Origin of the sequence: Micromonospora cabrerizensis (genome assembly GCF_022230955.1) — a bacterium.
In the GTDB taxonomy this organism is placed as follows: Bacteria; Actinomycetota; Actinomycetes; order Mycobacteriales; family Micromonosporaceae; genus Micromonospora; species Micromonospora cabrerizensis.
This window is the reverse complement of record NZ_JAKKFI010000051.1, coordinates 57,077-114,747: the sequence shown is the minus strand read 5'-3', so window position 1 is coordinate 114,747 and position 57,671 is coordinate 57,077. Positions and strand designations below refer to the sequence as shown.

The 57,671-nt window shown below is 70.2% G+C and carries 38 protein-coding genes and 1 pseudogene (2 of these 39 running past the window's edge); 16 read left to right on the top strand and 23 right to left on the bottom strand.

What is annotated here, in order from left to right; genetic code table 11:
• On the bottom strand, positions 1–268 hold the beginning of the coding sequence (locus tag LADH09A_RS09725; RefSeq protein WP_238644551.1) for an NAD(P)/FAD-dependent oxidoreductase. 938 nt of this gene lie to the left of the window's left edge; only the first 268 of its 1,206 coding nucleotides appear in the window; its start codon is at positions 266–268; its stop codon lies beyond the left edge, outside the window.
• Between the two features lie 141 nt (positions 269–409).
• A complete protein-coding gene (locus tag LADH09A_RS09720) occupies positions 410–2,119 on the bottom strand; it encodes a phosphodiester glycosidase family protein (protein ID WP_238644550.1) in 1,710 nt (569 codons plus the stop codon).
• A gap of 354 nt (positions 2,120–2,473) precedes the next feature.
• Here LADH09A_RS09720 and LADH09A_RS09715 point away from each other — a divergent pair, with 354 nt between their 5' ends.
• Positions 2,474–3,094 carry a DUF1963 domain-containing protein gene (locus LADH09A_RS09715; protein ID WP_238644549.1) on the top strand — a complete coding sequence of 207 codons (621 nt, stop codon included), beginning with the start codon at positions 2,474–2,476 and terminating at the stop codon, positions 3,092–3,094.
• 84 nt (positions 3,095–3,178) lie between these two features.
• Here LADH09A_RS09715 and LADH09A_RS09710 read toward each other — a convergent pair whose 3' ends face one another.
• The 7 genes from LADH09A_RS09710 to LADH09A_RS09680 form a co-directional block, all read right to left on the bottom strand.
• On the bottom strand, positions 3,179–3,508 hold the full coding sequence (locus LADH09A_RS09710; protein ID WP_238644548.1) for a TraR/DksA family transcriptional regulator: 330 nt from the start codon (positions 3,506–3,508) through the stop codon (positions 3,179–3,181).
• A gap of 436 nt (positions 3,509–3,944) precedes the next feature.
• Positions 3,945–4,277: a YciI family protein gene (locus LADH09A_RS09705; RefSeq protein WP_238644547.1), complete on the bottom strand. Its 333-nt coding sequence runs from the start codon at positions 4,275–4,277 to the stop codon at positions 3,945–3,947.
• Positions 4,278–4,468: 191 nt separating this feature from the next.
• The gene (locus LADH09A_RS09700; protein WP_238644546.1) at positions 4,469–4,693 is read right to left on the bottom strand and encodes a hypothetical protein; all 225 of its coding nucleotides are present in this window, start codon (positions 4,691–4,693) and stop codon (positions 4,469–4,471) included.
• Between the two features lie 145 nt (positions 4,694–4,838).
• Positions 4,839–7,340, bottom strand: coding sequence for a tetratricopeptide repeat protein (locus LADH09A_RS09695; RefSeq protein WP_238644545.1), 2,502 nt, complete (start codon positions 7,338–7,340; stop codon positions 4,839–4,841).
• Positions 7,337–7,684: a hypothetical protein gene (locus LADH09A_RS09690; RefSeq protein WP_238644544.1), complete on the bottom strand. Its 348-nt coding sequence runs from the start codon at positions 7,682–7,684 to the stop codon at positions 7,337–7,339. Before LADH09A_RS09690 ends, LADH09A_RS09695 begins: the two co-directional genes overlap by 4 nt.
• A 33-nt stretch (positions 7,685–7,717) precedes the next feature.
• Entirely contained in the window at positions 7,718–8,350 is a 633-nt protein-coding gene (locus LADH09A_RS09685) for a hypothetical protein (protein WP_238644543.1), read from the bottom strand.
• On the bottom strand, positions 8,347–8,511 hold the full coding sequence (locus tag LADH09A_RS09680; protein ID WP_238644542.1) for a hypothetical protein: 165 nt from the start codon (positions 8,509–8,511) through the stop codon (positions 8,347–8,349). Before LADH09A_RS09680 ends, LADH09A_RS09685 begins: the two co-directional genes overlap by 4 nt.
• 72 nt (positions 8,512–8,583) lie before the next feature.
• Between LADH09A_RS09680 and LADH09A_RS09675 the strand changes: the two genes are divergently transcribed.
• A complete protein-coding gene (locus tag LADH09A_RS09675) occupies positions 8,584–12,672 on the top strand; it encodes a tetratricopeptide repeat protein (protein ID WP_238644541.1) in 4,089 nt (1,362 codons plus the stop codon).
• 56 nt (positions 12,673–12,728) lie between these two features.
• Here LADH09A_RS09675 and LADH09A_RS09670 read toward each other — a convergent pair whose 3' ends face one another.
• A complete protein-coding gene (locus LADH09A_RS09670; protein WP_238644540.1) occupies positions 12,729–13,685 on the bottom strand; it encodes a hypothetical protein in 957 nt (318 codons plus the stop codon).
• Positions 13,686–14,121: 436 nt separating this feature from the next.
• On the opposite strand from LADH09A_RS09670, the gene LADH09A_RS09665 reads away from it, so the two are divergent.
• The 10 genes from LADH09A_RS09665 to LADH09A_RS09620 all read left to right on the top strand — a co-directional run bounded on the left by LADH09A_RS09665 (position 14,122) and on the right by LADH09A_RS09620 (position 32,191).
• Positions 14,122–15,969 (top strand): glycoside hydrolase family 15 protein, encoded by a 1,848-nt coding sequence (locus LADH09A_RS09665; RefSeq protein WP_238644539.1) that lies wholly within the window; start codon positions 14,122–14,124, stop codon positions 15,967–15,969.
• A gap of 64 nt (positions 15,970–16,033) precedes the next feature.
• Positions 16,034–18,367: a HelD family protein gene (locus LADH09A_RS09660; RefSeq protein ID WP_238644538.1), complete on the top strand. Its 2,334-nt coding sequence runs from the start codon at positions 16,034–16,036 to the stop codon at positions 18,365–18,367.
• A gap of 108 nt (positions 18,368–18,475) precedes the next feature.
• The gene (locus LADH09A_RS09655; RefSeq protein ID WP_238644537.1) at positions 18,476–19,045 is read left to right on the top strand and encodes a DM13 domain-containing protein; all 570 of its coding nucleotides are present in this window, start codon (positions 18,476–18,478) and stop codon (positions 19,043–19,045) included.
• A 466-nt stretch (positions 19,046–19,511) separates the two neighbouring features.
• Positions 19,512–20,867, top strand: coding sequence for a ricin-type beta-trefoil lectin domain protein (locus LADH09A_RS09650; protein WP_238644536.1), 1,356 nt, complete (start codon positions 19,512–19,514; stop codon positions 20,865–20,867).
• 106 nt (positions 20,868–20,973) lie between these two features.
• The gene (locus tag LADH09A_RS09645; protein WP_238644535.1) at positions 20,974–21,111 is read left to right on the top strand and encodes a zinc-binding dehydrogenase; all 138 of its coding nucleotides are present in this window, start codon (positions 20,974–20,976) and stop codon (positions 21,109–21,111) included.
• 387 nt (positions 21,112–21,498) lie between these two features.
• A complete protein-coding gene (locus tag LADH09A_RS09640; RefSeq protein WP_274529286.1) occupies positions 21,499–24,291 on the top strand; it encodes an AfsR/SARP family transcriptional regulator in 2,793 nt (930 codons plus the stop codon).
• 255 nt (positions 24,292–24,546) lie between these two features.
• The gene (locus tag LADH09A_RS09635; protein ID WP_238644533.1) at positions 24,547–26,154 is read left to right on the top strand and encodes a serine/threonine protein kinase; all 1,608 of its coding nucleotides are present in this window, start codon (positions 24,547–24,549) and stop codon (positions 26,152–26,154) included.
• A 434-nt stretch (positions 26,155–26,588) separates the two neighbouring features.
• Positions 26,589–29,534, top strand: a complete 2,946-nt coding sequence (locus LADH09A_RS09630; RefSeq protein WP_238644532.1) for a 3-keto-alpha-glucoside-1,2-lyase-like domain-containing protein — start codon at positions 26,589–26,591, stop codon at positions 29,532–29,534.
• Between the two features lie 176 nt (positions 29,535–29,710).
• Positions 29,711–31,177 carry a glycoside hydrolase family 76 protein gene (locus LADH09A_RS09625; protein ID WP_238644531.1) on the top strand — a complete coding sequence of 489 codons (1,467 nt, stop codon included), beginning with the start codon at positions 29,711–29,713 and terminating at the stop codon, positions 31,175–31,177.
• Positions 31,178–31,351: 174 nt separating this feature from the next.
• On the top strand, positions 31,352–32,191 hold the full coding sequence (locus LADH09A_RS09620) for an SAM-dependent methyltransferase (RefSeq protein ID WP_274529284.1): 840 nt from the start codon (positions 31,352–31,354) through the stop codon (positions 32,189–32,191).
• A 65-nt stretch (positions 32,192–32,256) separates the two neighbouring features.
• On the opposite strand, the gene LADH09A_RS09615 is transcribed toward LADH09A_RS09620, so the two are convergent.
• Entirely contained in the window at positions 32,257–33,597 is a 1,341-nt protein-coding gene (locus LADH09A_RS09615) for a hypothetical protein (protein ID WP_238644529.1), read from the bottom strand.
• Positions 33,598–33,711: 114 nt separating this feature from the next.
• Between LADH09A_RS09615 and LADH09A_RS09610 the strand changes: the two genes are divergently transcribed.
• The 4 genes from LADH09A_RS09610 to fxsT all read left to right on the top strand — a co-directional run bounded on the left by LADH09A_RS09610 (position 33,712) and on the right by fxsT (position 40,397).
• Positions 33,712–34,956, top strand: a complete 1,245-nt coding sequence (locus tag LADH09A_RS09610) for a PQQ-dependent sugar dehydrogenase (RefSeq protein WP_238644528.1) — start codon at positions 33,712–33,714, stop codon at positions 34,954–34,956.
• Positions 34,957–35,119: 163 nt separating this feature from the next.
• On the top strand, positions 35,120–36,631 hold the full coding sequence (locus LADH09A_RS09605; RefSeq protein WP_238644527.1) for a serine/threonine-protein kinase: 1,512 nt from the start codon (positions 35,120–35,122) through the stop codon (positions 36,629–36,631).
• Between the two features lie 170 nt (positions 36,632–36,801).
• The gene (locus tag LADH09A_RS09600) at positions 36,802–37,845 is read left to right on the top strand and encodes an NAD(P)-dependent alcohol dehydrogenase (RefSeq protein ID WP_238644597.1); all 1,044 of its coding nucleotides are present in this window, start codon (positions 36,802–36,804) and stop codon (positions 37,843–37,845) included.
• 305 nt (positions 37,846–38,150) lie between these two features.
• On the top strand, positions 38,151–40,397 hold the full coding sequence (gene fxsT / locus LADH09A_RS09595; protein ID WP_238644526.1) for an FxSxx-COOH system tetratricopeptide repeat protein: 2,247 nt from the start codon (positions 38,151–38,153) through the stop codon (positions 40,395–40,397).
• A gap of 149 nt (positions 40,398–40,546) precedes the next feature.
• Here fxsT and LADH09A_RS09590 read toward each other — a convergent pair whose 3' ends face one another.
• From LADH09A_RS09590 to LADH09A_RS09540, 12 genes and pseudogenes are all read right to left on the bottom strand, one after another.
• Positions 40,547–41,095, bottom strand: coding sequence for a flavin reductase family protein (locus LADH09A_RS09590; RefSeq protein ID WP_238644525.1), 549 nt, complete (start codon positions 41,093–41,095; stop codon positions 40,547–40,549).
• On the bottom strand, positions 41,079–42,230 hold the full coding sequence (locus LADH09A_RS09585; protein WP_238644524.1) for a nucleotidyltransferase family protein: 1,152 nt from the start codon (positions 42,228–42,230) through the stop codon (positions 41,079–41,081). Before LADH09A_RS09585 ends, LADH09A_RS09590 begins: the two co-directional genes overlap by 17 nt.
• A gap of 111 nt (positions 42,231–42,341) precedes the next feature.
• Positions 42,342–46,304 (bottom strand): non-ribosomal peptide synthetase, encoded by a 3,963-nt coding sequence (locus LADH09A_RS09580; RefSeq protein WP_238644523.1) that lies wholly within the window; start codon positions 46,302–46,304, stop codon positions 42,342–42,344.
• On the bottom strand, positions 46,301–48,082 hold the full coding sequence (locus tag LADH09A_RS09575; protein WP_238644522.1) for an ABC transporter ATP-binding protein: 1,782 nt from the start codon (positions 48,080–48,082) through the stop codon (positions 46,301–46,303). The genes LADH09A_RS09580 and LADH09A_RS09575 overlap by 4 nt, the downstream gene beginning before the upstream one ends.
• Complete coding sequence (locus tag LADH09A_RS09570; RefSeq protein ID WP_238644521.1) at positions 48,079–49,938, bottom strand: ABC transporter ATP-binding protein; 1,860 nt, start codon at positions 49,936–49,938, stop codon at positions 48,079–48,081. Before LADH09A_RS09570 ends, LADH09A_RS09575 begins: the two co-directional genes overlap by 4 nt.
• An 8-nt stretch (positions 49,939–49,946) precedes the next feature.
• Entirely contained in the window at positions 49,947–51,278 is a 1,332-nt protein-coding gene (locus tag LADH09A_RS09565) for a condensation domain-containing protein (RefSeq protein ID WP_238644520.1), read from the bottom strand.
• Positions 51,279–51,357: 79 nt separating this feature from the next.
• Positions 51,358–52,239 carry an aminoacyl--tRNA ligase-related protein gene (locus LADH09A_RS09560; protein ID WP_238644519.1) on the bottom strand — a complete coding sequence of 294 codons (882 nt, stop codon included), beginning with the start codon at positions 52,237–52,239 and terminating at the stop codon, positions 51,358–51,360.
• Positions 52,240–52,264: 25 nt separating this feature from the next.
• Positions 52,265–53,092: an acyl-CoA dehydrogenase family protein gene (locus LADH09A_RS31870; RefSeq protein WP_238644518.1), complete on the bottom strand. Its 828-nt coding sequence runs from the start codon at positions 53,090–53,092 to the stop codon at positions 52,265–52,267.
• A 45-nt stretch (positions 53,093–53,137) separates the two neighbouring features.
• A pseudogene (locus LADH09A_RS32060) lies at positions 53,138–53,437 on the bottom strand (acyl-CoA dehydrogenase family protein); the annotation flags it as partial.
• Entirely contained in the window at positions 53,437–53,682 is a 246-nt protein-coding gene (locus tag LADH09A_RS09550; protein WP_504854033.1) for a phosphopantetheine-binding protein, read from the bottom strand. The gene LADH09A_RS09550 and the pseudogene LADH09A_RS32060, both read right to left, overlap by 1 nt.
• Positions 53,683–53,836: 154 nt before the next feature.
• Entirely contained in the window at positions 53,837–54,067 is a 231-nt protein-coding gene (locus LADH09A_RS09545) for an MbtH family protein (protein WP_238644516.1), read from the bottom strand.
• A 13-nt stretch (positions 54,068–54,080) separates the two neighbouring features.
• Positions 54,081–57,671, bottom strand: the 3' portion of a protein-coding gene (locus tag LADH09A_RS09540; RefSeq protein WP_274529282.1) for a non-ribosomal peptide synthetase. 1,491 nt of this gene lie beyond the right edge of the window; only the last 3,591 of its 5,082 coding nucleotides appear in the window; its start codon lies off the right edge, out of view; its stop codon occupies positions 54,081–54,083.

Here is a 57,671-nt window from a genome sequence, read left to right as displayed (position 1 = left end):
CCGTCACCCAGCCGCGCACGAACTGTGCGCCCGTGCCGTCCAGCAACTCCGGGATGCTCATCTCGGCGAGCCGCTGCCCGGTCGCCGTCATGTGCAGCCGCAGGCGCTCGGTGAACCGCTCCTGCGCGTTCACCAGGGTCACCCGCACACCCTCGCGCCGCCTGACCCGGGCCGCGAGCTGGATCGCCGTGGCCATCCCCGCGTACCCCGCTCCCAGAATGACCACCCGATGCGCGGTCGCCGTCCCGACCTCGTGCCCTGTGCTCATCGTTCCGCCTCTTTCCTCGCGCTGACGACCACCAGACGCAAGCTGCCGACGTGTCCGTGACATGAGGTCGATGTGACGCGGGACATGGTCGACCGACGGCGGCCCCGACGGCGCCCTTTCGGGGTCCGGGCTACGCCGCGGTCACTTCGCCCGCAGCACGATCGCGTTGCCGACGCGGCGCTCGGTGACCGGCTCGTGGCCCCAGTAGTCGGTGGGGCGGTTGTAGAGGATGTCGTTGATCAGGAGCGTGCTGTCCCCGCCGATGCCCAGCATCATGGCGTCGACCGCGCCCAGCCACTTCATCACCGCTGCGGCCTCGGGCATGGTCACTCCGACGCTCACCCCCGGGCGGCGTCCGTCGATCACCACCAGCAGTAGTTGACCGGCGGCGGTGATGCCGGCCAGGGTCCGCGGATGCCGGTCCAGGAAGAGGCTGGTGTGGTAGCCGTCGCGGGACCGGTAGCCGTTCGCACCCGCGTTGATCCACACCTCGCCGCCGCGGACCAGAGCCGGACCACCGGAAACCGCGGTGAACGTCGGGCTCGTCACCCGCTGCCCCTGCGGGTCCAGGATCTGGGTGCCGGGCTGGAAGGCCCGGTTGAGGACGGTGTGGTCACGCAACCACTGCGCGCCGGTGCCGATGCCCTGCAGGACGCGACCACCGGCGGGGATGGGGCCGCCGGCCGGGCTGCGCACCTGCTTCGCCACCCAGTTGCCGTCGACCACGACGTCGACACTGCCGGCCGGTCCGGCCGGCGTCTCCGATCCCCACTCCGGGCGGAAGACCACGATCTCGTCCGGGTCGGTGCAGGTCTCGTACCGCCACGGCTGGCCGGAGTCGGGCAGGTCGCCGGGCACGCCGCCGGGCGTCGACGGCGGCCGCAGGTCCCCACCGACGCCACCGCAGTGGGCGATCTTTCCCGGCTTGCGGTGGAAGCCGTCGAGCTGCCACTGGGCACCGTCCGGGGCCTTCACCGTGCTCGACGTGGTCAGCTCGGTGATTCGCAACGGGCCGTTCGCACCGTTGAGCAGCAGCGCGGTCCGCCCGTTCACCGCTTCGCTCAGCAGGTTGTTGTTCTGGACGTAGATGCCCATCGGGTCGCCGTCGAAGCCGTTGAAGTCCGGGTTGTTCGGGCTGTCGATGTCGAACTCGCTCGCATTGACGGCGGCGAGGGCGCCGGCATGCCGCGCGATGACCCGTGCCGTGTCGGCACCGCGCAACTCCGGCCCGTGCGAGGCGCCGATCGTCACCGCCGCATCCGGTTCCACCACCAGGGCCCGCACCTCCCACGGGCCGGTGCTGACCTGCTCCCGGAAAGCCTCGTGTTCGACGACGCCGGTGATACCGGCGCGCTTGACCTCAGCCAGCCTTGTCTCAGCCGACGCGGTGTCAGTGAACGCGCCGAGGTGCACGCCGTAGAACGTGGTCAGGTCGGCCGGTGGCCGGTACTGCAGATCCGCGGGCAGGGGTGGGTCGTAGGTGACCTTCGTGGCCTCCGGGTAGCCGGCCTCTCGCAGGTCCGTCACGTAGCCGTCCGCCAGAGCGGAGCTGCGGGTCACGAGGTCGGTGCGGTTGGGTGGAAGGTGCAGGGCTATCGTCCAGGACGATGAGGCGTAGCCCTGGGTGTACTTACGGTAGGTGACCCCGGGAGCGGGCGTCTGCACCGAACCGACCTTGGTCGCCAGGCTCTCCGGGCCCAGGGGCATGCGGGTGATCGGGTCCTGGAAGGGCACCGAGCCGTTCACGACAATCGGGCTGACGTCGGCGGCCGCCGGGCGCGACACGGCCAGCGCGACGACGGTGGCGACGATGGCCAGAGCGGTCACGCGAAACCGGACACGGTGATTCATGGCAGCTCCCCCGTGGATCAGATGTCGCAGCCACCAGGCGGCGCCCCGCAGTCTTGCATCCGCAACCGCGCGTCGTCAGTCCCACCCGATCGTCAACGTCCACGGGGCTCCGCCCGAGCCGCGCGGCGTCCACTGCCGTCGGCGGACCCAACCGCTGTGGGTCTCCTCGCTGAACTCGATCACCGAGAGCGCCTTGTCCAGCCGGCCGGCCGCCAGCTGACCTCGTCGCCCGGGACGCCCAACGCGAGCGCCGCACGACGAAACCGCCCCTGACGATCCATGCCGCAGGATGATGCCACTCATCCGATCGGAGCCTGGTGCCGTCTGATCTGCCTCCGCCCGTACCCTGCTCGCGTGGTGAAGCTGATGACCTACGCCGGCCCGGCATCGGACGACGCTTTCGGGACCCGCACAGGCGGGCTGCCGCACGTACCGCGGGAGTTCGAATGGCCTCGATGCCGGGAGTGCGCGGGCCCGATGCAATTCCTGGCGCAGGTCGACCTGGCGGATGTCGAGCCGGACAGCGTCGGCCTGCTCTCGGTCTTCATGTGTCAGAACGATCCCGGATTGTGCGACGAGTGGGATCCCGGCGCCGGCGGCAATCGAGCGTTCATCTTTCTGACTGACATCGCCCCTACCCACACCCCTCCAGGGGACGGCATCACGCTGCTGGACGCCACCTGCGCGGTCGAGTTCGAGGATATCGATGCGGAGAATTACCTCGACGCTCCCGAGCACTGGCACCAACGCAGCGGCCGGCCTCAGCGGGAGGTCCTGGGCCAGCTCGGTGGTCAGCCTGCCTGGCTCCAGAACGACGAGACTCCCACGTGCGGCACCTGTGCGGTTTCGATGGCGTTCGTCGTGCAGTTGGAGGAAGGCCACGATCACCGCACCTCGATCAACTTTGGCGGCGGTTGCGGCTACGCCTTCTACTGCCGAGGATGCGCCACGGCAGCATTCCTGTGGCAGTGCTGAACCGTCGACGTCAGCGGGGCCACGGGCAGGCTTCGATCGCCGGTGTGTGGCTGCCGCGCCGCGGCACGGCAGCCACACGGGGCGTCACTTGTTGTGCTTCTCCTGGCACGGCACGCAGAAGCGGGCGTGCGGGAGGACCTCGAGCCGCTCGGCCGGGATGTTCTGGCGGCACTTCTGGCAGGCGCCGTAGGTGCCGTCGCTGATCCGGCCCAGCGCACCGGTGATCTGCTCGATGTTTCGGCGGGTGGCCAGCAGCAGCGCGGCCTGGTTGTGCGCCTCGCTGGGGTCGCCGGTGTCCGCGTTGAGCTCGGTCAGTTCCCGCAGCCGAGCCGTCTGTGTGGCGAAATCGTCCGCCAGGGACGCTCGCAGATCAGCCAGCCAACCCTGATCGACAGCACGATGATCGACGCTCATGGTCTACCTCTCCTTCGAGGGGAAAAGAAAAAGGGCCGAAGCTCGAACAGCTTCGCCCTGGCGGTCGTTCTGGGATGCAACGATTCCGCGGGAGGGCCTCGGCCGATTGGCGGCGGGCTCGACATCTTGTGCGAGGGCGCGATGTGCAGCGCGCGGACGACCGGCACCCGCATCCCCACCGTCAGGCGTCGCTCGGTCGCCACGCGAGCAGCGCGAAGCGCCGCCAGCACAGTGACGACAGACGAGCAGAAAGTAACCGACGGCATGACTCCACCATAGGTGGGCCTCTGCCCTAAAGCCAACGACTGCGGCGGGATCTCATCCTGACCACGGCCCGCGACCCGCAACGTCTCTTCACCGCTCAGACCGGACGATGACGGCACCGTCTGGAAGGCGGGGCCAGTCCGCACAGTTCACCAACTCGCCGGGTGCCGCATCAGGTGGGCGGAGAGGGACACTCCAGGACCGCGATCGAGTTTCCGGGGAACAGCCCCAGGTGCGGGTGCCCGGAGAAGATCCGAACCGCCTCGTCGTGCGAGTCCGCTTCGACGATGGTGTAGCCGGTCATGGCATCGGTGAAGTCCTCGACACCCCGGGCCGTGACCAGCTTCTTCGCGTTCAAGGGAGCGCCGGGGTCGACGAGAGCCTTCTCGTTGGTCTGTGCCCATGACGCCCACGCGTCGATGAACTCAGCCTGTTGCTGCTCGGTGAGCTCGGCCTTGCCGGCCTCATCGGCGGCGCCGTTGAAGAGTGCAAGGAACTTGGCCATCCCCGCATGGTAGCGACGGCCTGCTCACGCCGCCGAGGGGTGACCGCGAGCCGCGAGCCGCGGACGCCGTGCGCTGCGCCAAAAGGTCCCCTGGTGGTGCTGCACCACCTGGCACACGCCCACCGCCGCCCCGCGACGCTGCCCCTCCCACAGCCCGCCGACCGATACCGGCAGACCCGTGGGACGGTCGATCAGCCGCTTCGGCGGTTACCCCACTGGCGCGGGCTCTGGACGGAGCCCCGGCCGCCGAAGTGCTGGCCCTTCCCATGCGGTTGAGGCGAGGCGACCTTGCCCTTCGCGCGACGGGCAGCCCGATTCGAGGGAGCGGCGGTCTCGTCGGCCTCGTCGGTCTCGTCGGTGGTGGGGGTGTCGGCATCCGCCGCTTGGGCGTCTTCGACGGGCTCAGGCTCCGGCATCGGTATCTCCCTGGGTTCTCGTCAGTGCGGACCATCGACAGCCGACGGACTCGGGCTACTCGACGCCGGTGTGGGCACCCTGACGGTAGCGCAACGCCGGGACCTTCCGATCGACGGTCTCCAGGCCCGCCGCGGACAGCTCGTGTCAGCTGTTGAACGACTGGGCACCCAACTCCCAGCGGCGCAGGTCGACCGGAGACTGCTGGGCCCGCATCGCCGCGATGTTCTCCCGCAGGTGACGCAGGTGCAGGGAGAACGCCTGCGGGTTCGCCCCGCCCCAACGGCCGAAGATCTCCTCGGCCTCGGCGTTGTACTGGAACGCCTCGGTGCGACGGTCCTGCTGCCAGAGGTATCCGCTGAGGTTCGCCAGCACGGCGGCCAGGTCGAGTTCGAAGGCCACCATGTTGGTCCGGACAAGGTCTCGGAGGATTCCCACCGATTCGTCGGCAGCCGTCACCGCGGCGCTCATCTGCTCCAGCTCGGCGTGGCGCAGGCTGACCGTGTTCAAGGTGAGCGCGAGTTCGGGACGGTACACCGAGGGCTCGTCGTCGCTGAGCCGGCGCCAGATCCGCTCCGCGCGACGGACGTTCTCCAGCGCCTCCGCGCCCCGGCCCTGGTGGGCCTCGATCACCGCCAGGTTGGCCAGGGCCCCGGCCAGGCCCCGCTCACTCCGCGCCGACCTGCGACCACCGGTGAACAACTCGACCGCCCGTCGACCCGCCACCTCGGCCTTCTGGTGCGACTCGACGTTCGACAGCCGGAGAGCGAGATTGTCCAACGCTTCCGCGAGCGCCCACCGGAACGACCCGGCCTCGTCGCCCGGACCCTGGGCGAGCGGGGTGAGCAGCTCCACGGCGCGTTCCGCGCTGGCCAACGCCGCGGGGTAGCGGTTCACGGCCGCGAGTCGGTGGGCCCGCAGGTGCAGGGCCAGGGCGAGCAGCGCGGACGTCTCCGCCGAGGCGGCGGCGGCCACCGCGGCCTCGCCGGCCGCGACGGCCAGGTCGGTCTGCTCCAGCGCCGCCTCACGGTCCCCCGCGTTGGCCAACCGACGCCCGTAGGCGATGTGCAACCGTGCCCGCTCGACCGGGTCCGGATCATGGGCCAGGCGGTCCGCGGCGAGGCGGGCCACCACCTCGCAGGCCACGTTGTCGAAGTCGACGTGACGCCGTGGCGGCAGGAAGGGCTCGATCCTCGCCAGCAGCCCGGCGTCCACGTCCGGCAGGTCGATGATCTTCGCGAGCACCGCCCCGCCGGCGGCGGTGGCGAACGCGGGGTCGGCACGCAGCGCCGGCACGACCACCGCGACAGCCACATGCGGCCAGTCGGCCGCCACCTCGACGAGCACGGTGAGCGCGCCAGCCCGGACCCGGGCGGCCTGCGCGCTGGACATACCCGCACCACGCAGCAGCGCGCGGACGACCCCGACCGCCCACGGCTTCGGGGCGTACGACGACCATCCGTGACCGGGTAGCGCCAGCGCCAGGTAGGCCTCCGCGAGGCGGTCGGGCTGCAACGGCTCCAGCACCCAGCCGGCGTTGCGGGGTGGGTAGCAGGTCGAGTGGTCGGCCAGGATCTGGGCCACCCTGCCCGGCTCGCTGCCCACCCCGGCGCAGCCAACGACCGCCTGCCCCACGTAGTACGGGACGGGACCGGCCAGCATCGCGACGAGGACCGCGCGGTCGAGCTGCTCGACCCCGCTGGTGACGGCGTCGCCGGCCGACAACTGCCGCCAGTGCCCGACCTCCCGGTCGAGCAGGTACCCGTACATGTCCACCAACGTGGAGGGCACCCGCAGGGTCCGATCGTGGCTGACGGCCACCGCGACCAGCGCGGCCAGCTGGAGGCTCAGCGCCGATCCGTACGCCGGGTCGGTCAGGTCCGGTACGCGCACCGCGTCGATGCGGGAATGTGAGACGAGCGCGGCGAAGCGGGCGGCGGCGGTGTGGAAGAGCCGCTCCCTGGTGTCCGGGTCGGGCGCCAACGGGGCCAGCTCGAACTCGCCGACGGCCATCCCCAGGTTGGCCCGCAGCCAGTGCCGCAACGCCTGCCACCAGTAGCCCACGGATCGGGCCAGCACCAGCACCCGGACCGGGCCGTGGCGGTGCAGTCGAGGATCGGTGAACAGCGCCCGCAGGTCGCTGGCGGGCCACCAGTCGCCGTAGTCGACGAGCACCAGGAGCCCGGCGGTGGCCCGCGGCCAGTCGCTCGTGCCGACCCGATCCGGCTCACCTGGATCAAGGTATGCCCGCAGCACCTCCCAGCCGGCCTTGCGCGCCGTCTCCGCCACCTGGTCGGCGAGGCGCGTCTTGCCCTGACCGCCCGGAGCGTGAACCAGCTGGACCGCGCGGTCCGGCCGGTCGCGGCTGGCGGTCAGCCACTCCCCCAGCGACCGCCGTTCCTCGTCACGGCCGAGGAACGGGACCACCCGGTGCCGGGCGTCGAGCAGCTCGGCGAGGCGCAGGGTCTCCGCCGGGCGCGGCGCCCTGCCGGTCAGGGCGGTCAGTCGATAGCGCGGCAGCCCGAGGGTGACGCCGCCATCGACGTACCCGGAGATGGCGATGCTGCCCGGGGCGTCCGCCCAGGCATCGCCGGTGTTGGTGAGGGAGTATCCGGCCGGGCTCGGCGCATCGGGGTGATCCCGGTTCATCGGGGGCGGCGAACGATTCCGCTGATCGCCTGTCCACCGTCGGCGGCCGTGGCGTCCCCGGTGCGGGAAACCTCCATGGGAGTGGTGTCGCCGGCCGGGGCGTCGATGCCCGAGTTGGCGTACCCGCTGCCCCGGGCCCGCGTCGCCCCCGTGCCGCGGGCGCGGACACCGGACCGGACCGCCGGGAGGGCGGCCCAGAGGGCCACCCCGACGCCAGCGATCCCCGCCAACGCGGACGCCGCGGTCGCGAACCTGCCGGCCGAGTCCCATCGCAGCACGACGAAGGCCAGCGCGGCGATCAGCAGCCCGGTGATCAACAACACGATGTGACGGCGCGATCCCATAGAGTCATGGTGACGTGCTCGTCAAGTGACGTGCTACCCGGCGGTCGCGGCAATGAACACCACCGCCCCGACCACCACCAGCGCGGAGGCCAGGAAGGTCTGTCGGCGGGCCTGGCGCAACGTCTCCCGAACCTGCCAGGCGTGCGCGGTGGTGAGCAACCACCGCAGGTACGGGTCGGTCCGGACGATGTTGCGACGCGCGACGTCGAGCCCCTCCCGCAGTGCCGCCCGCTCCTCCGGCGGGGCCGTCGGCAGGCGGGCGGTGATCGCTGCGGCGATCCGGCGGTGCCGCAGCAGGCCGTCGACGTCCTCGGCGTACCCGCCGAAGTGGTACCACGGCTCGGCCTGCAGCCGCTCGCGCAGCCCGCGCAGCTCCGGCCCGGCGAACGAGGCCGGCGTGGTCATCGGCGGGACGAGCACCTCGCTGGTCCGCCAGATCGCCCAGGCCACACCGAGCAGCGCCACCAGCAGACCGCCGCCCGCCCACGTCGCGTGCGCCCAGTCGTCGACCTTGCCGGCGGCGATCAGCGGGCCAGCGCCGAGCAGCAGCGCGCCTACCGCGCCGGCCGAGGAGATGATCCAGCGTGCCGCCGCCCGGCTGTCCGCGACCGAGTCCAACGGGGACGGCAGCGCGTCCAGCCCGCCCGTCGGCGGCTCCCCGGTCACTGGCCGTCGTCGCGACGGAAGACGACACCCAGCGGGCCGGTCTCGTCGTCGGGCAGATCGGTGTACGGCACCCAGTGCTGGCCGTCGAAGAACTCCAACTCGCCAACATCGTTGATCCGCACGGCATTGACCTGCGCAATCTCCTCGGGATTGTCAGCCATGGATACAGTATCGGTCAGCCCGGCAACGCGCCCCGGCATCGGGTCGTCTGCCGGCGACCGCAGGGAGCGTCTGTGATCCGGTTGACCGTCAGCGCGACCGACGTGGTCATTGCTGTCCGGGGCGAGCAGTGGCGGCACCCGGTGGGCCGGGCCGACCAACGCACCGCCGACCTGCTCTGGCGGCTGCGCGGCGACCCCTCGGTGGAGCTGTCGTACGAGGTCGGCGCCGCGCTCGGCCACCGCTTCCTCGACTCTCCCGGCGCGACCCTGCGCGCAGAGCTGGCCCGGCCCGGCCGGCACCGGCTCGGCATCGAGGTCACCGATCCGGCCCTGGCCGACCTGCCGTGGGAAACCCTGGTGGCACCCGGCGACGACCTGCCGCTGGCGCTGCACCCCGACGTCGACGTGTGCCGCACCGGCCCCGACACGGCGGCGCCCGCAGTCCGGGTGGAGGGCCCACTGCGGATGCTGGCGACGATCGCGAGCCCGGACGACTCCACCCAGCCGCTGCTGGACCACGAGCGGGAGCTCGGGCGGATCCTCGGCGCGGTGGAACCGGGGCACCGGCACGGAGTGCGGGTACGCGTCCTGGAGTGGGGCAGCACGGCCGCGATCCGGGCCGCTCTCACCGAGGAGCCGTTCCACGTCCTGCACGTCTCCTGCCACGCGAGCCCCGGCGCGCTGCTGCTGGAGACCCCCACCGGTGCGGAGGATCGGGTGGACGCCGCGCGGTTCCTGACCGAGGTGCTGCCGCCGGGCCGGACCGTACCGTTGATCGTGCTCGCCGGTTGCTCGACGGCCCGGCAGGGTCAGCGGGAGCTGCCCGGGATGGCCGGCGCGTTGCTGGCCCACGGCGCACCGGCGGTCCTGGCGATGAACGGGACGGTCAGCGACGGGTACACCATCGAGTTCTGCGCCCGCCTCTACGAGCGGTTGGCCGCCCGCAGCGAGCCGGAACTACTGGCGGAGGTCTCCGCCGTACGCCGGGAACTGGCGCCGGCCTCGGCCGAGTGGTGGATGCCGACGCTGTTCCTCGCCGACCCCGCGCTGCGGTTGGCCGGCGGGCGGGACGGCCCGGCCGTCGCCGGGTCGCCCGGCCAGTCGGTCGTCGCCGACGGCGTCGTACGCGCGCCCACGGACTTCGTCGGCCGGCGGGAGATCCTGCGCCGGCTGTCCCGCGGCAAGCTACGGGTCCTCGTGCACGGCATCGGCGGAATCGGCAAGACGAGCCTCGCCGCCGAACTCGCCCAACGGTTTGACGACGCGGGCGGCATCGTCGTGGCGACCAGCGGCGACGCCACTGTCGACGGGATCCTCGACGAGCTGCGCCGCCAGGTGGGGATCCGGTGCGCCCAGTCGGCGACCGCCCCGGACGACCCGCTGCGGCAACTCCTCGTCGCCCTCGCCGAGCCGGGCCAGGACTGGCGTCGACGGCTCGCGGCGAGTAACACCAGCGGCACGCCGCTGCTGCTCGTCCTCGACAACGCCGAGGACGCCCTGGACGCCGAGCACCGGCTGGCCGACGCGGACCTGGCCGCGTTCCTCGCCGACTGGGCGAGCCGGCACGAGCTGGTCGTGACCAGCCGGCACCCGTTCCCGGTCGCCGGCATCGAACACCACCACCTCGGCCCGCTCTACTGGCAGGAGACCCGCAAGCTGCTCTGGCGACTGCCCGGCGTCGGCCGGCTGGCACCGGCGGAACAGCAGCGGATGTGGCACCGGCTGGGCGGCCACCCGCGCGCGCTGGAGTACCTCGACGGCCTGCTGCGCGACGGCAGCGCCCGAGCCGACGAGGTGACCAGCCGGCTGACGGCGGGCGGCGGCAGCCCCGACGCCGGGCCGACCGGGATCGGCACGCCGCTGGCCGAGGCCGGCGCACTGGCCGCCGAGGACGTGTTGCTGCCCCGGCTGCTCGCCCGCCTGGACACCGTCCCGGCGGCCCGCCGGCTGCTGCTCGGCGCGGCGGGGTACCGCACCCCGGTGGACCGGGCCGGGCTCTCCTGGCAACTCGCCGACCCGGCGGACGGCGACGACCCGCCGCCGGAGTCGGCGGGGCTGGACGAGGCGGTCGAGATGCTGTCGCACCTGGGGCTGCTTGCCCCGGTGACCGGCGGCCACCTGGTGCACCGGTGGACGGCGACGAGCCTGCTGCGGATCGCCGGCCGCGACGCGGTCACCGAGTCACACCGCCGGGCGGGCCGTTACTGGGGCTGGCGGGCCCGGACCACCGCAGACCAGCACGACTTCATCCGGCAGGTCGTCGAGGCGCGATACCACCACCTGGCGGCGGGTGACACCGACGAGGTCATCACCTACTCGGAGCTGGCCTGCCAGGAGCTGCACGCGGCCGGGCACTGGGCCTGGGAGGAGAAGATCTGGCGGGAGCTTCTGCCGATGGCACCCCCGGGCTCGGCACGGGCGGCGAGTTTCCTCAAGGGACTCGGCGACGTTCACCTCAACCGGGGCGAGTACCCGCAGGCGACGGAGCGCTACCAGGCGGCGCTGGCCGTCTACCGGGACCTCGGCGACGACAGTGGGGTCGGCAAGCTGCTGCACCAGCTGGGCCTGGTCGCCGACAACCGGGGCGACCGGGCGACCGCGGACCGGCTGTACCAGGAGGCGTTGACGATCCTGAGCCGGCTCGGCGACCGCGGGGCTGTCTCCAGAACCCTGCACCAGCTCGCCGGCATCGCCCGGGGCGACGGCGACGCCGAGCTGGCCATGGCGCGTTACCTGGAAGAGCTGGCGATCGCCCGCGACCTCGACGACCTGGACGGGATCGCGGCGAGCCACCACCAGATCGGGATGCTCGCCTTCGAATCCCGGGACTTCGTGAAGGCGGAGCAGTGCATCCAGGTGTCGATCGCCACCTACGAGCGGATGGGCGTCCGGGTCGAGCAGGGCAGCGGGCTGGTGATGCTCGGGAGGATCGCCCTCGCCCGCTTCGCGTACGACACCGCCGAGTCCCGGGTCCGGGCCGCCCTGAAGATCTTCGAGGAGGTCGGCAGCAACGGCCGCATCGCGGAGTGCACGCTGCTGCTCGGTCACCTCTCCCGCGACCTGGGTGACCTCGAATTCGCCGAGAGTTGCTTCACCCGCGCCCGGATGATCGTCGCGGCCCTCGGCGAGGACCCGCTGCTACGCCGCTGCGACGAGCTGATCGGCCACGTCCGGACCGTCCTCGGGCGGGCTGCCGAGGCGGTGCCACACACCCTGAAGTCGATGGGCGGCGACGACGGGCCGCCGCACCAGTCGGCCCTGGAGTGGCTGGCCGTGCAGCGGCTGGAACTGGGCGCGCCGGCCTTCGCCGACCTGCTGGTCCGGCACCTCGGCCGGGCGCGGGCGGCGCACCGGGCCGAGCGGGTCGAGGCGTACCTTCGTTTCCGGTTTCCAGGTGACCACCCCACCCCGCTCGGCAGCGGGTACGTCCTGCTGGCCATCGCCGCGGCCCAGGCGGGCGAGTTCGGCACCGCCCGGATGTGTCTCCTGCGGGCGTTGCCGATCTGCGCTGCCGCCGGCTACCGGGCGGGGATCGCCAAGTGCCACGAGGACCTCGGCATGGTGGCGCTGGAGACCCGCCAGCTGGCCGAGGCCCGGTCACGCTACGAGCAGGCGCTGGAGGTCTACCGCGTGCTGCGCCACGAGCAGAACCAGGCCATCGTCCTGCACCAGCTCGGCCGGGTCTGCGAGGAGCAGGAGGACTTCGCCGGAGCGGACAGGTTCTACCGCCGCTCCATCACGATCAAGGAACGGCTGGGGAACCGCTCGGGCGTCTCCAACAGCACCTTCCACCTGGGCCGGGTGGCCGGCCTGCGCGGCGACCAGGCCCTGGCCGAGCGGTGCTACCGGACCTGCCTGCGGATCGACCGCGAGCAGGGCAACTGGGAGGAGGTGGCGCTGGACCAGGTCGCGATCGGTCAGCTGCGCGTCAAACAGGGCCGCCCCGCCGAGGGCATCCCGCTGATCGTCGAGGCACTGGCCATCGACCGGCAGATCGGGTCGAGGAACGCGGCGCTCGACCTGAACGCCCTGCGCGAACTGCGGGCCGGGCTCGGCGACGAGGCGTTCACCGCGATCCTCACCGACGCCTGCGGGCCGACCCAGGCCGGTCAGGTGCTCGACCTGATCGCGCTCCTACCGACCACGGCCGAGCCGACCTGACCGTCGCGGCTCCAGCCCCGATCGAACCCAGGCCTCCGTCGCGTACGCCGGAGCCTTCAGTCCACCTCGACAATCTCCACCGCAGGGGCGAAGTGGTGGACCGTCGCCGTGAGGCTCGGACGGTGCAGCCGCCAGAAGGTGGTCGGCCGGCTGTCGGCCAGTACGGCCGGGGGAATGTGCGCAACGGCGATCTGGTTCATCCGGCGCAGGCCGCGCGAACGCGCCGAGCCGGGCAGCGGCGGCAGGCCGGGGCGGCGCTGCAGGCCGAGGTAGGGAACCGTGGCCAGGCCGGCGTGTTGCGTCCACAGTACGACAGCCTCGATGTCGGACCACGGCACCACCGCGGTCTGCGAGGCCGGCCAGGGAGGTACGTGGCCGAGTGTGATCCCGGCCGCGTCGACGCGCAGCGCGACACGGCCGCTGAGGACAGCGGCGAGCCGCATCAGCAGCAACCCGCCGCCAGAGACTGCGGCAGCGAAGCCCGGGACAGGATCGTCACGGAGAATCAGGACCCCGACGGCGACAAGGACCGCACTGACGGGCACCAGCAGCAGGTCCTTGCGGGTGAAGCCGAACCGCGCCTCGTACACCTCACCTGGCTCGACCTTGCTGCGTTCGGCGGCCTTGACGTGGGAGAACGGCACTGTGGGCCGCTGGGTGACGGCCACGTAGGCGACGGCGCCCAACCATCCGGCGACCGCGAAGCTGACCACACCGTCCCACGGAAACGGGAGCCCGGCCAGAATCAGCCGATGGAGCGCAAGGTAGGCACCGATCGTCACCCCGAGGGCGGCGGCAAATGCCCACCAGCGATGCCGGGGCCGCACCACCACCTGCCACCAGAGCAGGACCAACGGGCCGCCCGGCGCCAGCACGGCCGGCCGCAGCCACAGCGCCGTGTCACTGCCCTTCAGCGCGCCGAGCGTGGCGATCAGGCCCAGCATGAGGGCCGCCGCGAGGGGCGGCCCCACAAACGCCCAGCGAAGGCGAATGGGTTTCGGTTCGTCCGGCACGGCGGGAACAGTACGCGGGCCGGTCCAGGCCTCCTGGCCGCGCGGGCACCGCCATCCGTCCGTCCTTGTCTGGCTTCGATGACCTGGCTCAGGCAGCTACCTGCGCGGAGCTGACGAACCAGGATCCCGATTCGACGTCGACGGGTTCCTCGACCCAGGGCTGCACGATGGCCGCGAGCTACCGCTTCAACCGGGGCAGGGCTGCTTCTCGGCGTACCCCCGCGCGGAGCGCAGAATGTCGCCCGACGGTGGCCGCGCCGCTCCCGCTAGCGCGACCGGCGGTGGGATCCGGCCAGGGGTCGGTCAGCGAGGCACCCGGCCGGGCGGTCGAGGCACCTCGGGCCACGCGACCGGGTGGCCGAACGTGAATCTCGCCTGACCCCACAATTCTTTCCCTAGGTTCGATGCGCAGGACGCAGCCGAACCGGGGAGAGACGTGGACAGCTATCCGGCGATCGAGGATCACGGGCTCATCGGCGACCTGCAGACCGCAGCGCTGGTGACGTGTGACGGGACGGTCGACTGGTTCTGCGCGCCGCGGTTCGACTCGCCGAGCATCTTCGCCGCGCTGCTGGACAAGGAGAAGGGCGGCTACTTCCAGATCGCGCCGCACGACACGCGGTACGTCACCAAACAGCTCTACCTCCCTGGCACACCCATCCTGATCACCCGGTTCATCAGCGCCGACGGCGTGGCCGAGGTGATGGACTTCATGCCGGTCACCGGCGAGCGGGTCACCGACGCGCACCGCCTGGTCCGCCTCGTCAACATGGTCCGGGGCAGCATGCGCTTCCGGGTGGAGTGCCGGCCGCGGTTCGACTACGCCCGCGAAGAGCATCAGCTGGAACGCCACCGCAACGGGTACGTCTTCCGCAGCCGGTCGGCGACGCTGACGTTCAACCCGGTCGACCCCGTGCGGCGGTTGATCTCCGAACAGGGTGACGTCCACCTCGAGGGCAACGACCTGGTCGCGTACGGCACGCTGAACGAGGGTGACACCGGCGGCGTGGTCCTGGAGACTGCCGGCACCGAGCCGCGGATCATCTCGCCGGACGAGGTCCAGGGCATGTTCGAGTGGACCCGGGACTACTGGCGGCGCTGGCTCGAACGCTCCCGCTACACCGGCCGCTGGCGGGAGATGGTCGAGCGCTCCGCGATCACGCTGAAACTCATGACGTACGCGCCGACCGGCGCGATGATCGCCGCGCCGACCGCCGCGCTGCCCGAACTGGTCGGCGGCACCCGCAACTGGGACTACCGCTACACCTGGGTGCGGGACACGTCGTTCTCGGTGCACGCGCTGCTCGGCCTCGGCTTCACCGAGGAGGTCAGCCGGTACATGAACTGGCTGGACGAGCGGATCCGCGAGGCCGGCGACCACCAGGACCCACTGAAGATCATGTACCGCGTGGACGGCTCCTCCGACCTGCACGAGGAGGTGCTGGACCATCTGGAGGGCTACCGCGGCTCCCGGCCGGTACGGATCGGCAACGGCGCCGCCGACCAGATCCAGCTCGACATCCACGGCGAGGCGCTCTACGCCATGCACCTCGCCGACGAGCAGGGCATCCGCGTCTCGCACCAGGTGTGGAAGAGCACGGTCCGGCTCGTGGACTGGCTCTGCCACAACTGGGACCAGCCCGACGCCGGCATCTGGGAGAGCCGCCACCACCCGCGCAACTACACCTTCGGCCGGGTGATGTCGTGGGTCGCGCTGGACCGGGCGATCCGGCTGGCCACCCGTACCGGTCGCCCCGGGGACATGACCTGCTGGACCGAGCAGCGCAACCGCATCTACGACCAGGTCATGGCCCGCGGGTACAACCGGACGCTCGGCACCTTCGTGCAGGCGTACGACGAGACCGTGCTGGACGCGGCGCTGCTCGCCATGCCGGCAGTCGGTTTCGTCACGCCGAGCGACCCGCTGTGGCAGTCCACCTTGCACGCGATCGAGCGTGAACTGGTCTCCGACAGCCTGGTCCACCGGTACGACCCGGTCCACTCACCCGACGGTCTTCCCGGTCACGAGGGCACCTTCAACATGTGCACCTTCTGGTACGTCGAGGCGCTGGCCCGTTCCGGGCGACTGGACGACGCCCGACTCACGTTCGAGAAGATGTTCACCTTCAGCAATCATCTTGGCCTCTACGCCGAGGAGATCGCCGCGACCGGGGAGCAGATCGGCAACTATCCGCAGGCCTTCAGTCACCTTTCGTTGATCAACTCAGCGCTGACACTCAATGACCTCCTCGACGAGGAGGCCGACGCCCGGCGTCGCCGGTAGCGCGGGCACTGTCGAATGCAGCCGCAGATCAGATAGCGACAGAACTGTCAATAGCAAATCACCATTGGGTGAGGTCACAAGCGACCCGGAACTGCAAGGCATTGAGATTCCGATCTCTGCCGACGGAGTTCCTGGCCGATCAGAGAAACGTTCCCTATGCTTGCCGCCGGAATGCACTGCGGCCCATCCGGGCCGAGGGGAACACCCATACAAGGATTTGCGAATGCGCCGGAATTCTGCTCTGCACAACGGCACTGCTGACGGGGGCGGAGTGACACCGGACGGCGAACCGTCGACCTCCACTCCAGAGGGCGCCGCGCGCCGATCCGCGGTCGCCGAGGAGCAGGCCTTTCTCGACGTGGCCACGGCCCGGCGCGACAGGCTGACCGAGCACCTGCAGGTCGAGCTTTCGTCGGAGGCCATGGACGCGGTGGAGCACTCCCGGCAGCGCATACTCCGCCAGCAGCACGAAGAGCTGCAGCGGGCTCGGGAAGGGCTGGTCTTCGGCCGCCTCGACGGCCTTGACGGCACCGTGCGACACGTGGGCCGGGTCGGTCTCCGCAACGATGCCGAGGACAGTGAGCCACTGCTGGTGGATTGGCGCGCTCCCGCAGCCCGGCCCTTCTACACCGCGACCGCGATCGACCCACAAGGTCAGGTACGCCGACGTCACATTCGCACGACGGGATCGACCGTCGTCGGGGTGGACGACGAGCCGCTGGACGGGACGATGACGGCGGAACTCGTCGGTGAAGGCGCCCTCCTGGCCGCCCTCGACCAGCGGCGCACCGGTGTCATGGCGACGGCGATCTCCACGCTGCAACGCGAACAGGACGACATCATCCGGGCGAGGGCCACCGGCCCACTGATCGTTCAGGGTGGTCCCGGCACCGGCAAGACCGTGGTCGCGCTGCACCGCGTCGCCTACCTGCTGTTCACGCACCGGAAGATGGCCGAGCAGGCGGTCCTGGTCCTCGGCCCCTCGCCGCGTTTCCTCCAGTACATCGGCCAGGTGCTGCCCGCGCTCGGTGAGACCGCCGTCGTCTCGGCGACCTGCGACACCCTGCTGGCCGACATCCGGGTGGGCCGCGAGGAGAGCCGGCTTCTCGCCGAGATCAAGGGCCGCGCCCTCTGGCAGCCCGCGCTCGAAGGCTACGTCGCGTCGCTGCTCCCCCGGGCCCGCGAGCTGAAGCTGCGCTGGGAGGGCGATTTCTACGTCATCGACGCCGCAACAGTGGCGCAGGCGCTCGCCTCGGCGGTGCAGGGACGCCCCTACCACCGCGCCCGCGCCGTGTTCGCCGAGCAGGTGCACCACCTCCTCGCCGACGCCGTCGCCGAGCAGCGCGAGACGCTGATGAACGAGATGGAGGAGGGCTTCGAGGACATCCTCGCCCGCGTCGACAAGGGCATGGGGCATGACGGGCACTCCGTCCGGACGTCGACCGGAAGTGATGTCAACGGACTGCTCTCCGAGGAGGAGATCGAAGACCTGCGTACCCGTATCGCCGGGAACGCCACCATCGCCCGGTTCGTCGAGGCATGGTGGCCCACCCTCGACGCCGAAACCCTGCTGAGTGACCTCCTGACCGACCGCGCCCTGCTGGCCCGGGTCGCCCCGCACCTGTCCCCGGAGGAGATCACCGCCGTCGCGGCCGAACCCGCCGCGTGGGCATCGAGCGACATCCCTCTGCTCGACGCCCTCGCCGACCTGCTCGGCGAGGACGAAGCCCCGCGACCACAGGGCGAGTTCGTCGCCGACCACGCTCTCCGGCAGCGCGGCTGGGTGTACGGGCACGTCGTCATCGACGAGGCACAGGAACTGTCCGAGATGCAGTGGCACATGGTCCTGCGGCGCTGCCCCAGTCGCTCCATCACCGCCGTGGGCGACATCGACCAGGCGGAGGCGGCGCACCGGCACACCAGCTGGGCACAGGCGGTGCGCGCTGCTTTCGGGGACCGCTGGACCGCGGCGGAACTGACCATCTGCTACCGGACCCCCCGTGAGGTCATGGACCTCACCGGACCGGTCCTGCGGAACGCTGGCAGCCACAACGCGCCACCGCGGGCGGTACGCACCTCCGGCATCGCACCCTGGGAGCGCACGATCACGCCCGCCGAGCTTGCCGGCGCCGCCGTCGAAGCTGTGCGACAGCTACAGCAACGGTGGCAGGGCGGCATGGTCGGCGTCATCGCCCCCGCCGCCCACATCGCCGCGCTTTTGGCCGTGCTGGGTGATGTGCCAGTGCTCACCGCGACCCAGTCCAAGGGACTGGAGTGGGACGCGACGCTACTCGTCGACCCCCAGGGCATCGCCGCCGAACCGCGCGGATGGAACGGCCTCTACGTCGCGCTCACCCGATGCACCCAGGAACTCGGACAGCTGATTCTCACGCCGTGAAAGCGACAGCCTCGGGAGAGGTGCGGAGGGGACCGTTGGCGCAGGCCGTAAGAGTTCCGAAAGGGTTGCGGCCAGCGTCGACGGCTGCGGTGGTCGTACTCTCCGGGCATGAGGACGTGGATTTTCCGGTCGCCGGTGGCGCGGGCCGGTCTCGCCGTCGCTGTCGTCGTGGCGGGTCTGACCGCCTACTGGTTCCAGCCGTGGAAGCTGTTCACCGATACGTACGTCGACGAGGCTCTTCCTCCGCCGGTGGTGACGCCGACCGCCACCATTCCGGTGTCCACGCCCCCGTCCCCCACGGCATCGGCCTCCACCCCGAGGGCCAACGAGGTCCTGGCCGCAGGCGCGTTCGTCACCCATGAGCACGAGACGACCGGCAGCGCCGAGATCGTCCGGCTCGCCGACGGACGCCACCAGCTCGTCATGAGGGACCTGAGGACGTCGAACGGTCCGGACCTGCGGGTGTGGCTGACCGACCAACCGGTCACCCGGGGCACGGCCGGCTGGCGGGTGTTCGACGATGGCAGATGGGTCGAGCTGGCACGCCTCAAAGGCAACAAGGGCAATCAGGTGTACGAACTGCCAGCGTCCGTCGACCCACGCGACTTCCGGAGCGTCTCCATCTGGTGCAAGCGATTCGCGGTCTCCTTCGGCGCGGCTGATCTCACGAGCGCCTGACCAGGCCACCGCCGACCAGGCCGTCCTCACCCCGGCCAGGTGCCGTGCGCGCTTCGGCGGTCGCGCCGTGACCGCTCGCCCTGCCGCAGACCGGACGGGTTCGCCGGGCCGCAACCCGCCGGACACGGCATTGACATCTTTCACTGTTCGATCTAGCGTCGAGGCGAATCGATTCGACGTCGAGCCAAGTGCTCCGGCACCGCTCACGATCGGTCACGTGGTGTTCGGGCGCACGGTGTGGGCCACCATCGATTCGACGACCGACTGGTCCTGCGTGGGCGGCGAGACCAGTGGCGGGGACCTGTGTCCATGAGCCGGCCGGGCCGTGGGCACACATCGCGTCTTCCGGAGTTTCGTCCGCAACGAGTGTGATCAGCGGGCGCGACCTCCAGTGGCGCGTCGTGGCGGTGTGGGGTCGCCGTGGACCCCGTCCAATCATTTCGTGTCGAGCGGCGGGAGCCCCATCATGACAAAACGCAGACCCATCCTTGGTTTTCTTGCGACGGCGGCGATCGTCGTCGTGACCGCGGGCGCGACGGCACTGGCCGGTGGCTTGAGCACCACCGCGTCGGCCGCGAACGTCGGAGCCGCCGCGGCAACCGCCGGGTGCGGCAAGGCACCCGGCCTGAACAGCGGCACCCACACCATCCAGAGCGGTGGTAAGAGCCGCAGCTTCATCCTTCGGCTGCCCGACAGCTACAACAACAGCTATGCCCACCGGCTGGCCTTCGGGTTCCACTGGCTCGGCGGCACCGCCAGTCAGGTCGCGGGGGGCGGAACCGACGGAGCCGCCTGGGCCTACTACGGCATGCTCTCCCAGGCGAACAACACGACGATCTTCGTCGCCCCGCAGGGCATCAACAACGGCTGGGGCAACTCCAATGGTGAGGACGTCACCTTCACCGACGACATGATCCGCACCATCGAGAACGCCCTCTGCGTCGACACCACACAACGGTTCTCGGTCGGGTTCAGCTACGGCGGCGCGATGAGCTACTCGTTGGCGTGTTCCCGCCCGACGGTGTTTCGTGCGGTCGCGGCAATCGCGGCGCCAGGGGCGATCAGCGGGTGCAGCGGCGGCACCCAGCCAGTGGCGTACCTCGGGATCCACGGTATCAACGACAACATCCCGAGCGGACGGTCGCTGCGCGACAGGTTCGTCCGCAACAACGGTTGTGCCGCCCAGAACCCACCCGAACCAGCGGCGGGCAGCCGGACCCACATCACCACCGCGTACTCCTGCCAGGCCGGATATCCGGTGGTCTGGGCCGCGTTCGACGGCGGGCACCAGCAAGGTCCAGTAGATGGGTGCGCCGGCTGCGAGAGCGGCGCGCGGAGCTGGGTCAAGCAGGAGGTGTGGCGGTTCTTCACCCAGTTCGGGTCGACCGTGCCGCCCACCACGCCTCCGCCGTCGACCCCGCCTCCCGGCCAGCAGAACGTGCTGATCGCGGGCGGCCAGTCCAGCCGTTGCATCGACATCCCCAACTCCAGCACCAGCAACGGCGCCCGTCCGCAACTGTGGGACTGCCACGGTGGCACCAACCAGCGCTGGACCCAGACCGCCAACCGCACCCTGACCGTCTACGGCAACAAGTGCCTGGACGCCAGCGGAGCAGGCAGCAGCAACGGCACCGCAGTCATCATCTGGGACTGCAACGGCCAACCGAACCAGCAGTGGAACCTGAACTCCAACGGCACCATCACCAGCGCCCAGTCAGGGTTGTGCCTCGACGCCGTCGGTTCCGGCACGGCCAATGGGACGCAACTGCACCTCTGGGCCTGCCACGGCGGTGCCAACCAGCAGTGGAGCACCCGCAACTAGTTCCGCGACGCGCACCGTCCATCAGGTCGCAGACGCGCCGCCCGGGTCCCCTGCCGGGCGGCGCGTGGCCGTCGGGCGGTACGGGTAGTCCGGCCATGCCGTACGAATGGGACAGTTCGCCGCTGCGGCTCGTGGCGAACTCCAGACCGTGGTGCACGAGGTCCCGCCGCTGGAGCAGGCGGTGGTGGCGCACCAGAAGATGGACGCGGGCGAGGTCTTCGGAAGGATCGTTCCGACCTCGTAGTCAAGGTGCGCGCAGGGTCCGTGGTGTGCGTCGCCATGCGACGACAGCACACCGACCCGGGCGTGCCGGCGGGGCTGCCCGCCCTGCGGTTCGGGTCGACGGTGGAGGTGGCGATCAGGTTGGGACCCCCCCACCTCCACCGACGGCTCCACTGTGGCGTCACCGACCGCGCAGACCAGCAACGGGGTAGCCCCTCTGGCCCATTCCCCCTGGCGTACGCGGTCGGCCCCCGATGGCCCACAGTTTTCCAGCAGGATGTTGGCTCGATGTTGGCTCAAGGTCAGGGCCAGTTTCTGTCGGATTAGCTGACCTCGGGACGCACGGCCCCCTGAGCGACGATCGGCGTGCCACGATCGGAGCCCGCGCCGAAACGTTCGGGGAAGAATCATGCGGTTCGAAGTCCTGGGCCCCTTGCGCGCCATCGATCTTTCTGGATCAGGGGTGGCGGCGGGCGGGCGTCAGCACCAGGTGGTGCTGGCGTGCCTCCTTGCCGCCAACGGGCGAACTGTCACGGATGGCACGTTGATGGAGACCCTGTGGGGGCACGACCCGAACGACAGTAAGCGCGTGGCACTACGGGTGCTCGTCCATCACCTGCGCCGCAACCTGGGCACCGAGTCGATCGTTCGTGCGACCGGTGGCTACCGCTTGATCATGGACGGCCACCAGCTGGACGCGAACGAGTTCGTGGTGCTTGTCGACGGCGCCGCACGCGACGAGGCGCGGGGCCGGCTCGCCGAGGCGCGCGACGGCTACCGGAAGGCGCTCCGGCTCTGGCGCGCGCCGGAGGCATACCAGGGCACCACCGACACCGAGCATGTGCGGGCCGTCGCCGACCACCTGGGCGAACAGCGTCTGACCGCCTACGAGAGCTGCGTGGACATCGAGCTCAGCTTCGGACTGCACCGCGAGCTGTGCGCCGAACTGTCGGCCTTGGCCGCTGAGCACGTGCTGCGCGAGCGCCTTCAGGCGCAGCTAATGCTCGCGCTTGCCCGCAGTGACCGCAGGGCGGAGGCACTGACCACCTACGAGCGGACCCGGCGCCTGCTCGCCGACGAGCTGGGTGCGGACCCGGGCGCACGCTTGCAACAGCTGTATGCCGCCATCCTGCGCGGCCCCGCACCAGCGGATACACCGTCTGCCGTTCCCGATGCCGCTCGGCCGGCGCAGCTACCCGCCCCACCCAGCGACTTCGTCGCACGTGACGACGAGCTGGCCGTCCTCGACAGTGTGCACACGAGGGCCGGTTCCGGCCCACGGCTCAGTCGCTCGATGGTCGTCACCGGTGCCGGTGGCATGGGCAAGACGGCCCTGGTCACCCACTGGGCCCATCACCACCGGCGAAGCTTCCCCGATGGGCAGCTCTATCTCGACCTGGACGGCGACGCTCCGGCGGCGGCGGCTCTGGCCCGAACCCTCGTCGATCTCGGCATCGCCCCGGACGATGTGCCACCGCAGGCCGAGGCCCGCGCGGCACAACTGCGCTCGCTGCTGTCCAGCCGAACGGTCCTGGTGGTGCTGGACAACGTGGGCACCGCCGAGCAGGCTCGACCGTTCCTGCCCGGTAGCGGTGACAGCCTCTTGGTGATCATCAGTCGGAACCGTCTCGACGGCCTCGTCGCCCGCGAAGGCCTGCACCTGCTGGTGCTCGCCCCGTTGCCCGCCGAGCCGGCCACCCGCCTCCTCCAGCGGACCGCTGGGTTGTCCAGGCCTGTGAGCAGCGACGTCCGTACGTTGGTGGAGCTGTGCCACGGAATGCCCCTGGCCCTCCGGATCGTGGGAGCGCACCTGCGGCTCGGAGCCCGGCCGGGCATCCTCGTGTCGGCCCTGAAGGATGAGCGCACCCGCATCGCCCGGCTCACCACGACCGATGGCGATGTCAGCGTGCACGCCGTCATCGCGGTGTCGTACCGGCGGCTGACGGCCCCGGAGCGTCGGCTGTTGCGCAGTCTCGGACTGTCGGCCGCCAGCGCGGTCCCGCTGGGTGCCGTCGCCGCACTGGCCGCTGTCATCTCCGGCACCGTGCTGACCGGCCTGATCCGCAGGCTCAGCGCAGCCAATCTCGTCGCCCTCGAAGCGGGTCGGGTCAGCCTCCACCAGTTGACTCGCATGTTCGCCCGGGAGCAGGGGCAGCGTGAGGACACGCCGGCCGATCGCGCCTCCGCGGAACGGCGACTGCTCTCCTGGTACGGGCGGGCAACTGGCGAAGCACAGCAACGCATCCGGCCGACGGCAGGCGGATCCGACGGTACGGGCGTCCCTGAACCTCTTCAGCTCTTCCTCCCTGACCTGCCCGACACGGCCACAGCCGTCAGCTGGGTCGACACCGAGTCGGACACGATCATCAAGATGATCACCGACCACGCTCAGCGGCACCCTGATCTCGTCTGGCCGCTCACCGCGAACATGCGGGGCTGGTTACAACGCCGGGCCAACCGGGACACCTGGATCGCCGTCACCGAGCAGGGGATCCAGGCCGCGGCCCTGGCCGGCAGCATCACCGGCGAGGCCACGCTGCAAGGGAGCCTGGGCGTGGCACACAGCCTCCTGCTGCACCGTGGGGAGGCCCGCGCCGCCTACCAGCGCGCCAGTGCGTTGTACGAACGTGGCGGTGACCAGGCCGGCAAGGCTGACACCGAGGCGAGCCTCGGCGGGATGCTGGTCGAGAGCGGGGAGCTTGACGAGGCACTCCCACCACTGCTGCGAGCCCAACACGCCGCGACCCTGCTGGACGACCCGGATCTCATCTTCAAGGTCGAACACAACCTCGGCCTCCTCCATCGTCGGGCCGGTCGCCAGCGGGCGGCACTCGATGCCTACACGTCGGCGCTGGCCGCGGCCGGCCGGTCCAGCAACCGGGACTGGCTGTCCGCGAGCGTCCACACCAATCTCGGCCGGCTGCATTTTCTGCGCGACGACGTGGACCTGGCCGCCTACCACTACGACACCGCCGTCGAGCTCGCCAGGAGCACTGGTGACCGGATGCGGGAGGCCTGGGCTCTGCACGGTTGCTCCGACGTCGCGGCGGCGCGACGAGACGCCCCGGCCGCCGTCGCGGCCATGCAGGAAGCCGTCAGCATCCTCGAGACACTGGGCGATCGTCGCCTCGACGAGATGCGCAACCTGCTGGCAGACCTGCTCTCGGACAGCACCGTCGGGCAGACGACGCCCGATCGGTAGACGATTCGGCACCGATCGCCCTGCCCCCGTACTCGAAAGGGCTTGGTGTGGGTGGCGGTGGTGTCCTTCGGCGGGCCCGGCAGTTTCGTCGCCCTCCACACCGGACCTGCGGCCTGCGTCGATGCCCCTCGTGGACGGCATCGACGGGGCTGCGTGGGCGGACGGTACGCTGCGGATGGCGTCGGAGTGACCTTAAGGGGAACGGTTGATAGGCGGATCGGTTCACACGGTGAACGCAGCCTGCGGGCATCCGGCGTGAACAACGGGCTGTTCCCTGGTGACCCGTCCCGGATCGGCGGGTACGACGTGCTCGGCCGGCTCGGCGAAGGTGGCATGGGAAGTGTCTTCCTGGCCAGGTCACCGCAGGGGCGACGGGTGGCGGTCAAGGTTGTTCGCTCGGAGCTGTCGGGCGACGACGAGTTCCGTGGCCGGTTCCGCAGCGAGGTGAACCGCGCCCGCCAGGTCCCACCGTTCTGCACCGCCGAGGTCCTCGACGCCGACCCGGACCACGACCCGCCGTACCTGGTGGTGGAGTATGTCGAGGGTCCCAGCCTGGCCCAGGTGATCCGGGAGCGAGGGCCGCTGGGCGCGGCGCAGCTGCACAGCATCGCGGTCGGGGTGGCCACCGCGCTCACCGCGATCCACGGCGCCGGGGTGATCCACCGCGACTTGAAGCCGGCGAACGTCCTGGTCGCGCCGGGCGGCATCAAGGTGATCGACTTCGGCATCGCCCGCGCGTTCGAGGCGACGAGCCAGCACACCCGGACCAACCAGATGGTCGGGACCGTCTCCTACATGGCCCCGGAGCGGATCGACACGGCGTCCGGCCAGCCAGTCGGTCCGGCTGCGGACATCTTCGCCTGGGGTGCCGTGGTCGCTCATGCCGCGACCGGCCGCAACCCGTTCGGCGGTGACTCCGCCACCGCCATCGCCATGCGGATCCTCACCCAACCGCCGGATCTGAGCGGGCTCGGCGGGACGTTGCGGGAGCTGGTCTCCCGGGCACTGGAGAAGGACCCGGCAGCCCGGCCCACCGCCCGGGAACTGCTCGACGCGTTGCTGACCGCAGCTGCGCCGAGGGGGGATGCCGGGCCTGCCCAACCCCTGGTCCTGACGTCGGCGCTGAAGGTCTCCCCCGCTGCCGGTGGCGACGGGCAGAGCACGCCGTCCCCGCTGGGCGCAGTCGACCGCACGGGCACGAGCCGGCGCCGCCGGCTCACCGCGTTGGGCGCCATCGCCGCGGTGATCGCACTGGTGGTGCCCGCCGCCGTGTTCGGCCCGCAACTGCTGCGAAACTTGTCCAAGCCGGACCCGGTCAGCCCGACCACGGCCGGTGGCCCGGCAACGGATGCGCCGACGCCCACGGCGGCGCCCACGTCGAAGACGACGACCGGGACACCTCCGCCGGCGGCCGACAGTACGCGCGCGATCCTGGCCGGACAGCGGCGAATCCTGGTACACGTGGTGGAGATCGACCGAGACCTCTCGTTGGTCCTCGGCGAGGCGGTCAGCGTCGGCGACGGGACCGGCCCGGATGCCCTCTTCGCGCTCGAGCCGGTCGGCGTCGACTACATGATCAAGTCATTGAACCCGGACGTCGTGCACCTACCGTGTCTCGGGGTCAAGATTGATGCAGATGGCGACAAGTCGCTGGTGAACACCGAATGCGAGATCAGCGCGGCGACCCTGTTCGGGATCTCTCCGGAGGGTAAGGACGACAAGGGGCGCACCTCCTACGCCATCGTGAGCGAGAAGTACGGCGTAGTGCAGTGGAGCCCGAGTCAGAAGAACATCTACGTGGAGTTCATGGGCGACGCTCCGCTCTCCACCACGTTCAGTCTGGTCGACCGAGGCGCGGTCTGACCACGCGGTGGCGCGGGGGTCCGGGACAGCGGGGTGCGACGCAGGTGGGCTCGGAGGCCGCGCCGCGAGCGGTATGCGCACCGCATTTCCGAGTGCCGGCCGGTTCGCCGCCCTCTGCCACGAATTGAAATAGCCACGCGGGACATCTTTTGCTCTGCTGAGCAGAAGTTGGCTCAGCGCCACAGAAACATCTAGACATCTAGATGAAACAATCCTAGATTGACCTCGCCAGGCAGCGGCGTGCCGGGCCAACCATCCTTGGATGACATCGATGTCATGGGTTGACCGGACACGTCGTTGAGCGGAATGCCGTGTCGGCGATCGTGCGTCGTTGTCCCGCTTCCGCTGGAGGAAATGTGTTCGCACCGCCCCGACGAGCACGCCTACCCATCACAGCTGCCCTCACCGCCGCGCTCGCTGTTGCCGGCCTGTCGATGCCCACGGCGGCATCCGCAGCCCCGCCCCCTCAGGAGCCCGGCGTCACGCTCCGGATCTTCGACCTGCAGACCTCACTCAGCAGCCTCTGCACGCTGAAGGCGGCGCAGACACCGAACATCGACAAGCTCATGCCGACGGTCAACTGGACCACGGCTGCCGAGTTCGGATTGGAAGACAACTTCCTGGCCCAGGTCCTCGGCAACGTCAACATCCCACAAGCCGGCAGTTACACGTTCCGTCTGACCAGCGACGACGGCTCACGTCTGCTGATCGACGACACGCTGGTGATCAACCACGACGGCCTGCACGGCGCGCAGCCGAAAGACGGCTCCATCAACCTGACCACCGGTTATCACTCGCTGCGGATCGAGCATTTCGAGGCTACGGGCGGACAGCAGCTGACCCTGCAGTGGCAGACACCCGGCTCGACGTCGTTCGTGAACGTGCCCAACTCGGTGCTGAGCACCGACGCCGGCGTCGTGCGGGTGACCGCTCCGGGCCGCAAGGAGTGCGAAGCCACCGGCGACTCGCCGGGCGACGGGCTGCCGTTGACCTCGGTGCACCCGAATTTCTCGCTGACCAATCTGCGACCTACCGGCTTCCAACCGAAGGTCACCGGGATGGACTGGCTGCCCGACGGCCGACTGGTCGTCTCCACCTGGGGTGGCAACGACCAGTCCGGTTCCTCGCAGGCCGGCGAGGTCCACATTCTCTCGAACACGGGTGGCAGCACCTCACCCGGGAACGTGACGACCAAGCGCATCGGCAGCAACCTCAAGGAGCCGATGGGGCTCAAGGTCGTCGACGGCGTCGTCTACGTCACGGAGAAGGCGCGGCTGACCAGGCTGGCCGACACCAACGGCGACGAGGTCGCCGACCAGTACCAGACGGTGGCGACCTGGCCCTACGGCGGAGGCTTCCACGAGTTCGCCTTCGGCCTGCTCTACCAGGACGGGTTCTTCTACGCGAACCTGTCGGTGGGCATCGACTACGGCGGCAACACCACGAATCCGCAGACGGCCGCCAACCGTGGGACGACGATCAAGGTCAACAAGGACACCGGTGCGGTGTCGTACGTGGCAGGTGGCCTGCGGACGCCGCACGGCATCGGTTGGGGCCCGGAGAACGGCATCTTCGTCACCGACAACCAGGGTGGTTGGCAGCCGTCCTCGAAGCTGGTGCACATCAAGCAGGGGCGCTTCTTCAACCACTACCTCAACCCGGCGGGCCCGTTCGACAACGCGCCGGTGACCCAGCCGGTGCTCTGGATGCCGCAGAACGAGATCGGCAACTCGCCGAGCACGCCGCTGCTGATGCCCACCGGCACCTACGCGGGGCAGTTCATGATCGGTGACGTCACCTACGGCGGCCTGCAGCGGGCTTTCGTCGAGAAGATCAACGGCGAGTACCAGGGCGCGCTGTTCCGTCTCACCCAGGGCCTGGAAGCCGGTGTCTCGGAGGTCAACCTCGGACCGGACGGCGCCATCTACGTCGGCGGGCTCGGGGCCGGCGGCAACTGGGGCCAGACCGGCAAGTTGAGCTACGGGTTGCAGAAGCTGACCCCGAACGGCGGCAACGCCTTCGACATGCTGGCCATGCGGGCGCTGCCCAACGGGTTCGAGATCGAGTACACCCAGCCGTTGTCCGCCGCGACTGCCACCGCCCTCGCGACCAAGTACCGGGTGAAGCAGTGGCGATACGTCCCGACGGCGGCCTACGGCGGGCCGAAGATCGACGAGGAGACCCTGTCAGTGTCCTCGGCGAGCCTGTCGGCCGACGGCAAGAAGGTCACACTCGCGATCAACGGCCTGAAGCCCGGCCGGGTGGTGCACATCCGCTCGCCGAAGCCGTTCGCGGCGAGCAACGGTCAGTCGCTGTGGAACACCGAGGTCTGGTACACGCTCAACGCGATCCCCGGTCAGGCCGTCGCCACCAACCTCGCCCTCGGCAGGCCGGCAACCGCCGACAGCTCCTGCGCCACCGCTGAGGGCCCGGCCAAGGCGGTCAACGGCACCGTCAGTGGGGGCAACACCGACAAGTGGTGTTCGCTCGGCACCAACAAGTGGATGCAGGTGGACCTCGGCTCCACGCAGAACGTCGACAGGTTGGTGGTCCAGCACGCCGGTGCCGGCGGTGAGGACGCCGCCTGGAACACCCGCGACTTCAACCTCCAGGTCAGCACCAACGGCACCGCCTGGACGACGGTCGCGAACGTCACCGGCAACACCGCCAGCACCACCACCCACGACATCACCACCACACAGGCCAGGTACGCCCGGATCAACGTCACGGCGGCCACGAGCACCACCGACGCCGCCGCGCGCATCTACGAGTTCGAGGTCTACAGCGCAGCCAGCCGGCTGGTCCTGTTCGACGGGTCCAACCTGAACAACTTCCAGCAGGCCAACGGCAGCCCGGCCACCTGGCCGCTCACCGGCGGCGGAATGGAGGTCCTGGGCGGCGACATCAAGAGCAAGCAGGCATTCGGCGACTTCAAACTGCACGTCGAGTTCTGGCTCCCGAACCTGCCGCCGGAGATCACCGGCCAGGCCCGGTCCAACAGCGGAATCTACCTACAGGACCGCTACGAGCTACAGGTCCTGGACTCCTTCGGAGACACGACCCCCGCGAACAACGAGGGCGGTGCCATCTACGAGAAGCTGGCACCGTCGGTGAACGCCGCCACCGCCCCGCAGACCTGGCAGACCTACGACGTCACCTTCCGCGCCGCCCGGTTCAACGCCTCCGGAGTCAAGACGGAGAACGCCCGGGTCACGGTCGTGTGGAACGGCGTCACCATCCACAACAATGCCCAGATCACCGGGTCCACCGGCAACGGGGCAGCGGAAGGCCCGTCAGCGGGACCGATCCGTCTGCAGGACCACGGCGACCCCGGCGCCAACATCATCTACCGCAACATCTGGGTGGAACCGATCATCTGATCCATCGCGGGCGGGAGGAGCGGGGCGGCGCCCCTCCTCCCGCCCGCTCGTTACGCGCGTCCCGCGAGACTGCGGACCGGCGGCGCGGGCCTCACGCAAGGGCGTGCGCCACCCGGCGAGCTGCGGACCCGTCCCCCACCATCCGGCTCAACGTCCTCCGTCCAAGGAGAGTCACGATGTCCGTCCCCATCTCCCGGCTCGCCGCGCTGCTGGCAGCGGCCATGCTCGCCGGGTTCGGCGTCACGGTGGCGCCCACCGCGGCGACCGCCGCTCCCGCCGCCCTGGCCGTGATCTGCAACCGGCACTGTGACGGTCGTGACGCCGCACTGGCGCCGTCCGACCGGGCCCCGGTCACCGCGACCATCTACGGTCGGCAGATCTCGCTGCACGTCAACGACATCGACGCCATGTCCTGGGCCGTCATCGGCAACGGCAACCCCGGCGACCAGAGCTGGCTTGAGCGCTCCTTCGACGGCGGTCGCACCTTCGTCGCCGACGGTCGACTGGGCCTGGCCCCGATACCCAGCGGGGTCCGCACCGGCCGTACCGCCATGTACAACGTGGACGACTGGGCCACCAGCCGGGTGGGGGCACTGCGCGCCTGCGGCAAGGCGGGTGACCGACCCGAGACGGCCTGCACCGCGTGGGCCCGTTCGACCTGGAACGCCAGCACCCGCCGGACCGCCGCCGCCACCGGGCTGATGATGAGCTACAACCTCGGCACCGGCCTGTTCGACACGACCGGCTGGTGGAACTCCGCGAACGCGCTCACCGCCGTGATCGAGAACATCCGGGTGAGTGGGATGGGCAGCTACCGGTACGCGATCGCCAACACCTACGACCGCAACGTCGACAAGTGGCTCGGTCAGTTCCGCAACGAGTACCTCGACGACACCGGCTGGTGGGCCATGGCCTGGATCGCCGCCTACGACCTGACCGGCGAGGCGCGTTACCTGGCCACCGCGCGCGCCGCCGCCGACCACATGAGCGCCTACTGGGACAGCCGGTGCGGCGGCGGCATCTGGTGGAGCACCGCCCGGGGCTACAAGGCAGCCATCGCCAACAGCCTCTACCTACAGGTGACCGCAGCGCTGCACAACCGCATCCCGGGCGACACCGCCTATCTTCAGCGGGCGCAGCAGGAGTGGGCCTGGTTCCAGGGCACCGGCATGATCAACAGCTCGAACCTGGTGAACGACGGGATCAGCCTGTCGACCTGCCGCAACAACGGCAGCGCCGTGTGGTCGTACAACCAGGGTGTGTTGTTGGCGGGGTTGACCGAGCTGCACCGCGCCACCGGTGACGCGGCACTGCTGACCCGGGCCCGGCAGATCGCGAACGCCGCCACCACCAGCAGCCAGCTCAACTCGGGCGGCATCCTTCGCGATTCGTGCGAGCCGAACAACAACTGCGGGGCCGATGGCGCGTCGTTCAAGGGCCCGCACGTCCGTGGGCTCGGCCAGCTCAACGCCGCACTCGCTGACCATCCGTACACCGGGTATCTCCGGACGCAGGCCGACACGGCGTACGCCAACAACCGCACCGCGCTCGACACCTACGGCCTGCGCTGGGCCGGACCGGTCGACGTCACCGACGCGGCCCGCCAGCACATCGCGGTGGACCTGCTCAACGCCGCCCCGTAGCCGGACGGGCACTCGGGCACGCTCTGCGGGCTGGTCGCGGTGTGGGCCTGAGCGGCTGCGGACGATGCTCTGGGAGCGATACCAGTCGGGGCGGAAATTCAGCCCTCCCGATCGCTACACTCGCCGCAACTCCGGCATCACCCGCAGACCCCGGCCTGCGCTGATCCCAACCGAATGGAGACGCCTGTGACCCGCGACAAGGCGGCACCCCCCGGCATCGACCCCAGCATTCCCAGCGTGGCCCGAGTCTATGACTTCTTCCTGGGGGGCAAGGACAACTTCGAGGTCGACCGGAAGGTCGCCGAGCACGCCCTGCGGATCACACCGGACGGGCCGGCAGCCGGTCAGGCGAACCGGGCCTTTCTGCGTCGAGTGATTCGCTTCCTCGTCGCCGAGGCGGGCATCGACCAGTTCCTCGACATCGGCTCGGGGCTGCCCACCCAGGGCAACGTGCACGAGGTCGCCACCGAGCAGAACCCGAAGGCTCAGGTGGTGTATGTGGACAATGACCCGATCGTCCTGGCACACGGACGGGCCCTGCTGGCCGCCGAGGGCACCGCGACGGTGATCCAGGCGGACGTTCGGGCACCAGAGGTGATCCTCAACCATCCGGACGTACGTCGGTTCCTCGATTTCGACCGGCCGATCGGGTTGTTGCTCTTCGCGATCCTGCACCACCTTGGTGACGACGAGGATCCGCGAGCGGTGGCGGCCGCACTGATCGACGCGCTGCCCTCCGGCAGCTACGTCGCGATCTCGCACTTCCGCGACCCGGCCGAGCGTGACCCGGAGGGCTCCCGCAAGGCCCGCGAGGTCGAGCGGGTCTTCAACGAGTCGCTGGGCACCGGCCGCTGGCGTACCGACGAGGAGATCCTGTCGTTCGCCGATGGGCTGACGCTGCTGGAGCCGGGGCTGGTGCCCCTGGCCGAGTGGCGTCCGGAGCCGGGTGCGCCCGGTCCACAGCAGACCGACACCTATCACACCTTCGTCGGGCTCCTCGCCCGCAAACCGTAGGCCCCGTCCTCCGGTGGGCACCATCGGCGAGAGCGTGCCCGCCGACGGTGCTGGGGGTGGACGTGTCAGGTGCGGGTCTGCAGCCAGGCTCGAAGCCGGTCCAGCAGGTCCCGCTCCGGCGGCGGAGGTAGGGCGCGGAGCAGTTCGTCCTCGCTCGCGGGACGGGCCGCCAGCGCCGCGTCTCGCAGCAGCGACCGGTCGACGGAGACGCCGCCGGTGACACCGACGTCCACCTCACCCCGGCGGAGCACGTACGCGTGGCTGTCCTCGCGCCGAACGTACGTGAGCCCGGCGCCCTCGGACGTGCAGGCGGCCTGGAAGCACTGGTCCTGCCCGGCGTACGTGACGTGCAGGGCCACGCGCACGCTGGCGGCACCGCCGGTGTGGTCCGCGGGGGCGTAGCCCACGCCCCGGGGGATGCCGAGTGGTTGGGCCCGGTAACCGGGCAGGTCGACCACGAACAGGTCGGCCGGTCGTTCCTCGGTGGGCAGATCGACGGCGGTCGCCGGGCGTAGCGTGCGGGTGGCTCGGCGCAACAGGTCGCGGTCGACGGCCAGCGAGCCGAGGACGACGACGCCACGGTCGCCGCGCGTCACCTGGTATCCGTGTTCGACGACCCCGCGAAGATAGACCGCCCCGCCCGGTTCGGTGGCGCAACTCTCCGCCGACGGCACGGAGTCGAGGTGCGGCTGGCCGCACTCCCCCCGCGCGTCGCCGACGACCGGACCAGCTATCACGTTGACGTGGCGCGCAGGCGGCACCACGGCCGGGTCGGCGGGTGCGAACTCCCCAGCACCCACCACGGCGCCGTAGGCGGGATCGGCGGGGCGATATCCGGGAACCTCGACCACGTACGCGGTCCGGCGGTCCTGGCCCGCGTACCGCAGCCGCTCGGTGACCTCGTCGGGGCCGGAACGGGCGAGCGCGACCAGGCCGAGGCCCAGAAGGCCGACCAGCGCGAGCCCGGCGGCGAGCCGCGGCCGCCACCCGCGCAGCAGCAGCCCGGCGACGAGCACGTAGGGCACGCCGCCCAGGAGCAGGGTGAGCGTCGCGCCGGAGCTGACGCCCAGGCCCACCTCGTCGCTCCAGCGCCAGGCGAGCCACGCCAGGGCCAGCCCACCGACGAGGACCAGCAGCGCCCAGAGGCCGGGACGTGCAGCGAGGACCGTGACGGACGCCGTGGACCGGGCGACCAGCCGTAGGAGCCCGACGGCGAGGATGACCACGACCAGCAACCCCACCAGCACCGCGCCCCAGCCGACGAAGAGCAGCGGGGCCAGTGCGGGGATGGCAGTGGTCAGCAACGCCGACCCCAGCAACCAGACCGCGCCGAGCTGCCCCAGGACGCGCTGCCCGGGGGTAGACAGCCCGACCCGGGGCCCCGTGACGTCCGGCTCCACACCCATAGCGCACGTTGTAGCAGCAGGCTGCGAATCGGGGCTTGTCATTGATCTGACTCGATGTATGGTGGGAACGCTCCCAACCCACGCCTTCCACCCCACCTGCTCGAGGAGCTGCACATGTCGCGACGGCGTCGTCGCCCGGCCACCATGCTGGCCGGGCTGCTCATTCTGGCCTTGCTTGCGTCCCTGTTGCCGCCCGCGCCGGTGGCCGGCACCGCCGCGGCCGGCCCATCCCACACCCGCGCGGTGCCACTCACCGAGCTGACCGTGGTGTCCGAACAGGTGGCCTTCGGTCTCCAGCGCCCGATCGCGATCACCGGGCTGCCGGACGGCCGGATGCTGATCGCGGAGAAGAACGGCACCGTCCGCGCCTACCACCCCGACACCGGCCTGGCAGCCGAGCCGGTGCTCGACCTGACCGCCCGGATCGACACGTCGGACAACGAGCGCGGCCTCCTCGGCATCACGCCCGCGCCGAACTTCGCGCGGACCGGGATCCTCTACGTGGCCTACACGAGCCTGCCGGCCGGCGCACTGACCCTGGCACGAGTGCCCATCGGCGCTCCCGAGCGGGTGCAGGTGCTGCTCACCCAGGAGCACGCCGAGTACGGCAACCACAACGGTGGACAGGTGGCGTTCGGCCGCGACGGCTACCTCTACTGGTCCCTCGGCGACGGCGGTCACGCGAACGACCCGTTCAAGGCCGGTCAGAACCTCGGCACCCTGCTCGGCAAGATCCTGCGGATCGACGTCAACCGCTCCTGCCGGGGGAAGCCCTACTGCGTGCCCTCCGACAACCCGTTCGTCCGCACGGCGGGCGCGCGACCGGAGATCTGGGTCTACGGGCTGCGCAACCCGTGGAAGTTCTCCATCGACCCGGCCGACAACTCACTGTGGATTGGTGACGTCGGCCAGGGCCTGATCGAGGAGATCAACCACATCCGCCCGTCGCAGCGTGGCGCGAACCTCGGCTGGTCCTGCCGGGAGGGCACGCCGGTCTTCGACCAGACGCAGTGCCGGCCGGGCGTGCGGCTCACCGACCCGGTCGTCGAGTACGACCACTACATGACGGAGAACTGCTCCATCATCGGCGGTCTGGTGTACCGGGGGGCCGTCACCCCGGAGGCGCGGGGGACCTACATCGCGAGTGACTACTGCTCGACCCGCGCGTTCGCCGTACGACCCAAGTCCACGGGTGGCTACGAGTCCGCTGAGATCGGCAACTTCCCCACCCAGCCGACCGCGTTCGGCGCAGACGTGCGCGGCGAGCTGTACGTGCTCAGTGACCTCCCGGGATTTCTGAGCCGGGTGCGGTTCGAGCACGTCCAACCGGACAGTGGCGGCGAGGCGTCGAACCGCTGAGCATCGGGGCGATCCCTGCGCATCCGCACTGCCCCTCGGGGACGGCCGCGTCCTGACGGCCGTCCCCGGCTCGTTCCACGCCGGACCCCCGGTGCGCCCGCGGTGGAGCGCCGGATCGGGTCACCATGCCGCTGCACGTCCACTCTGGCAAGCTGTCCCAGTGATGAGCGGTGATCTGTTGGACGACCGGTATCAGGTCGAGAGCCGCCTCGGCGCTGGCGGCATGTCGGTCGTCTGGCGGGCGTGGGACCGCGTCCTCGAACGTGCGGTGGCCGTCAAGGTCCTGGCCGGCGCTCAGGCCGCCGCCGGAGGCGCACGGCAACGCATCCAGGCGGAGGCCAGGGCCGCAGCGGGGCTCTGGCATCCGCACGTGACGAGTGTGTACGACTACGGCGAGCACACCGATGCCGCCGGCCGCCACGTCTCGTACGTGGTGATGGAACTGCTGCCCGGCCAGACCCTGTCCCAGCGACTTGCCGCCGGTCCGCTGCCGCCGGCCGCCGCGATGCGGACGTGCGCGCAGGTCGCCGAGGCGCTCGCCGCCGCGCATGAACGCAGTCTGGTGCACCGGGACATCAAGCCGTCCAACGTGATGCTGACGCCGGCCGGTGTGAAGGTGGTCGATTTCGGTCTCGCCACCACAGTCGGTCGGCCGGAGCTGGAGGCGGACGGAAAACTGTTGGGCACCGCGGCCTACCTCGCGCCCGAACGGCTCGCCGCTGGCACCGTCGTGCCCGCCTCCGACGTCTACGCGCTCGGCCTGTTGCTGTACCGGACGCTGACCAATGAGCTGCCCTGGTCGGCGGAGACCCCCACGCAGATGTTGACCGCTCACGTGTACGTCGATCCGGCGCCGCTGCCGGATATCGAGGGGGTGTCGCCCGAGGTTCACCGTCTCCTCGACCGGTGCCTGGCCCGGGATCCGGCAGATCGGCCGGACGCCGCGGAGGTGGCGACGGCCCTGCACGATCTGACCGATGACGCCGAGCGGCGGGTGGAACAGGCGGCACAGCGGGTGGAGCAGGCGGCACAGCCGGCACCCGAGCCGACCCCGACTGACGCCGGCACCCCTGCCAGTCGAGGTCGCCGCATCCCGCGGGCCGTGCTGATCCCCGCTGTGATCGCGACGGCCGCAACCATTTCGCTCATACTCTCCCAGTTCACACCCGTCGATGGCAGATCGGGCGGGGCCGCCACTCGGGACAGCGCCGCCCCACCCGGTGCCGCCTTCGATACGTCTGCCACCGAGCCGCCTGCACCCCGGCAGACCTCTGCGGAGCCCGCACCGATGCCCCGGCCAAGCCGCACGCTGACCGCTGCGGCTGAGCCGGCTGGACCGACCGCCGGAGCCGGTTCCTCGGCCAGCGGAGGCCCTACCACGTCACCCAGTGCCGGGCAGCCGACGGTGCCGCCCAGTGCCGCACCGCTGCCGGCCTCCCCGAAGCCGGGTACACCCCTTCGGGCACTCGGTGGCGTGGTGACCGTGCTCTGCACCGGCGATCAGGCTCACGTCGTCAACGTCGCTCCCGCCCCCGGCTACAGCCTGCGGGACTACGCTCCCGGGCCCGTCAAGGAGATCCAGGTCGTGCTGCTGTCCGCAGCCAACAAGAGCGAGATCAGGGCGCGGTGCGAAGACGGTACGCCAGTGCCGAAGATAAGGGAGAGCCGTCGGTGAGCGGACGACGCCCGCTCTGAGTGGGCTTACTCACCGACCGTCCGGTGCTGCGCACGATGCACACTGAAAGTGGGGGCCGCGCCTTGGCGCGACTCGCAGCGCCGACTCGCAGCGCCGCCACGGCTGTGGTGAGGTGCAGGTAGGTCAGCATCACGTCACCGGAGGACATCATCTTCACCGTCAACGCCATCGCCGCGCCTTCCGCCACCGAACCGCTCGTGCGTACCACGATCGAGCGGCGGGACCTGGGCCCGCACGATGTTCTCATCGAGATCCGCTACGCCGGCATCTGCCACTCCGACATCCACACCGTGCGCGGCGACTGGGGCAGCGTTCCCTACCCGCTCACCGTCGGCCACGAGATCGTCGGCCGGATCACCGAGGTCGGCGCCGACGTCACCCGCCACGCGGTCGGCGACCGTGCCGGTGTCGGTTGCATGGTCAACTCGTGTCGCGAGTGCGAGAACTGCCGCACCGGTAACGAGCAGTACTGCCTCAAGGGCAACACCCAGACGTACGCCGGCGTCGACCGGGACGGCACCGTGACCCAGGGCGGGTACTCGACCCACGTCGTCGTGAACGAGGACTTCGTGCTGCGGGTGCCGGAGAGCATCCCGTACGAGGCGGCCGCGCCGATGCTGTGCGCGGGCATCACCACGTACTCCCCGTTGGCGCACTGGAACGCCGGCCCCGGCAAGAAGGTCGCCGTGGTGGGCCTGGGTGGTCTGGGTCACATGGCTGTCAAGATCGCCGCAGCGATGGGCGCCGAGGTGACGGTGCTGTCGCAGACGCTGGGCAAGAAGGACGACGGCCTGCGCTTCGGCGCCGAGCACTATTACGCCACCAAGGACCCGGCGACGTTCGAGGCGCTCAAGAACACCTTCGACCTGATCATCAACACGGTCAGCGCACCGATCGACATGGCCAGCTACCTCGGCCTGCTGCGTCTGGACGGCACGCTTGTCAGCGTCGGTGCCCCGCCGGAGCCGCTGCCGGTGCCCGTCTTCGCGTTGTTCGGCAATCGACGCTCGTTCGCCGGTTCCAGCATCGGCAGCATCGCCGAGACGCAGGAGATGTTGGACTTCTGCGCCGAGCGTGGCATCGCTCCCGAGGTCGAGGTCATCGGCGCCGAGGCCGTCAACGACGCGTACGAGCGGGTGCTCGCCTCGGACGTGCGCTACCGGTTCGTCATCGACATCGACACCCTGCGCTGATCCTCGCTGTCGTGCGCCAGGGTCCGCCGAACGGCGGGCCCTGGCGCACAGTCGTGCCGAGGGCTGGTGGACGTCGGTGAGCCGCCTCTCGCCTACGGCTGCTCCTCTTTCTCGGTCGGCTGCGTGCGGCTCTCGGCCCGCCACGGCGCTCCCCCGGTGCGGTGGCGCGGGACCACCAACCGGTCGGTGGCGCGGTGCGCCGCCGACCAGGGGCACCTCCGAACAGGACGGAGGGTGGAGCAGGTGGTCACGGTGTGGTGAGGTGGAGCCGAGACGGCGGCGAGGTACACCTGTGGGGAGAGCGGATGACCCAGGCGCATCGGTGGGCTACTGCCAGCATCCTCAGTCTGCTGGCCGTTGCTCTGGTCTGGCTCGCCTGCCAGTTGGGCTTCGAGCTCGACGTGGAGACGTCGGCGACCGTGGCCGCGTTGGCGGCCGCACTCGTCGCTGCCCCGCTCAGCCAGTGGGCCAAGCAGGGGGCGACAAAGCGCGACGTCCCCGCTGTCGACGGTGACGCCCGGCGGCGGGCGCCAGGCGGCACACCCCAGGCCGACGGTGTGGCACGGGCGTGGAACATTCCCACCCGCAACGCCGGCTTTACCGGCAGGGACGAGATGCTGAGCGCATTACATGACTGCCTGCACGCGGGTAAGCCGGTGGCGGTACTCGCCCTGCACGGCCTCGGTGGAGTCGGCAAGACCTCCCTCGCGGTCGAATACGCCCACCGGTTCGCCGACGAGTACGCCCTGGCGTGGTGGATCAACGCCGAGCAGAGTGGCCTCATCGGCGACCAACTCACCGCTCTCGGCCTCTCCACCGGATGGGTCACCGCCGCAGCGGACACCGCCACCACTGCTGAGCAGGTCCTACGCCAACTCCGCGAAACCGACCACTGGCTGATCATCTTCGACAACGTCGAGACGCCCGAGGACGTTGTGCCATGGCTGCCGCAAGGCCCCGGTCACACGATCGTCACATCCCGCAGCTCCGGGTGGCGGCAGGTGGCCACACCCCTGGACGTGGACGTGTTCGACCGCGCCGAATCCGTGACGCTGTTGCGCAAGCTCGCCCCCGAGCTGACCGAGGCGTCCGCCGACAGCGTCGCCGACGCTGTCGGCGACCTGCCCCTGGCAGTGGCGCAGGCGGCCGGCGTGATCGGTGAGACGGCGATGACGGCCGATGACTACCTGCGGGAGCTCACCCAGCACGTCGCGCAGGTCATGGCCGAGGGCAAACCTCCGTCCTACCCGACGACACTGGCCGGAGCGGTGCAGATCTCGCTGGACCGGCTGGCCGCCAAGGACCCGGCCGCCGTGCAGCTCCTGCGCCTCTGCGCCCTGCTCGCGCCGGAACCCGTACCCATGAAGATCTTCACCTCCGCGCCCATCGGCGTCCTCTCCGAGCCGCTGGCCTCAGTCGCCGTCTCCACGATGGCGATTCGTCGGTCGCTCGGCCTCCTCGCCCGGTACGGACTGGCCAAGGCCGGGCCGGTCGGGCCACAACTGCACCGCCTGACCCTGTCCGTCGTCCACGACCTCACCGACCCGGACACCCTGCCCACCGCCCGACGCCAGATGGAAGCCCTCCTCGCCGCCGCCACACCCGGCCCCAGCCACGAACCGACCTCTTGGCCCTACTGGTCGCAGTTCCTTCCCCATCTCCTGGCCATCGATCCGGGCGCGAGCACGAACCCGGACCTCCGCATCGTCGCCACCCAGGCAACGTGGTACCTGCGCAGCCACGGCGATCTAAAGACTGGCCATGATGTCGCCGAACACCTCCATCAGCAGTGGCGCAGCCGATTCGGCCCTGATGATCCGACGACACTGCAAGCCGCTCACGCCGTGGCGGACGCACGCTCGCAGCTCGGCCACGGCCAAGCGGCCCACGACATCGCGGAAGAGACACTGCGCCGCCGCCGACGGGTGCTGGGCGACGACCACGTCGACACGCTCAGCTCGGCCTGCACCCTCGGGCTGTGTCTGTACCGGCTCGGGCTGTCCGCACCGGAGGTTCCAGTGCCGTTCGAGCGGGCGCGGGTGTTGTTGGAGGACACGCTGTCGCGGTTGCGGTTGCGGTTCGGCGAGGACAAAGGGTTGACCCTGGGCACCGCCCACAACCTCGCACTGACCCTGGGCGCGTTGGGCCGTCACGACGAGGCACTCGCCCTGCACGAGGACACCGTCGAACGGCGCCGCCGGGTGCTGGGCGAGAACCATCCGCACACCCTGCTCTCGGCCGGCGACTTCGCCGAGGAACTCGCGACATCGGGGCGGCCCACGGAAGCACTGGAGTTGCACCGTGACGTCCTCGCCCGTCAACGGCAGGTGCTCGGAGACGACCACCCGTACACGATGCTGTCGGCCACCCGAACGGCCGCGGTGCTCCACCGCCTGGGACAACCGGCGGAGGCACTCGCCCTCGGCCAGGAAGCGCTGGACCGTCGGGTGCGAATTCTCGGCCCGGACCATGTCGACACCAGGCTCTCCGCGCGGGCGGTCGGTACGTACCTGGGTGCCCTCGGCCGACCGAACCCGACGCACGCTTCATGAGACACCGACACCCACGTCGGCGATCCTCCGCCCGACGATCTCCAAGCCGCCCTCGACGTCATCCGTGAGCGCGCGCGGCGACGGCCTGATCTGCGGTCCACGCAGTCAGGCCGTCGCCGGATCGCACTTCCACCTTCCGAGACCCCCTGTCACACCGCGTGGGCGTGGTGCGGGAGATGAGTGCCGAAGGCGCGCCTGTGGTAGGTCAGGGGCCGAGCCCGTTCCGGATGTGCGGAGACCACCTCACCGAGCAGGATGATGTGGTCACCTCCTTCCACGAGCCGGCTGACCCGGCAGACCAGGAACCCCGCCGCGTCGGGAATGCGCGGCACATCGCCCTCGGGCTGCCAGGGCACGCCGTTGAACTTGTCCGTCCCGCCCTTACGAGCGAACCCGACGGCGAGAGCGGACTGCTCGCTGGCGAGCATATTGACGCCGAAGCACCGGGTGGCACGAACGACGGCCAACAGGTCGGAGCTCCGGCTGAGCGAGACCAGGATCATCGGCGGGTCCATGGAGAGCGAGGCGAAGGCGCTCACGGTCGTGCCGTGGGGCAGACCGTTCGACATCGCGGTGACGACCGCGACCGGGGTGCAGACATGCGCCATCACCTCACGGAAGTCGTCCTGAAGAAGCGCGGGCTCGTCCGGGTCAGCACCCCCGCGACGCTGCGGTGGCGGGTCAGGAGACCTTGCCACGCGCATCCGCGCCGTACGGCGGCTCATCGATGGGAGTCAGTGCGACCGGGGCCCTGCTGAACAGCCGCTCACGCATGTCACCGTTCCAGGCGAGGAAACCACCGTCCATACCACCCGCGCTGGACAACCAGACCGGGTCGCAGAACTCCTGCAGGCCGAGGTCGCTGGTCATGGTGCTGCCGAACAGCGCATCGACATGGTGGGTGATCCAGGCGACGGCCGGCCCCACGCCGTGTTCCTTGATCAGGGTGCGCAACTCCTGCGGGTGTTGCCGCCCCCAGCGCTGCCAGTACCTCCACACATCACCGAACTGCGTGACCCGAAGCTCACCCACGGCTATCGCCCGTTCGAACCAGCTGTCCCGGAAGAGGTGCAGCACCACGAAGAGGAAGGCGTAGCCGTCGCCCAGCACGGGCAGCATGTGCCCGGGGTCCGGCCCGACCCGGGTCTCCCCGGCGCTTCCCATCACCTCGGCCATCGGTAGCTGCCACGCGCTGCCGAACCAGGTGGGACTCAGCGCCACGTCCACCTTGTAGACGGGGATACCGGACGCCGGGTCGACGCGGTGGAAGTGGGGGACGTGGTCCGGGTAGAGCCGGTACATCAGAAGCGTTTCCCGCGGGAGCTTGACCAGGCCTCCGAGGTCCGGGTCGAAGGTCTGCTCCGGCAGGTAGCCCAGGCTCTCCATCACCGCACGGGCATCGGGAACGTGGTCGGGATGCAGCATGAGGTCCACGTCTCCGAAGCTGCGGACACCGAGGCCGTCATAGAGCGAGTGCTGCAACACGATGCCCTTGTTGAACACCACCGGCGCCCCCCGCTCGGCGAACCCGGCGGCGATGTCGAGGCTCTCGGCTCGCAGCTTCTCCACCTTGAACCGGTTCCAGGCCAGCGCGCCGTTCAGCAGGTCACGCATACCTATGGGCAGTGTCGAGGTCAGCCCGGCAGTGCTGTAGAAGTGCGCCAGCGCCGGCACCATCTTGTGCCTGGCCGCCAGTGCGATCAGCAGGTCCGGGTCTTCCAGGTCCTTTGCCAGGCCGACCGCCTGCTCGAACCAGGAGTCCGAATAGTCAGTGGCCGCCACCGATTCGAGGAGTTGCCAGACCTTCGTTTGGTCCCCGCGAACTTCGTACATTGTGCGTCTCCTTCTTGGATGGTTGTGCGATTCCCACGACCCGGATGGCCATCCTGGACGTGCCAATCGACCTCTGAGCCGGTATGCCGAGCAACCACGGCGCCACGACGGTCATCCCCCGGGCCTCGCCGCTCGGAGAACGCCGGCGAGCAGCCGCCCGGTCTCCTCCGCCGCGCTGCTGAAGAAGTCGTGGTGCTCCGCCTCGAGACGCAGGACCGTCAGACGGCCCGCGACGAACCGCTGCCACGGCGCCGCGTCTTCCCGCTGAGCTGCGACGAGGGTCATGTCACCCCGAAGAAGATCCGGTACGAAGCAGCGCTGGAGACGGAGATTGTTCATTCCTATCCGCAGCGCCGCTCGAATGGCGTGGTCGTCGGCATCGGCCAGTGGGGGAAAGCGCTGGCGCACCTCGTCCAGGCTGCGGCTCGTGAGGTCGTCCGGGTCCCGGGCCTCGGCGACAGCAGCACCGGGCGGAACGCCGAGCACGTTGTGCAGCGCCTCGCGGAGCAGCTCGCCCGCGCTTTCCTCACCGGACGTCTCCGGGTAGGCGTCGAGGACCACCACAGAGGCCACCTGCTCCCCCGCACGTTCCAGCCGGGTGGCGATGCTGTGCGCCACCAGGCCGCCGAAGGACCAGCCAACCAGGTGGTACGGGCCCTCCGGCTGGATCTTGCGGATCTGGGCCAGATAGTCCGCGGCCATCTCGGAGACGGATTCGGGCAGTGCCGGCAGCGGGCGTCCCGCGATCGCCTCGGCGAATCCGCGGGCCTGAAGCGCATGGACCGACCGGTCGGGACCCAGATGCTCCAGGATCCGGAGGTAGCACCAGCTCAGACCGGCGCCGGGGTGAACGAGGAACAGAGGCGCACCGGACCCCTCGCGGCGCAGCTCCAGGACCGGCCCAAAGACCTCCTCCACGGCTTCGCTCCGCGACACCTGCCGGGCCAGGGCCGCCGGCGTGGGATGGCGGAAGATGCTCTGCAGCGGCACATCCACGGCGAGTTCGGCGCGGATCCGCCGGGCCAACTGGACAGCCAGCATCGAGTGCCCGCCGAGCTGGAAGAAGTTGTCCTCGACGCCCGCGCCGGGCACACCCACCACATCCGCGAACAGCCGCACGAGAAGCCCTTCCACCGCTGTCCGGGGCTCCCGGCTGCGCCGCACACCGACCGGAGGCGGCGGTAGGGCCCGGCGGTCGAGCTTCCCGTTCCGGCTGAGCGGCAACTCGTCGAGGACGACGACGGCGGCCGGGACCAGATGGCCGGGAAGCACGTCGCCGAGGCCGGCGAGGAGGGCCTGAGGATCGACCGCCCCGGCATCCTGCGGCCTCGTTGGCGTGACGTAGGCGACCAGACGCTGGTCTCCCGGCGTGTCCTCGCGGATCACGACACAGGCACTGCCCACCGTCCTGTCGGTCACCAGCACGGCCTCCACCTCACCCGGTTCGATCCGCTGGCCGCGAAGCTTGACCTGGTCGTCGGCTCTGCCGAGGAAGACGAGCTCACCTGCGGGTGTCCATCGGACACGGTCACCGGTCCGGTACATCCGGCTGCCCGGCGGGCCGTAGGGATCGGCTACGAAACGGGTCGAGGTCAGCGCCGGGCGCGCCAGGTATCCGTCGGCGAGCTGGACGCCGCTGAGATACAACTCCCCCACCAGCCCGACCGGGCACGGGTCCAGCCGGTCGTCCAGCACCCGCACCTGCGTGTTCCAGACCGGACGACCGATCGGCACCGGGCCGGAGTCACCGGGATCGCAGTCGTGGTAGGTGACGTCGACAGCGGCCTCGGTCGGTCCGTAGAGGTTCGTCAGGGCGACACCGGGCAGGACGTGGTGGAAGGCGGCAACCGCCTCGCGCGGGAGCGCTTCGCCGCTACAGAAGACGCGGCGCAGGCCGTCGCAGCGAGCCGCGGTGGGCTCGGTGCAGAACAAGCTCAGCATCGACGGGACGAAGTGCACGGTGGTGACGTGCTTCGCCACGATGGTGCGGACCAGCGCGGCCGGGTCCCGATGCTCGTCCGGGCCGGCGACGACCAGTGCCGCACCCACCCGCAGCGGCCAGAAGAACTCCCAGACCGAGACGTCGAACCCGCTGGACGTCTTCTGCAGGACGCGGTCGGCGGCGGTGAGGGGATAGGCCGACTGCATCCAGCGGAGCCGGTTGTCGATCGCGGCGTGGGAGACAACGACGCCTTTGGGGCGCCCGGTGGATCCGGACGTGTAGATGACGTACGCGGCGTGCTGCGGCCGGAGCGCCGGCCCGTCCTCCAGGAGACCACCGGCGACCTCTGTCGCGTCCGCCAGCAGACCGTCGGGGGTGACCAGGCGAAACTCGCCGTCGGCCAGCCGCGTGCACAGCTCCGGGTCGCTCAGGACACATACCGGCCGGGCGTCGTGAAGCATCATCCGGATCCGCTCGTCCGGATGGTCGGGGTCGAGCGGCAGGTAGGCGCTTCCCGCCTTCACCACCGCGAGCAGTGAGACGACCAGCGCAGCGGAGCGCGGAAGCCCCACCGCGACGATCGTTCCCGGGCCCGCTCCGAGACCCCGCAGCTTCCTGGCCAGGTCGTCGGTCCGAAGGTCCAGCTCCGCGTAGGTCAGCGTGCCGGTCGCGGAGACCAGGGCGATGCCGTCCGGAGTTCGTGCGGCCTGCGCCCGGAAGGCCTCCGGCAAGGTGGTCGCGGGCAGTCGTCGGGAGGTGCCGTTCCAATCCTCCAGAACCTGCTTCCGCTCTCCCGCCGTGAGGAGGGAGACCGCGCTGATCGGCAGATCCGGCGTGTCGACGACCGCGCCGAGAAAGCGGGACAGCCGGCCGGCCAGCAGCTCTGCGGTATCCGCGCGGAAGAGGTCGGTGGCGTACTCGAGAACTCCCGAGACCCCCCGCGGCGAGCCGCCCGCGTCGACGATCTCGGTCAGTTGCAGATTGAGATCGGCCTTCGCTCCCGGGAGGTCCACCGTCGGCCGCTCGGCCGTGACCGAGCCGAAGTCCAGATCCTCATCCATCCTCGTGTCGAAGGCGAGCATGACCTGGAAGAACGGGTGCCGGTCCACGGCACGCGGCGGGTTGAGCGCCTCCACCAGTAGGTCGAAGGGAAGGTCCTGATGCGCGTACGCCTGCAGGTCGACACCCCGGATCCGCTGCAACAGCTCGACGAACGACGGATCACCGGACAGGTCGGCGCGCAGCACGAGCGTGTTGACGAAGAAGCCCACCAGCTCGTCGAGCGCCTCGTCGGTACGCCCGGCCGTCACCGCGCCGAGCGGGATGTCGTCGCCCGCTCCCATGCGGCACAGCAGTCCGCACAGCGCGGCCTGCACCACCATGTAGACCGTGCAGTTCTGCCGCCGGGCGAGATCCATCAGCTTCCGGTGCAGACCGGCGTCCCAGTCGATCGCGACGCCCGCGCCACGGTGGGCCGAGAACGTCAGGCGGGGATGGTCGGTGGGAAGTGGCAGGGCGGCGGAGACCCCGTCGAGAGCCGTACGCCAGTAGGCCAGCTGGCGCGCGGCCACGCTCTCCGGGTCCTCGCGGTCGCCCAGCAGCTCCCTCTGCCACAGGGTGAAGTCGGCATACTGCACCGGCAGCTCCGCCCAGCCGGGCGGGCCGAGCCCACCGCCACGGGACCGGTACGCCGTCGCGAGGTCGCGTAGCAGGACCTCGATCGACCAGCCGTCCGCGATGATGTGGTGCAGGGTCAGCAGCAGCACGGACTCGTCCGCCGAGCACACGAAGAGGTCGGCGCGCAGTGGCGGCGCCTGCGCGAGCACGAACGGCGCGGACGCGGCGGCGTGGATCCGGGCGTCGACCTCGGCCGGATCGACCGTGGCCACCCTCAACTCCGGGCCGTCGGCAGCGGTGTCCAGGACGTGTTGGCAGGGCACCCCGTCGGTGTCGGGAAAGACCGTGCGCAGCGACTCGTGCCGGGCGACGACGTCACCGAGGGAGAGGCGCAGGGCGGTACGGTCCAGCGGTCCGCGCAGCCGCAGGACGACCGGCAGATGGTAGGCCGGGTCGGGTCCGTGCAGCCGGTCGAGGAACCACAGACGCTGCTGGGCGTGCGACAGCGGGATCACAGCGCGTACGCCCGGCTCTGCGCCGCGTACAGCTCGGCGTATCTGCCCCGTATTCGGGTGAGTTCGTCGTGTGTGCCCAGCTCGGCGACCCGGCCGTGATCCAGCACGACGATGAGGTCCGCCGCCCGGACGGTGGAGAACCGGTGCGAGACGAGCAGGGTGATGCCGCCGGCGGCCGTGTCGGCCGGCCCGCCCGGGCCGGTGAAGCGCTCATAGAGGTCGTGCTCCACCTGCGGGTCGAGTGCGGCGGTCGGTTCGTCCAGCATCGCCAGCAACGGCTTGCGACGCATCAACGCCCGGCTGAGCGCCAACTTCTGCCACTGGCCGTGCGAGAGCTCGGCGCCGCCGAAGGTCCGGCCGAGCATGGTGTCGAGCCCCTCTGGCAGCCGCCGCGACACGTCCTGTGCCTGTGCCGCCGTCACCGCCGCCCCGACCGCGTCCTCGTCGTCGACCCGCGACACGTCGCCGATGCCCACGGTGTGCCGTGCTCTGCCTTCGAGCTTGAAGAAGTCCTGGAAGGCAGCGGTCATCCGCGCGCGCCACTCGTCCAGACGCAGCTCCCGCAGCGGGACACCGTCGATGAGAACGTCGCCCTGATCCGGTTCGTACATCCCGGTGAGCAGCTTGACCAGGGTGGTCTTTCCCGCGCCGTTGATGCCGACGACCGCCACGGTGGAGCCGGCCGGAAGGTGCAGGTCCACGTCGCGCAGCACGGGCTGGTCGGTGCCGGGATAGGTGAAGGTCACCCCGCGCAGGCGTATGCCATCGGTGAGCCGCGCCGGAGCCGGTCGGGTGCCGCTGTGCGCGTGCTGCTCGGTGTGCGCCTGGAGCCAGTAGAGGTGGCGCATGGTCTCGCGCCCCTCGGCCAGCTGGGAGAGACCATTGACCGTCGTGGCGAGCTGCGTGCGCAGGTAACCGGACAGGCTGGCCACCATCAGCAGGTCACCCGCGGTGCCCCGGCCCTGGCTCACCTCGTGCGTGACGAAGGCCAGCGCCGCCAGATAGCCCACGGCGAAGCCGGTCCAGCCGGCGACCTGCCAGAGCGAGGCGATGCGCAGCGCACGCACGAGCCGCCGGGTCACGCTGTCCCAGTAGTCCGAGGCCCGTCTGTCCACGTTCTGGTCGCTACCGCTGATCCGCAGCTCCTTCGCGGCCTCCGACGAGGTGCCCAGACGGTGCAGGCTCAGCTCGCGGCGTTCGGCCTCGGCGCTCTGGTCGCGGGCGCGGGCAAGCAACGACGACGCCCGACGGGAGAAGTACAACGGCGGCGCGGCCAGCAGCACCAGGGCACACAGCGCCGGGTGCACGCCGGCCAGCAGCCACGCGCTCAGCCCGAGGCTCAGCATCGAGGAGGCCGCGCTGACCGCACCCCAGCAGGCACCGGCGAGGGTTTCGGTACTCGACCGGATCTGGCTCAGCCGGTCGAGGAACTCGGTGCGTTCCAGGTGCTCCACGGTCGGGGCGCCCCCGGTCATCACGTGCAGCCGCTGGCGTAGCACGAGGTCGACCCGCTCGGTCAGGTCGAGTTGCAGGCCACCCTGCACCCGCTGGGCCGAGGCGATCATGGCGTAGGCGAGGGCACCGACCAGTGCGGCCAGCAGGATGCCGCGCCCGCCACCGAGCCCGGCGGAGTTGGACAGGTTACGCACGCTGAGACCGGTGGCGGCCACGGCCAGAGCGTTGAAGAACGCCAGCACCAGCACGGTGCCGGTGGCCTTCCGGTCGGCGCGGTACGCGATACGGAGCATGGCGAGAACCACGTTGGACTCGGCTTTCATGCCTTCGCTCCTCCCGGATGCGCCGTCACCGTTCTCTCGGGTGTGCCGCCCGGCGGTCCGTCGCCGAAACGGTCGGCTTGGAGCCGGTACAGCCGCGCGTAGTGGCCACCGAGTTCCATCAGCTCGCTGTGGTCCCCGGCCTCGGTGACCCGGCCGCCGGTCAGCAACACGATCCGGTCGGCGTTGCGCACGGTGGAGAGCCGATGGGAGATCACCACGATGCTCACGCCCGAGACCGCCGCGATCACCTGGTCGTAGAAGGTCGTCTCCGCCTTGACGTCGAGGTGCGCGGTGGGCTCGTCGAGGATGAGCAGCTTGCGGCCGTGCGCGACGGCGAACATCGCGCGGGCGATGGCGATCTTCTGCCACTGTCCGCCGGAGAGGTCGACCCCGCCCCGGTGTTCGCGAGTGAGCAGGGTGTCCAGCCCGTTGGGGAGCCGCTCGACGACGTCCCGGGCGCCCGCCGCCTCAGCCGCGGCCATGATGCTCTCGTCGGTCGCCTCGACGTCCGGCGCGCCCAGCGCGATGTTCTCCCGCACGGTCAGTGGGTAGTGCACGAAGTCCTGGAAGACCGCGGAGACGCGACGCCGCCAGGACGTGATGTCCAGCTGGGCCAGATCGACGCCGTCGACGCTCACCCGTCCCTCGGTCGGGCTCTGCAGACCGGCGAGGATTTTCAGCATGGTGGTCTTTCCGGCTCCGTTGCGGCCAACCACGGCCAGCACCTCGCCGGGCTGGATTTCCAGGTCCAGGCCGTCCAGGACCTTCTTCGCCTCGCCCGGGTACGAGAAACCGATGCCCTCGAACCGGAGGCGCGGCGCTGATTCGGGTGCCGGCCGTCCCGCGCTCCGCGGATCCGCTGAGGCGAGCCGATGCGAGCGCAGCCGCTCGAACGACTGCATGGCGCCGGTGGCGTACTCGATGTCGAAGGCCTCGTGTCCCATCGCCCCGGCGGCGAAGACGCCCCAGGCGGCGAGGACCATCGTCACCAGCGCCCCGGACGTCAGCTCACCGTTGTCGAGCGCTGTGCCCGGCACGTAGAGCGCAGCGAAGCCGGCCGCTCCGGCGAGGCCGAACGTGACCCATTGCCGGCGCAGGATGCCGCGCCGCTCCCGCCAGATCTCGCCCAACCAGTCCTCGGACTGTGCCCGGTGCCGCGCGTTGAGCCAGGTGGCGAGGCCGAACAGGCGTACCTCCTTGGCGGCGGCGGACCCGGTGAGTGTGTCCGACCAGTACTCCATCCGGTGCCGGTCGCCCATCCGTGAGTCCCAGATGGCTCCCAGCCGCACCCACTGCCGCCGGATCACGGCTCGCATGAGCAGAGTCGCGGTCAGCAACGCGGCCCCCAACCACGGCTGGTACCACGCCAGCACCGCGGCGCAGCCCACCGCCCCGGTCAGCCGCCCCAGCAGGACGAGCTGACCGACGGCGCCGGTTCCGGGGGTACGGGTTCGCCAGCCGCCGAGTTCCGACACGCGGGCCACGTCCGTGCTGTAGTCACCGTTGTCGAGGTGCGAGATCCCCCGCGGTTCGGCCACCCTGCGGCGCACGTCGGAGCGCAGCCGGCCGTCGATCCGGCGGGCCGCGAGCACGTCGAGCGGCTCACGCAGCAACTCCGTGCACTGGCCCAACAACACCACGACCGCGACGAGGGTCAGATGGGGCACCATCTCACCGACCGACCCCGAGTCGAGGGCGCGGGTGAGCAGCAGACCCGTGGCCACGGCCGTGGCCGCCGGCGCCAGGGCGGATGTCAGGTGCGCCAGCAGCAGTCCGCCCAGTGTCGCGCGTCCCGCTCGGGTGAGCAGCATGAGCAGCTGGAGGCGTTGCCGCCCCACCGTTCCCCAATGGGTCATTGAACTCTTCATCTCTGGATGGCGAGTGCGCAGCGATCGGCCACCTGCCGCACGGTGGTGTCCGATCCGTCGGCCAGCCGGCACAGCTGGTCGTCGAACCACCCGGCCAGCGACCGCAGCTCCGAGGCCGGCAACAACCGAGGATCGGCGCGGATCACGATGGGCATCTCGGGGCCGAAGCGGACCTTGAGGTCGAAGCGGGGTCCGATCTGGCGGCGTGGCGTGGTCTCCTCCACGTGGGGCGGCGGATGGCCGTCCAGGCGGGCGGAGGGCCGGGCCACGACGTCGGTCGGCAGGAAGTTGAAGAAGTGGTCGAAGCCGAGCTCGATCTTCCGGTCCTGGCGCACCAGGTCGGTGATGGCGTCGAAGTCGTACATGCCCATCCGGTAGGCCTTGAGACCCGACGCTCCCAGACGGGACAGGAACTCGGTGTACGTGGCCGCAGGCGTCCCGAGATCGACCGGCAGCGGCACGTACTGGTTCATGGAACTGACGATGGCGTTCCACCGCGGGTCGAAGCGGTTGCCGGACTGCAGGGTCAGCACCGGCCGGGTGGCGCCGGTGACCACGCCGCAGGCCACCGCGGTCAGCGACAGCAGAAGGGTGTGCGGCGAGGCGTTGGTGCGGGCGGCAAGGAGTTCCAGCGCCGCGCGTGCCCGCGTCGAATACAGGACGGCCTCGATCCGACCCGGGATGTCTCCGTCGGACAGCGGGACCGGGAAGTGCTTTTCCGGCAGCGTGTCCAGGAGCTTCTGCCAGTGACGCACCACCGCGTTGCGGCGCGATCGATTGGCCTCGGACCACTGCTCCGCGGCGAGGTCCCTCGGTGCGGGCGCCGTCTCGGCCAGCCACTGCCGACCCGCCTCGTTCGGCGAGCCCAGCAGCGCCGACAGCTCCGCCATCAGGCGGATCACGCCGTAACCGTCGGAGACGATGTGGTCCACGACGATGACGACCGCGTGCGGAAGCCCGTCACGGGTGACCACGGCGAACCGGCGGCCGAACTCCTTGTCCCGGACGATCCGGTCCCTGGCCAACTGCCCCGCGACCACGGCGGCGTCGTCGTGCTCGACCACCTCGACGGTCACCGTCTCCTGGGCCGGCACGACGTGTTGGCGAGGCCCCAGCGGAGAGTCCACGAACAGCGTTCGCAGCGACTCGTGTCTGCGGCACAGGGTGCTGACCGCCCGGACCGCCTCGTCGACGGTGGTGCCGGGCGGGACCGGAACATGTTCGCGCAGGTACGTCTCCGAGAAACGCTCCAGCGGATACGTCTCCATGACCCGCCATACCGACAGCTGCCCGAAGGTCAGCGGGCTCGACGTACGTTCGTCGGTCATGATCTGACCCCCTGTTCCTGGCTGGGCGGCGTGACCCGAGCGGCGAGTGGACATGCGGGCACGTGGTGCGGAGAGCGCGTCACCTGCCGGTCCCGCCCAACCCCAGGGCGCCGCGCACGGACGCTGGCCATCGCTCCGGTGATTCTCCGTGCGCCGCGATCAGGGCCAGCACGATCCGCTCCAGTCCGAACGCCGCGCACGCGGTGTGCGCGACGTCCCCGCCCGTCCGAATGTCGAACAGCCCACCGAAGTGATCCTTGTGGTAGTTCGCGCTCGCTATCGCCTGCGCCTGGCCGGTGCCGAGATCTGCCCGCAGCTCCCACTTGAGCTCTTCCTGCCGCTGGGGTGGCGCCATCATCCGGGCGGCGTCGCCGAAGAACGGGTCCGTCGCGACCTCCACGGACGTCTTCAGGCCGAGCCCGTCGAACCAGGTGCGGGCCCGCGTCAGCCACTCGTCCCGCCATGCGGGCACGTCGTCGGGGCCGCCGATCCGCACGACCTCGCGCATCCGGAAGCTGCGCAACCTGCCCAGCTCGCTGCTGCCCTCGTGCCGGTAGCACGACGCCTCGGCGGTCATCGTCACCGGCTGCGCCAGCGTCTGGTGCGCCACCAGCGGATACAGGTGATAGCAGGTCGCCGGCAACGCCACGACGTCGCTGATCGTCTGTTCGCTGTGCCAGGGAGCGCCGTCCGCCAGCCGGGCGGCCTGGACCGCACGCCACCGCCGGTTGTCTCCGACGAAGGTGTGCAACGTCCCGAGCAGGTTCGGGAACGCGTCCACGTAGCCGAGGCGTTCCAGAAGCGCCCGCGAGATGACGGGTGGTACATGGAACGCCTGCGTGTCCTCCGGCTCGGCGAAGCCGAGAATGGACGAGCGCAACCCGTCGACAACCGCCTCGAACGCGGAGTTCAGCACGCCGACGCCGGGAACCTCGGTGGGAATGAGCGACGCGGCGAGCACGTCGGTGTTGTCCAGGGTGTCTATGTCACACCTTCTTCATGAGGCTCAGTCGCGCGTTGGTGCTGAGCAGCCGTTCATTACCGATCATGAGACGGGCCGAGTAGAGATCGCGCAGATGCCGCGCCACCGAGACCGGCCCGTCCTCGGAGTAACCCGCCATGCCGCAGATCTCCAGCGCGGACCTGGCGACATCGACCGTCGACGTGGAACCCAGCACCTTCAGGTCGTTGAGCAACAACGTGAGCGTGGGACCGCCGTGTGCCCCCAGCGCGGCGGGGTCCGTCCAGATGGGCTGGTAACGGCGGGCCGCCTCGGTCAGCAGGGCCCGGGTCTGCGCGAGCGCGGCACCGGCGGCGGCCAGCCTCGGCTCCACGTGGTTCCCGTCGGACCGCGTTCGTTGGCGCACCACGGACTGGGCCCGGCGGAAGGCATCGGTGGCGATGCCCATCCAGCAGGCGGTCCACAGGAGGTGCGACAGCGGAACCATCGTGGCCTCGGCGATCTCGCCGAACCCGACGGGCAGGACGTGCGTCGCCGGCACGGTGGCCACCACGTCGAACCCCGGGCTGCACGTGCCCCGCATACCCATGGGATTCCACTCTGGCCCGGCCGGTGTGAGCGACGTCTGGTCCGCCTCCGCGTACACCGCGACCTGGTCGGTCGCCGGTGCGTCAGCCGTCCGGCGAGCGGTGATCAGGAAGGCCCCGGCCTGCTGACCGTAGGAGACAGTCGGTGCGCGCTTCTCCAGCCGCACCATGTCACCGTCGGGCACCACCGCTGCCGAACTCGTCCGCAGGCTGCCGCCGATCCCCCGCTCCGAGGTGACCGAGGCGACCAGCGTTCCCCCCGTCACGATCGAGGGGAGAAGATCAAGAACCTTTCCACCCCCATGCCGTACGAGGCACGCGACCTGAACCTGGTGCATCGCCCAGATCATGGCCGTGGAGCCGCACCCGCGTCCGAGTTCGATCCCTATCTGGATCAGGTCTTCGAGGGTGCAGCCGAGACCGTGGTAATCGGTCGGGCACGCCGCGTTGAGCAGCCCGGCGTGATGCAACGCGGCGACGGACTCCGCCGGGAAGCTCGCCTGCCGATCTGCTCGGACCGCGTTCTCGGCGAGGATCGCGGAGGCTTCACGAGGCGAATGCGCACCGCCATTCCTCGTGGAAGTGCTCGGCAGGTCACGGACGCCGGGCATCAGGCGGCAGTCTCAGTGACACAGGGCGCACCGGTCAGGTCGCGCACCGCCTGCGTGATCGCCTGCACCGAGGAGAACGTCTCGCGGGTCAACGCCTCCTCAGGAAGCTCGATCTCGAACTCCTCCTCGATGGCGATCATGACCCGCACCACCTGCATGGACGTGATGCCTGCGGACCACAGGTCCGTGTCCGGCTGAAGGTCGAGGGACGACGAGTCCATGCAACCTCTCACAATCTCCTTCACCAGGTCTTGCAAGGCTTGTCTCCCATCGTTTCCAACTGAGGTCGGCTGCCGTGATCGGCGACGAGCGCCGCCGGAGAGGGTCGGGCCATCGACGCGGCACGCACGTGGTCAGGCACCATGCGGTCGCTCGTCCCGGCGTCTTGATCCCGCTGTTTCAGGCATGGCGCACACCTTCGGAATCCATGGCCTCCCGCAGGCTCCGGGGGCGGATGTCCGGCCAGTGCTGCTCGACATAGGCCAGGGCGGCAGCCCTGTCACATTCACCGAACACAACGTGCCAGCCGTTCGGCACGTCAGCGAAGACCGGCCACAGGGAATGCTGCTTCTCGTCGTTGACCAGCACGAAGAAGTGGCCGCTCTCGTCATCGAACGGATTGGTGGTCATGGTTCCTCCGAGCCTAGGATTCGTTCGTCAGCAGAAGTCGGTCCGGTGCGCCCGAGGCGACGGGACGCATCCGCCGCAGTGTCGGGCGAGCGGCTGACCTGCCGCGCAGGCAGCGGGAGATCGCGGCCACGGTCGGGCCGTCGAAGAGATCGCGGATGTCGAGCTCGCAGCGCAACTCCGTGCGGATCCGGTTCACCAACCGCGTCGCCAGGAGCGAGTGGCCGCCGAGGCTGAAGAAGTCGTCGTCGACGCCCACCGTCTCGACCCCGAGCGTCTCGGCGAAGAGTCGGCACAGCGTCGCCTCTTCCGCGGTGCGCGCCGGTCGCCCCCCGGAGAGCACCTCCGTGTAGTCAGGAGCGGGCAGCGCACCACGGTCGAGCTTGCCGTTGGGCGTCAGCGGCAGTTCGGTGAGTGGCACCACCACCGACGGCACCATGTACTGCGGCAGCCTGCTGCCGGCCTGCGACCGGATCTCCGCCAGGTCGGGGGCCCGGCCCTTCTCGCCGACCACGTAAGCCACGAGACGGTGACCAACGGCCTGCTCGGCACGGGCGAGAACAACGGCCTGGGTGATCCCGGGCATGGCCGTGAGAACGCTTTCGATCTCCCCGAGCTCTACCCGGAAGCCCCGGATCTTCACCTGGAAATCGGTACGACCGAGGAAGTCCAGACTGCCGTCCGGACGCCAGCGGACCAGGTCGCCCGTGCGGTACATGCGCGTGCCGGGCGCTCCGTGGGGATCCGCGACGAACCGCTGTGCCGTCAGCCCAGGTCGGCGGAGGTACCCGCGCGCGACCTGCGCTCCGGCGAGGTAGAGCTCACCCGGCACACCGACCGGGACCGGCTGCAACCGGTGGTCCAGCACGTAGGTCCGCACGTTCAGGATGGGCGGGCCGATCGACGCGGTACGACCGGTGCTGATGGTCCCGGCCTGGACGGCGCACCCGGTGACGGCGTGGGTCTCGGTGGGACCGTAGTAGTTGTAGAGACAGCGATCAGGCCGGCCCTCGTAGAGAGCACGGACCGATGACGAGAGGTCCAGCGCTTCGCCGGCCTGAGCCAGGTGACGCAGAGCATCCAGTCGCGTCCCCAGCCGCTGGGCAGCGGCTGCGACGCTCTCCACCACCGACATCGGCGCGTACAGCTCCTCAACGGCGCAGCGGTCGAGCCAGCGGGTCAGCTCGTCGGGATCCCTACGGATGTCATCCGGCGGCACGCCGAGGGTCTTACCGCTGGTCAGCGCAGAGAAGATCTCCTGAGCCGCGACGTCGAAGCTCAGCGAGGCGAACTGGGCGACCACCGTCCCCACACCACCACCGGGCACGAATCCCGTGTGCCACGCCAGCAGATTGACCAGGGCCGCGTGGTGCATCACGACTCCCTTGGGCCAGCCGGTCGAGCCCGAGGTGTAGATGACGTAGACCGGATGCGACGGCCGCAGCGGGCTCACCCGCTCGTCGCCGGCGATGTCCGCGCCGGAGAGGGCATCGAGCCGGGCACGGATCTGCGGGCTGCGAACATCGATCGTGAGTGAGCCGACGTCGCCGATCGGAGCACCGCCGACGGTCAGCACACAGGCCGGCGTGGCGTCACCCAGCATGTAGGAGATGCGATCCGCCGGGTAGCCCGTATCGACAGGCAGATACGCCGCACCGGCCTTGACGACGGCGAGCACCGCGATGACCTGCTCGATCGACCGGGGAACCGCCACGGCCACCACCGCCTCGGGACCGATGCCATGGCCGATGATCAGCCGGGCGAGCCGGTTCGACCGCTCGTCGAGCTGCGCGTAGGTCAGCGAGCTCTCCTCGAAACGCACGGCGACGGCACCGGGTGAGCGGGCCGCCTGCCGTTGCAGCATCTCGGGCAGCAACATGCCGTCCACCGTTCGCCGTGTGGAGTTCCAGTCCTCCAGGACCTGCCGGCGCTCGGTGGCGGACAGCATGGGAAGGGCGTGCACTGGGGTGCCCGGATCGCCCACGGCGGCCTGGAGGATCCGCAGCAGGTACCCGGCGAGCCGAGTGACGGTGGAATGATCGAAGAGGTCCACGGCGTAGTCGATCGAGAGATCGACGCCGCTCGGAGCGCCGTCCTCCCTGGTCGCCGGGGTGAAGTTCACCAGGAGATCGAAGGTGGCCGCCTTCGCACCCGACTCATCCACCTCGACGGTCAGATCCTCGAGGCTGAGCGCGGGATGGCGGGGATTCTGCGCTGCCAGAAGCACCTGGAACAACGGGTGCCTGGACGGAGTCCGGACCGGGTTCAACACCTCCACCAGCACTTCGAACGGCAGCTGGTCGTGGTCGAAGGCCGCAAGGTCGGCGTCGCGGACCCGAGCCAGCAGCTCGGTGAAGGACGGATCGCCCGTCAGGTCGGTACGCAGGACGAGCGTGTTGACGAAGAATCCCACCAGCGGGTCGAGATCGCTGTCGCTGCGACCCGACACAGGGCTTCCGATCGGGATGTCCGTTCCCGCACCCATCCGTGACAGGACCACGGCCAGCGCCGCGTGGAACACCATGAACAGCGTCGCCCCGCCGTCGCGCGCCAGACGCGTCAACTGCTCGTGCAAGCCCGCGTCCACCCTCAGGTCGACGGTGCCGCTGCGGTGCGACGATCGCCCGGGACGTTGCCGGTCGTACGGGAGCGCGATCTGATCAGGGAGGCCGCTCAACGCCGCGCGCCAGTAGCCGAGGTCCCGAGCAGTTGTGCCGGACGGGTCGGTGGCATCACCGAGCTGCTCGCGTTGCCAGACGGCGAAGTCCGCGTACTGAAGGGGCAGGGGTCGCAGCGCGGACGCATGACCGGCCCGCCGTGCGGCGTAGGCCGCGAGGTAGTCGGAGACGAACGGCGCGATCGACCAGCCGTCGCAGGCCACATGGTGGAAGACGAAGAGCACGGCATGCTCGTCCGCAGGTGTCGACAGCACATAGGCCCGGGCCGGTGGCTCGCTGGACAGATCGAATCCGCGGTGGAGCAGGTCATCGCGACGGACGGTCATCTCCTGCCGAGTGGCACATCGCAGCACCTCCGGCTCTGCGGTGCACTCCTGCGGTGTGAGCACGCGTTGCACGGGTGCTCCGTCGTCGGTGTCGGAGAATACGGTGCGCAGGGTCTCGTGCCGGGCCCGCACGTCGTCCCATGCCGCCACCGCGGCTGCGGTGTCCAGCGGACCTCGAACCCACAGCGTCAGCGGAAGGACGTAGGAATCGCTACCTGCTTCCATCCGACTGAGGAACCAGAGCCGTTGCTGGGCGAACGACAGCGGGATGCGCTGCGGACGTGACGGGAGGACAGGGATCCCCGCCGGCGCCGCCGCCGATACCTCACCGTCGGCGAGCACTTCGGCGAGCTCCCGCACTGTCCTGCGAGTGAAGACCTGCCGCATGGACAGCACGGAGCCCATCTCCCGGCGTACCAGGCCGATCAGCCCCGCGGCCAGCAGCGAGTCCCCACCCAGTTCGAGGAAATCGTCGGAGGCACCGACCGTGTCGAGCCCGAGCACCGCGGCGATCAGTGCGGCCAGCCGGCGTTCGGTGGCACTGCGAAACGAGCCGTCCGCACTCACCGGCAGCGCGGGCGCCGGCAGGGCGGCGCGATCGGT

Coding starts and splice junctions, on each gene's coding strand:
- LADH09A_RS09645 (WP_238644535.1), top strand. CDS start 20,974: ATGGGACAGTTCGCCGCTGCGGCTCGTGGCGAACTCCAGACCGTGGTG.
- LADH09A_RS09545 (WP_238644516.1), bottom strand. CDS start 54,067: ATGACCACCAATCCGTTCGATGACGAGAGCGGCCACTTCTTCGTGCTG.
- LADH09A_RS09690 (WP_238644544.1), bottom strand. CDS start 7,684: ATGGGATCGCGCCGTCACATCGTGTTGTTGATCACCGGGCTGCTGATC.
- LADH09A_RS09585 (WP_238644524.1), bottom strand. CDS start 42,230: ATGTACGAAGTTCGCGGGGACCAAACGAAGGTCTGGCAACTCCTCGAA.
- LADH09A_RS09570 (WP_238644521.1), bottom strand. CDS start 49,938: ATGACCCATTGGGGAACGGTGGGGCGGCAACGCCTCCAGCTGCTCATG.
- fxsT (WP_238644526.1), top strand. CDS start 38,151: ATGACCCAGGCGCATCGGTGGGCTACTGCCAGCATCCTCAGTCTGCTG.
- LADH09A_RS09615 (WP_238644529.1), bottom strand. CDS start 33,597: ATGGGTGTGGAGCCGGACGTCACGGGGCCCCGGGTCGGGCTGTCTACC.
- LADH09A_RS09605 (WP_238644527.1), top strand. CDS start 35,120: ATGAGCGGTGATCTGTTGGACGACCGGTATCAGGTCGAGAGCCGCCTC.
- LADH09A_RS09720 (WP_238644550.1), bottom strand. CDS start 2,119: ATGAATCACCGTGTCCGGTTTCGCGTGACCGCTCTGGCCATCGTCGCC.
- LADH09A_RS09655 (WP_238644537.1), top strand. CDS start 18,476: ATGAGGACGTGGATTTTCCGGTCGCCGGTGGCGCGGGCCGGTCTCGCC.
- LADH09A_RS09680 (WP_238644542.1), bottom strand. CDS start 8,511: ATGGCTGACAATCCCGAGGAGATTGCGCAGGTCAATGCCGTGCGGATC.
- LADH09A_RS09640 (WP_274529286.1), top strand. CDS start 21,499: ATGCGGTTCGAAGTCCTGGGCCCCTTGCGCGCCATCGATCTTTCTGGA.
- LADH09A_RS09565 (WP_238644520.1), bottom strand. CDS start 51,278: ATGACCGACGAACGTACGTCGAGCCCGCTGACCTTCGGGCAGCTGTCG.
- LADH09A_RS09700 (WP_238644546.1), bottom strand. CDS start 4,693: ATGCCGGAGCCTGAGCCCGTCGAAGACGCCCAAGCGGCGGATGCCGAC.
- LADH09A_RS09710 (WP_238644548.1), bottom strand. CDS start 3,508: ATGAGCGTCGATCATCGTGCTGTCGATCAGGGTTGGCTGGCTGATCTG.
- LADH09A_RS09625 (WP_238644531.1), top strand. CDS start 29,711: ATGTCCGTCCCCATCTCCCGGCTCGCCGCGCTGCTGGCAGCGGCCATG.
- LADH09A_RS09610 (WP_238644528.1), top strand. CDS start 33,712: ATGTCGCGACGGCGTCGTCGCCCGGCCACCATGCTGGCCGGGCTGCTC.
- LADH09A_RS09650 (WP_238644536.1), top strand. CDS start 19,512: ATGACAAAACGCAGACCCATCCTTGGTTTTCTTGCGACGGCGGCGATC.
- LADH09A_RS09705 (WP_238644547.1), bottom strand. CDS start 4,277: ATGGCCAAGTTCCTTGCACTCTTCAACGGCGCCGCCGATGAGGCCGGC.
- LADH09A_RS09575 (WP_238644522.1), bottom strand. CDS start 48,082: ATGAAAGCCGAGTCCAACGTGGTTCTCGCCATGCTCCGTATCGCGTAC.
- LADH09A_RS09620 (WP_274529284.1), top strand. CDS start 31,352: ATGGAGACGCCTGTGACCCGCGACAAGGCGGCACCCCCCGGCATCGAC.
- LADH09A_RS09630 (WP_238644532.1), top strand. CDS start 26,589: ATGCCCACGGCGGCATCCGCAGCCCCGCCCCCTCAGGAGCCCGGCGTC.
- LADH09A_RS09695 (WP_238644545.1), bottom strand. CDS start 7,340: ATGAACCGGGATCACCCCGATGCGCCGAGCCCGGCCGGATACTCCCTC.